This window comes from Actinoplanes philippinensis (assembly GCF_900113015.1).
In the GTDB taxonomy this organism is placed as follows: Bacteria; Actinomycetota; Actinomycetes; order Mycobacteriales; family Micromonosporaceae; genus Actinoplanes; species Actinoplanes philippinensis.
Genome location: NZ_FONV01000030.1, coordinates 1 through 57,671 on the forward strand (window position 1 = coordinate 1; position 57,671 = coordinate 57,671).

Annotated in this window: 50 protein-coding genes (1 of these 50 running past the window's edge); 13 read left to right on the top strand and 37 right to left on the bottom strand. The window is 69.7% G+C overall.

Annotation, left to right across the window (positions count from 1 at the left end):
* Positions 1-661 (bottom strand): transposase (locus tag BM290_RS44120; protein ID WP_143134177.1); only part of this gene is annotated, 661 nt, incomplete at its 3' end.
* Between the two features lie 194 nt (positions 662-855).
* Between BM290_RS44120 and BM290_RS44125 the strand changes: the two genes are divergently transcribed.
* Positions 856-1,101 (top strand): hypothetical protein, encoded by a 246-nt coding sequence (locus tag BM290_RS44125; protein ID WP_093621989.1) that lies wholly within the window; start codon positions 856-858, stop codon positions 1,099-1,101.
* A 20-nt stretch (positions 1,102-1,121) separates the two neighbouring features.
* Here the strand turns inward: BM290_RS44125 and BM290_RS44130 are convergent, their stop codons facing one another.
* On the bottom strand, positions 1,122-1,958 hold the full coding sequence (locus BM290_RS44130) for a phosphoribosylaminoimidazolesuccinocarboxamide synthase (RefSeq protein ID WP_093621990.1): 837 nt from the start codon (positions 1,956-1,958) through the stop codon (positions 1,122-1,124).
* A 165-nt stretch (positions 1,959-2,123) separates the two neighbouring features.
* Between BM290_RS44130 and BM290_RS44135 the strand changes: the two genes are divergently transcribed.
* On the top strand, positions 2,124-3,206 hold the full coding sequence (locus BM290_RS44135; RefSeq protein ID WP_093621991.1) for a DNA cytosine methyltransferase: 1,083 nt from the start codon (positions 2,124-2,126) through the stop codon (positions 3,204-3,206).
* Positions 3,207-3,228: 22 nt separating this feature from the next.
* On the opposite strand, the gene BM290_RS44140 is transcribed toward BM290_RS44135, so the two are convergent.
* The 12 genes from BM290_RS44140 to BM290_RS44195 form a co-directional block, all read right to left on the bottom strand.
* Entirely contained in the window at positions 3,229-3,666 is a 438-nt protein-coding gene (locus BM290_RS44140; protein ID WP_093622036.1) for a very short patch repair endonuclease, read from the bottom strand.
* Positions 3,667-3,671: 5 nt separating this feature from the next.
* A complete protein-coding gene (locus BM290_RS44145; protein ID WP_483392418.1) occupies positions 3,672-4,445 on the bottom strand; it encodes a DUF6339 family protein in 774 nt (257 codons plus the stop codon).
* Positions 4,442-5,377 carry a hypothetical protein gene (locus BM290_RS44150; RefSeq protein WP_093621993.1) on the bottom strand — a complete coding sequence of 312 codons (936 nt, stop codon included), beginning with the start codon at positions 5,375-5,377 and terminating at the stop codon, positions 4,442-4,444. The genes BM290_RS44145 and BM290_RS44150 overlap by 4 nt, the downstream gene beginning before the upstream one ends.
* On the bottom strand, positions 5,377-7,284 hold the full coding sequence (locus BM290_RS47885; protein ID WP_143134179.1) for a hypothetical protein: 1,908 nt from the start codon (positions 7,282-7,284) through the stop codon (positions 5,377-5,379). Before BM290_RS47885 ends, BM290_RS44150 begins: the two co-directional genes overlap by 1 nt.
* Entirely contained in the window at positions 7,281-8,312 is a 1,032-nt protein-coding gene (locus BM290_RS44160; protein ID WP_093621995.1) for a PD-(D/E)XK motif protein, read from the bottom strand. The genes BM290_RS47885 and BM290_RS44160 overlap by 4 nt, the downstream gene beginning before the upstream one ends.
* Positions 8,309-10,954, bottom strand: coding sequence for a Z1 domain-containing protein (locus BM290_RS44165; RefSeq protein WP_203779869.1), 2,646 nt, complete (start codon positions 10,952-10,954; stop codon positions 8,309-8,311). The genes BM290_RS44160 and BM290_RS44165 overlap by 4 nt, the downstream gene beginning before the upstream one ends.
* 365 nt (positions 10,955-11,319) lie before the next feature.
* On the bottom strand, positions 11,320-12,543 hold the full coding sequence (locus BM290_RS44170) for an MFS transporter (protein ID WP_093621996.1): 1,224 nt from the start codon (positions 12,541-12,543) through the stop codon (positions 11,320-11,322).
* A 205-nt stretch (positions 12,544-12,748) separates the two neighbouring features.
* The gene (locus BM290_RS44175) at positions 12,749-13,861 is read right to left on the bottom strand and encodes an outer membrane protein assembly factor BamB family protein (protein WP_177320159.1); all 1,113 of its coding nucleotides are present in this window, start codon (positions 13,859-13,861) and stop codon (positions 12,749-12,751) included.
* Positions 13,862-13,922: 61 nt separating this feature from the next.
* Positions 13,923-14,534: a DUF305 domain-containing protein gene (locus tag BM290_RS44180; protein WP_093621998.1), complete on the bottom strand. Its 612-nt coding sequence runs from the start codon at positions 14,532-14,534 to the stop codon at positions 13,923-13,925.
* Positions 14,531-15,334 (bottom strand): lytic polysaccharide monooxygenase, encoded by an 804-nt coding sequence (locus BM290_RS44185; RefSeq protein ID WP_093621999.1) that lies wholly within the window; start codon positions 15,332-15,334, stop codon positions 14,531-14,533. Before BM290_RS44185 ends, BM290_RS44180 begins: the two co-directional genes overlap by 4 nt.
* Before the next feature lie 105 nt (positions 15,335-15,439).
* Entirely contained in the window at positions 15,440-16,744 is a 1,305-nt protein-coding gene (locus BM290_RS44190; RefSeq protein ID WP_093622000.1) for a sensor histidine kinase, read from the bottom strand.
* On the bottom strand, positions 16,741-17,427 hold the full coding sequence (locus BM290_RS44195; protein ID WP_093622001.1) for a response regulator transcription factor: 687 nt from the start codon (positions 17,425-17,427) through the stop codon (positions 16,741-16,743). The genes BM290_RS44190 and BM290_RS44195 overlap by 4 nt, the downstream gene beginning before the upstream one ends.
* A gap of 36 nt (positions 17,428-17,463) precedes the next feature.
* On the opposite strand from BM290_RS44195, the gene BM290_RS44200 reads away from it, so the two are divergent.
* The 3 genes from BM290_RS44200 (at position 17,464) to BM290_RS44210 (ending at position 20,964) form a co-directional block, all read left to right on the top strand.
* On the top strand, positions 17,464-18,063 hold the full coding sequence (locus BM290_RS44200) for a DNA mismatch repair protein MutL (protein ID WP_143134180.1): 600 nt from the start codon (positions 17,464-17,466) through the stop codon (positions 18,061-18,063).
* A gap of 170 nt (positions 18,064-18,233) precedes the next feature.
* A complete protein-coding gene (locus BM290_RS44205) occupies positions 18,234-20,210 on the top strand; it encodes a M4 family metallopeptidase (RefSeq protein ID WP_093622003.1) in 1,977 nt (658 codons plus the stop codon).
* Positions 20,211-20,352: 142 nt separating this feature from the next.
* Entirely contained in the window at positions 20,353-20,964 is a 612-nt protein-coding gene (locus BM290_RS44210; protein WP_239144078.1) for a biotin transporter BioY, read from the top strand.
* Here the strand turns inward: BM290_RS44210 and BM290_RS44215 are convergent.
* Positions 20,958-21,395, bottom strand: a complete 438-nt coding sequence (locus tag BM290_RS44215) for a MarR family winged helix-turn-helix transcriptional regulator (RefSeq protein WP_093622004.1) — start codon at positions 21,393-21,395, stop codon at positions 20,958-20,960. The genes BM290_RS44210 and BM290_RS44215 overlap by 7 nt on opposite strands.
* 58 nt (positions 21,396-21,453) lie before the next feature.
* Between BM290_RS44215 and BM290_RS44220 the strand changes: the two genes are divergently transcribed.
* Positions 21,454-22,104 carry a maleylpyruvate isomerase family mycothiol-dependent enzyme gene (locus BM290_RS44220; protein WP_093622005.1) on the top strand — a complete coding sequence of 217 codons (651 nt, stop codon included), beginning with the start codon at positions 21,454-21,456 and terminating at the stop codon, positions 22,102-22,104.
* Positions 22,105-22,138: 34 nt separating this feature from the next.
* Here the strand turns inward: BM290_RS44220 and BM290_RS44225 are convergent, their stop codons facing one another.
* A complete protein-coding gene (locus tag BM290_RS44225; RefSeq protein WP_093622006.1) occupies positions 22,139-22,813 on the bottom strand; it encodes a response regulator in 675 nt (224 codons plus the stop codon).
* Positions 22,810-23,895, bottom strand: coding sequence for a sensor histidine kinase (locus tag BM290_RS44230; protein ID WP_093622007.1), 1,086 nt, complete (start codon positions 23,893-23,895; stop codon positions 22,810-22,812). The genes BM290_RS44225 and BM290_RS44230 overlap by 4 nt, the downstream gene beginning before the upstream one ends.
* Before the next feature lie 156 nt (positions 23,896-24,051).
* On the opposite strand from BM290_RS44230, the gene BM290_RS44235 reads away from it, so the two are divergent.
* Complete coding sequence (locus tag BM290_RS44235; RefSeq protein ID WP_093622039.1) at positions 24,052-24,774, top strand: hypothetical protein; 723 nt, start codon at positions 24,052-24,054, stop codon at positions 24,772-24,774.
* 69 nt (positions 24,775-24,843) lie between these two features.
* Here the strand turns inward: BM290_RS44235 and BM290_RS44240 are convergent, their stop codons facing one another.
* Both BM290_RS44240 and BM290_RS44245 read right to left on the bottom strand, forming a co-directional pair.
* Positions 24,844-25,563, bottom strand: coding sequence for a YqjF family protein (locus BM290_RS44240; protein ID WP_093622008.1), 720 nt, complete (start codon positions 25,561-25,563; stop codon positions 24,844-24,846).
* Positions 25,564-25,572: 9 nt separating this feature from the next.
* Positions 25,573-25,944 (bottom strand): hypothetical protein, encoded by a 372-nt coding sequence (locus BM290_RS44245; protein WP_093622009.1) that lies wholly within the window; start codon positions 25,942-25,944, stop codon positions 25,573-25,575.
* Between the two features lie 239 nt (positions 25,945-26,183).
* Between BM290_RS44245 and BM290_RS44250 the strand changes: the two genes are divergently transcribed.
* Complete coding sequence (locus BM290_RS44250) at positions 26,184-26,522, top strand: ArsR/SmtB family transcription factor (RefSeq protein ID WP_093622010.1); 339 nt, start codon at positions 26,184-26,186, stop codon at positions 26,520-26,522.
* A gap of 9 nt (positions 26,523-26,531) precedes the next feature.
* Here the strand turns inward: BM290_RS44250 and BM290_RS44255 are convergent, their stop codons facing one another.
* From BM290_RS44255 to BM290_RS44280, 6 genes are all read right to left on the bottom strand, one after another.
* Positions 26,532-27,380 carry a serine/threonine-protein kinase gene (locus BM290_RS44255; protein WP_093622011.1) on the bottom strand — a complete coding sequence of 283 codons (849 nt, stop codon included), beginning with the start codon at positions 27,378-27,380 and terminating at the stop codon, positions 26,532-26,534.
* Between the two features lie 79 nt (positions 27,381-27,459).
* Positions 27,460-28,221 carry a sugar phosphate isomerase/epimerase family protein gene (locus tag BM290_RS44260; RefSeq protein ID WP_093622012.1) on the bottom strand — a complete coding sequence of 254 codons (762 nt, stop codon included), beginning with the start codon at positions 28,219-28,221 and terminating at the stop codon, positions 27,460-27,462.
* Positions 28,221-29,012: a sugar phosphate isomerase/epimerase family protein gene (locus BM290_RS44265; protein WP_093622013.1), complete on the bottom strand. Its 792-nt coding sequence runs from the start codon at positions 29,010-29,012 to the stop codon at positions 28,221-28,223. Before BM290_RS44265 ends, BM290_RS44260 begins: the two co-directional genes overlap by 1 nt.
* Complete coding sequence (locus tag BM290_RS44270) at positions 29,009-30,139, bottom strand: dihydrodipicolinate synthase family protein (protein WP_093622014.1); 1,131 nt, start codon at positions 30,137-30,139, stop codon at positions 29,009-29,011. Before BM290_RS44270 ends, BM290_RS44265 begins: the two co-directional genes overlap by 4 nt.
* Complete coding sequence (locus BM290_RS44275; protein WP_093622015.1) at positions 30,136-31,278, bottom strand: Gfo/Idh/MocA family protein; 1,143 nt, start codon at positions 31,276-31,278, stop codon at positions 30,136-30,138. The genes BM290_RS44270 and BM290_RS44275 overlap by 4 nt, the downstream gene beginning before the upstream one ends.
* Before the next feature lie 101 nt (positions 31,279-31,379).
* Positions 31,380-32,045, bottom strand: a complete 666-nt coding sequence (locus BM290_RS44280) for a hypothetical protein (protein WP_143134181.1) — start codon at positions 32,043-32,045, stop codon at positions 31,380-31,382.
* Between the two features lie 179 nt (positions 32,046-32,224).
* On the opposite strand from BM290_RS44280, the gene BM290_RS48910 reads away from it, so the two are divergent.
* A complete protein-coding gene (locus tag BM290_RS48910) occupies positions 32,225-33,796 on the top strand; it encodes a pectate lyase family protein (protein ID WP_177320160.1) in 1,572 nt (523 codons plus the stop codon).
* Here BM290_RS48910 and BM290_RS44290 read toward each other — a convergent pair.
* Positions 33,793-34,881, bottom strand: coding sequence for a threonine aldolase family protein (locus BM290_RS44290; protein WP_093622017.1), 1,089 nt, complete (start codon positions 34,879-34,881; stop codon positions 33,793-33,795). The two genes, BM290_RS48910 and BM290_RS44290, sit on opposite strands and share 4 nt — an antisense overlap.
* A 58-nt stretch (positions 34,882-34,939) precedes the next feature.
* Between BM290_RS44290 and BM290_RS44295 the strand changes: the two genes are divergently transcribed.
* Together BM290_RS44295 and BM290_RS44300 are read left to right on the top strand one after the other, a co-directional pair.
* Entirely contained in the window at positions 34,940-38,611 is a 3,672-nt protein-coding gene (locus BM290_RS44295; protein ID WP_373871148.1) for a DUF4132 domain-containing protein, read from the top strand.
* A gap of 104 nt (positions 38,612-38,715) precedes the next feature.
* Positions 38,716-42,516: a DUF4132 domain-containing protein gene (locus BM290_RS44300; protein ID WP_093622019.1), complete on the top strand. Its 3,801-nt coding sequence runs from the start codon at positions 38,716-38,718 to the stop codon at positions 42,514-42,516.
* Between the two features lie 196 nt (positions 42,517-42,712).
* Here BM290_RS44300 and BM290_RS44305 read toward each other — a convergent pair whose 3' ends face one another.
* The 9 genes from BM290_RS44305 to BM290_RS44345 form a co-directional block, all read right to left on the bottom strand.
* Complete coding sequence (locus BM290_RS44305; protein WP_093622020.1) at positions 42,713-43,378, bottom strand: biliverdin-producing heme oxygenase; 666 nt, start codon at positions 43,376-43,378, stop codon at positions 42,713-42,715.
* 381 nt (positions 43,379-43,759) lie between these two features.
* Positions 43,760-43,927, bottom strand: a complete 168-nt coding sequence (locus BM290_RS48915; protein WP_177320161.1) for a hypothetical protein — start codon at positions 43,925-43,927, stop codon at positions 43,760-43,762.
* A 231-nt stretch (positions 43,928-44,158) separates the two neighbouring features.
* Positions 44,159-45,895 carry a DEAD/DEAH box helicase family protein gene (locus tag BM290_RS44315; protein WP_093622022.1) on the bottom strand — a complete coding sequence of 579 codons (1,737 nt, stop codon included), beginning with the start codon at positions 45,893-45,895 and terminating at the stop codon, positions 44,159-44,161.
* Positions 45,896-45,898: 3 nt separating this feature from the next.
* Complete coding sequence (locus BM290_RS44320; protein WP_093622023.1) at positions 45,899-47,737, bottom strand: site-specific DNA-methyltransferase; 1,839 nt, start codon at positions 47,735-47,737, stop codon at positions 45,899-45,901.
* A gap of 221 nt (positions 47,738-47,958) precedes the next feature.
* On the bottom strand, positions 47,959-48,510 hold the full coding sequence (locus BM290_RS44325) for a hypothetical protein (protein WP_143134182.1): 552 nt from the start codon (positions 48,508-48,510) through the stop codon (positions 47,959-47,961).
* Positions 48,511-48,646: 136 nt separating this feature from the next.
* Entirely contained in the window at positions 48,647-50,758 is a 2,112-nt protein-coding gene (locus BM290_RS44330; protein WP_093622025.1) for an AAA family ATPase, read from the bottom strand.
* A gap of 218 nt (positions 50,759-50,976) precedes the next feature.
* Complete coding sequence (locus tag BM290_RS44335; protein ID WP_093622026.1) at positions 50,977-51,528, bottom strand: ECF transporter S component; 552 nt, start codon at positions 51,526-51,528, stop codon at positions 50,977-50,979.
* Positions 51,525-52,292: an energy-coupling factor transporter transmembrane component T gene (locus tag BM290_RS44340; protein WP_093622027.1), complete on the bottom strand. Its 768-nt coding sequence runs from the start codon at positions 52,290-52,292 to the stop codon at positions 51,525-51,527. Before BM290_RS44340 ends, BM290_RS44335 begins: the two co-directional genes overlap by 4 nt.
* On the bottom strand, positions 52,289-53,980 hold the full coding sequence (locus tag BM290_RS44345) for an ABC transporter ATP-binding protein (protein ID WP_239144079.1): 1,692 nt from the start codon (positions 53,978-53,980) through the stop codon (positions 52,289-52,291). The genes BM290_RS44340 and BM290_RS44345 overlap by 4 nt, the downstream gene beginning before the upstream one ends.
* A gap of 125 nt (positions 53,981-54,105) precedes the next feature.
* Here BM290_RS44345 and BM290_RS44350 point away from each other — a divergent pair, with 125 nt between their 5' ends.
* Positions 54,106-54,603, top strand: a complete 498-nt coding sequence (locus BM290_RS44350) for a flavin reductase family protein (protein WP_093622041.1) — start codon at positions 54,106-54,108, stop codon at positions 54,601-54,603.
* A gap of 57 nt (positions 54,604-54,660) precedes the next feature.
* Here BM290_RS44350 and BM290_RS44355 read toward each other — a convergent pair whose 3' ends face one another.
* Positions 54,661-55,272 (bottom strand): dihydrofolate reductase family protein, encoded by a 612-nt coding sequence (locus BM290_RS44355; protein WP_093622029.1) that lies wholly within the window; start codon positions 55,270-55,272, stop codon positions 54,661-54,663.
* 79 nt (positions 55,273-55,351) lie between these two features.
* Entirely contained in the window at positions 55,352-56,758 is a 1,407-nt protein-coding gene (locus BM290_RS44360) for a chitinase (protein WP_093622030.1), read from the bottom strand.
* Positions 56,759-56,937: 179 nt separating this feature from the next.
* On the opposite strand from BM290_RS44360, the gene BM290_RS44365 reads away from it, so the two are divergent.
* Positions 56,938-57,671, top strand: the 5' portion of a protein-coding gene (locus tag BM290_RS44365) for an LCP family protein (protein WP_239144080.1). 424 nt of this gene lie beyond the right edge of the window; only the first 734 of its 1,158 coding nucleotides appear in the window; the start codon lies at positions 56,938-56,940; the stop codon falls past the right edge of the window.

The following is a 57,671-nucleotide window of genomic DNA, read 5'->3' on the forward strand; positions in this document are numbered from 1 at the left end:
CCAGTCTGACCAGGACGTCTGCGGGAATCTTGCGTTCGCGTAGCAGGTGGGTGATCCGGGCCGCGGGGTAGCCGGAGTCCAGCAGGAACAGTGACGGATCGGCCGGGCGGGCGCCGTCGGCGGCGCAGACCCGGGCGATGTGGTCGACGGTGACCTCGACCAGGTCGTCGTCGGAGGTGATCCGGTCGGTCAGGACCGGCACGACCCAGGAGTCCGGGGTCAGCGTCAACCGGACGACGTGCTGATAGCGCCATCCGGTCGTGATCAGTGCCGTGCCGCGGGGGCCGCCCGGGGTGTATTGCGGCTGCCGGTCCGGGCTGGTGGCCGCGTTCGGCCGTGGCCAGGCGGTGGTGTCGACGGCGTATACCCGGGGCAGGCCGGACCGGGCGGCGATCCGGCACGCCGCCCGCAGTGCCCGGGTGGTGTCGATCTCGCCGTCGCGTAACGCCCGGTAGGCCGCGGCGTGCCCGGTGAGGGTGCCCAGCGACAGATGCGCCGGGCAGCCACACCGGCCCTGATCGGCGGCAAGCCCGTCGACCAGCGCGAACAGTGTCCGCGACCGGGAGCCCAGGACGCCCTCGTACAACTCCCGCCGCCACGCATCCAACAAGATCCGGCCCAGCTCGCCGTCACCGGCACCAGATGCCGTTACGCTGCTCATCGAGGACCCTGCCCATTGATGATCTTTGTGTGAGAACTCAGATCATGGACAGGGTCCTCCCCAATCCGCTAGACCTCGACCACCACGAATCCCCCCGATGGTCAAAACACGAGAAAAACGGCCCGGCGATCGCCGGGCCGTTTCCCCTCGCATGGTTGTGGGTACGCGATCGTCTCGGACGGAGGTGGGCGCCCATGCTCAAACCAGAGGCACAGCAGGTCCTCACCGGCCTGGTGACCCCGATCGAAGCTGACGGCCCAGGCTTCACCCACCCGCCCCGGTGGTGGGCGGTCGTCGCTGTTCTGCTGTGGACGATCGCTCCCGTCTGCATCGTCTACGGTGGGTGGGTCGGGTTGGTCGAGGCGTTCCTGGTCGGCGGTTTCGGCGCCTATCTGATGCGCCGGCACCGCAGATGGGTCGGTACGGCCCGGCGCGCCTGAGACAGCAGCCGCCACCCGCGTCAGCGCCAGCGGTCGCCGGTCAGCCGCTCGTAGACCTCGATGTACCGGTTGCGGGTCGCCTCGGCGATCTCGTCCGGAACCTCCGGCCCCGGCTCGGTGCGATCCCAGTCGGTGTTCTTCGCCGACCAGTCGCGGAGGAACTGCTTGTCCAGGTATCGCGGCGCCCGCCCCGGCTGCCACTCCCCGGCGTCCCAGAACCGCGACGAGTCCGGCGTCAACAACTCGTCACCGATTTTGAGCACGCCGTTCGCGTACCCCACCTCGATCTTGGTGTCCGCGATGATGATGCCCTTGGCCGCCGCGATGTCCGATCCGCGCCGATACACCTCGAGCGTCACCCGGCGCAGCTCCTCGGCCAGCTCCTTGCCGACCCGCTCCACCGTCTCGTCGAACGTCAGCGGCTCGTCGTGCCCCGCCCCGACGGCCTCCTTGGTGCTCGGCGTGAAGATCGGCTCAGGCAGCCGCGACGACTCGATCAGCCCGTCCGGCAGCCGGTTCCCGGAGATCATCCGTTCCCGCTCGTAGTCCTTGAGCCCCGATCCCGCCAGATACCCCCGGGCGATGCACTCGACCGAGACCATCTCGAGCCGCTCACACCGGATGGCCCGCCCCGCGAACTCGGCCGGCACATCGGTCGCCGAGATGACATGGTTCGGCATGACGTCACTGAGCTGCTCGAACCACCAGAGCGACAGCTGGGTGAGGATCTTCCCCTTGTCGGGAATCGGCGTAGGAAGGATGACGTCATAGATCGAGACCCGATCCGAGGCGACCAGAACAAGGTCCCCCCCATCGGCATAGACGTCCCGGACCTTGCCGGAGTGCAGGAGCTCCACGTGTTCCCCTCAGTGCTGGCGGAGTGGCGTGCCTGCTCACGCTATCGAACGCCCCGCGGCCGATCAGGGCGCAGTGGGCCCCCGCATACCCAGGTACGCAACTGCAACCGGCAACACAGCGAGCAGGCGGACCAATGATCATGATCGCCGGCTAAGGTAGCTACCATGGCACAGACGTTCCAGGTGGTCGACCTCTTCGCAGGCTGTGGCGGTATCACCGCCGGCTTCCATCGGACAGGTCGCTACCAGACCGTCGGTGCCGTAGAGATCGATCTCGCCGCGGCGACCACCTACGCCGAGAACTTCGGCAAGGACATCATCCATCACGGCGACATCGCCAAGTGGGAGATCAATGATGCGGCGGCCACCGCACATGTGGTTGTGGGGGGACCTCCTTGCCAAGGCTTCTCGAACCTGGGAGCCAAGAGGTTGGACGATCCACGAAATCAGCTTTGGCGCGAGTACGTGAGGGTTCTCAAGAAGATCCGCCCGGCTGCTTTCGTCATCGAGAACGTCGACCGGTTTCTCCGTAGTGAGGAGTTTCGGGCCCTCCATGCGGAGACCGAACCCGGCGCCTCGCTGGACGAATACGAACTTCGGTCCGACGTCATCAACGCCGCGGACTACGGAGCGGCGCAGATTCGCCGTCGAGCAATCGTCATCGGCACCAGACGGGACCTAGACCCGATTGGTATTCCTAAGCCGACCGTCTCTCGGAACGAGTGGAAGACGGTCGCGGCGAGCCTCGCCAAGTTGCCGACATTCGTCGCCGAGGACAATCAGCTTCTGCCCGAGGTGATGGTCGCTCATCACGGAACGCCGGTGCCGGGCGCCTACCGAGGGCTGACTCTGCACGTCACACGGCACTACGAGCCAATTTCCCGGAAGCGTTTCCGGAAAATCCCGGTGGGCGGCAACAGGTTCGATCTTCCTGACGAGCTCAAGAGTCCGTGCTGGCGGAAGCACACCTCGGGCTCCGGCGACGTCATGGGGCGTCTCCACTGGGATCGCCCTTCAGTGACCATCCGGACGGAATTCTTCAAGCCGGAAAAAGGGCGCTACATTCATCCGACGGAACATAGGGCTATCACTCACTTGGAAGCCGCGCTCCTGCAAGGCTTCGACAAGGACTTCAAGTGGTGCGGCTCCAAGGTGCAGATCGCACGTCAGATCGGCAATGCCGTGCCGGTCGAGCTTGCCACAGCCATCGGTGCCCACATCGCTGAGAGTCTCGACGCAAGGATGTGAGTCATCGGTCGACGGCGCACATCTACACGCTGTCGACCACGGGCTTGACGATCGCTCGGATCCGATCAGCCGCCGTCCGGGGATCCTCGTGCTCCCACACTCGAACGACCTCCCATCCAGCTGCCCGCAGATGGGCATTCGTGGCCACGTCACGCATCTGGTTCTTCGCCAACTTCTCAGCCCACCACTCAGAATTGGCGACGGGCTTGGTTGCATGCTCCGGACACGCGTGCCAGAAACACCCGTCCACGAACACCGCCACTTTTGCCCTCGTGAACGCGATGTCCATCGAACGGCGCGGCATCCCCGGGACGGGCCATGTAACCCGGAAGCGCAGACCCGCTGCGTGCAAGAGCCGACGAATCTGTACCTCAGGAGCAGTGTCGCGGCGGCGTTGCCTGCTCATTCGCCCGGAGACGCTCGCCGAACTAGGCGTTGGACGTAGATTCGCTGCTGCCATCACGGTCACGCTACATCCAAGTGCTTCCTCGACTCGATTCGCTGTTCTCGAACGAGTTGCAGGATCTGTTCCTCCGGGATCCAGTCGAGATCGAGGAAGGCCGTCAGGCGCAGGAGCCTCTGAAGAGAATCACGAAGCACCGCCCTCGCCGGGGTGTCCTCCCCGCTGTTCGAGTCCTCGACATGCGCTCGCACGATGGCCCGCACCAGTGCCGGCGTCGCTGCGACTGCTCGGCGACGCGCCATGATCTGGTCCAGATCGGCCTCCCCCACGGCATCCATCAATGCATAGGGATCCGGCGCGGCCGAGTCGTACAAGACATGCGCACGGGTCCACAGCCTGGCCAGTGTGTGACGCGTCAGATCGCTTCCCTTGAACCGGTCCGCGACGTAGACCCCGTCTTTCATCGGGAATCGCCACGCACACACGTGCGGCACGAGTACCAGCCCCAGAAATGCCCAGACCTGTCGCTGCGACGCCTCGCCCGGGGTCATTCCGGTGTGCTGATGCAGGTGCCGTGCCACGGCTCTGTCGAACTGGTTCCGTTGAGCAGTGCCAGGCATCTCCGGATAGCCACCCGCGATCGCCAACGTCTCGATCGTAGTTGCGAGCAATTGCAGTTCGTTTCGAGTAACCCTCGTGCCACCGGTGGCAGCGAAGACTGCACGCAAGGAACTGTTACCGGCTTGTTCACGCAGCTCAGAAGGAGTACGCCCACGCATACCACTGAAGAGGCGATCGGACTCGCTCGGTAGGAGACGAGGAAAGAGGATACTCATGAGCCGCGACTCCCTGGGAACCGGAGACTGCTCTGGGCTCTTGCTCTCAGCCGCGACGGATCACGCTGCCACTCGTCACGCAGTCGGTTGAAGGCAGTCTCGAGACCCTCCGTCGGGAGGCTGAGGAAGGAGACGATGAAACTTCGTACCAGCGCTGCCATAGACGGCTCGGAGAGCTTCTCGCCGGCTGGCGCAATCACCGGGAACTCCTCGTCAAGGAGCGCACGGCCGACAAGGTCGCAGACCACGTCCACAGTCAGAGCATCCAACAGAACAGCGGAATCGGGCTGGTCGGGCGCGGTGATCGCCTTACGGACGGCCGGGTTGTCGTCATTCAGCAGAACGAGAAGGTTTCCCATTGCAGCGCTTGTCCACTCGGAGGAATCCACGCTGACGTACCACGCTGCGTCAGTAGGAAGCCCCTGCTCCTTGAAACTCACGGGAGCCACCGGCAACAACCCTGCAGTTCCTTCGAGCCGCACGGACGCCTCGTCGCGCCACAGGATGCTCCCGGCTCGTCGTGCGACGAAGGCCTCGTCGTTGCCCGACGGATCTTCGAGGAGAACAAGGGTCGTCTCCACGGTCAGTACGGCAGCGAGATCTGCTCCAGGGATCTCGATGTCCAGTACGTTCGACGATCGCCCGGATGTCGCTTCGGGGACACCCAGAACGACATGGAGCACCGTTTGTCGAAGCAGGGACGTCCCGGGCCAATAGCGAACATTGATCCCGAGTCGGGCACCCGCTGTAAGCCCGCACTCCCCCAGCAGTGCGAGCATGTCTACTTCGATGCTCCGCTGCAGCCGAACAACCGATCCGTAGTCCCACGACGGCAGGTACTCCCCGATCGGTGTCCCGTCCTCCACCGACATCCACTGCGCTGCGTTGACGTGCTCCGGCGCCGTTCGGTAGGGATAGGCCCGCGCCGCCATCAGGCAGTCACCTCGACCCCGATCTCGACGGCTGCATCCTCGACCGGATTTATCAGCAGATCCGCCTCCACGGATTCGTCACCGGCGGCGAAGACGTCACCGGCGGCGAAAACACCATTGCACTGCCAGCCCAATACCTGAGGCTGAGAGCTGCCGGCTGGCTTGGCCGTCTCCGCGCCACCCTCTCCGGTGATCACAGCAGCTGTTCCGCGAACGACGGTTCCGGCCTGGATTCGTACCTTCTGAGCCAGAATCACCCTTCCACTTCGCGATCGAAAATATGGGGACCCAACCAGGACCGGGCGGCCACGCCGTCTCGCGCCCGACGAGCCCGTGCCACCACTACCTGCCGTCCCGTACGCAGATCCCGCACTTGCGCCTGCCGACCCGCCTTGTGGTGACACCCCTCCGCTCGAAGGGCGCCCCGGGTCCGACGGGTTCCCGTCGTCCACCGGATGGCCGGAAAGCACGGGTTCGGCGGCACCGGTGCCACCGACGGTGGAGAGAAGAAAGCCGAGCCTCTGCGCAACGGGACCGACCGGGACCTGTGCCACTCTGACTTCTTTGGCCTTCGGGCCGACGACAGCAGCACACTCCTCGCTGAGTCGTCGGCGGTAGACGCGCACAAAGGTGGCTTCCCGCCCCGACAGCTGGGCATCAACCCAAGCATCGTGTGTGGGTGGTTCCGACTTGGCGAAGGTCGCGTCCAAATCCTCCTCCACCTTGAAAACTCCTGCATAGCCGACCTCAGGATGCGGCTTCGCCGGCTGCTCCAGATACTGGACCACGAGATCGGGAGATCGCATGCAACAGACGTGATGCGGTGATCCGCTCAACCCGAGTTCAGCTGCGGCAGCCGCCGTGGCCTTCGCGCCGAAGGTGTCGACGTAGGCGAATCGACCGAGCCCCTTTTTCGGGTTACCGCAACGGATGTTCGGTTCCGATTCGGCAGCCGCGAGTCGATACGCCGCAGCGAAATTCGCCAGCACGGCATCATTCTGCTCGGACGGCACCTCCACACGTACTCCGTGCGCGTTCACTGCGATGTGGAGTCGACGAGCACGGCCTTCGAGGGTGAGTGGCCAGAGGTTCCATCCCGCCGCGTCGGCGAGGAACCGACCGGCTTCCTCGACAGACATCTCGCTTCGGTCGTCGACAGCCGGATCGGTCAGATCAGGGTCCAGGACGACGACCGTCGTTCCGGTCTCGTCCTCGCGAAATCCGGGCAGTCCGAGCCTCGCAGCGATGTTGTCCGCCGCACCGTCGGACAGGGGCTCGCAGTAACCATCGGCCGGAACCCCCCACCAATGACGTCCCGTATAGGGAACATCGTCGATGGTCGTGGAAGTCAACAGGGCCGAGCCGATCAGCCGGGATCGGAGCCTTCCCTCATCGACGAATCGCGTGTAGATCAGCACCGTGCTCACGCGTGAGGCGAGGAAGAAGGCGCCCTTTCCGTAGCCATAGGTTCCTCCGCCGCCATCGACATCCTGCTTCTCGCCGCTGTTCAGCACGAACGACAACCATGCCCGCTGATTGGGCTCGGCGTGGACATCCGATCGAGTCGGTCCGCCAAGGCCGGTCGTGCCCCGGTCCGAGACCGCCAGATAGCGAATACTCTGACTTCGAAGCAGGTCGGGAACGGTCCGGCCGGCCGAGCTCTCCCGCGGCGCACCCGGCAACAGCAAATCGACCCACGCCTGTCGATGAACCGGCGAGACAGTGGTGAGGTCCAGGCTGTAGCGGACATCGGCAGCCAGCTTGGCGTCCCAGCTGTTCTGGGCAGACTCCCTTACCAGCACGGTCAGGACCGAGAGCGCCGGCCGCCCCAACTGGTTACGGAGACCCTCAGCGGTGATACCGCCGTCCGGACGAAATGGTTGGGAGAACCATGTCGCGTCGATCATGAGCGTCCCAGGAATCGATTGGCAAGTGCGTCTAGATCCTCGTCCAACGCCGTCACGGTGTCGAGGTCGATGACGTACTCGATGCCACGCACACCGGCCGGCACCGACCCGCCTTCGAACCGTGCCGGAGTGATAGCGGGAAAGGACCGGTCCACGTTGTAGATTCGCCGCTCCACCAGTTCGAAACCCACGTCACGCAACTCCTGAGAGGCCAGCGACGGTAGGCCGATCTGGTCGAGACGAGACAACAAACTCGAACTGGCTCCCTTGGCCAGGCAACGTTCGACTATCGTCGCGATGCCATCCGCGGTACCGCTGCCTGCCACCGGCGCGAATCGAGTCCAGACGAGGGCCAGCGAGCCGGCGGCCGGCGGCTCAAGCTGATCCACACCGTGGACATGTGCGAGACGCCCCGTCGCAGCAGTCGTCGACTTCACTTCGATGGCGTGTGGATGACTTTGGAAATCCTGTGGAGCCCCGGTCGGGCCCACCCATGATCCGATGGCTGTCGGATCGCGATCCAACAGCCGCTCCAGTACCACCAATTCGCCATACAGCCCGGCCAGTCGCGGCACGGTCCATACCTGTGGACCACCGGCCAGCAGCTTCCGCCAGGATTCCAGCATGGCGGACAGGTCCCGGGCGGAGATCTCATGCCTGTGAGCGACGACAGCACACACATCCGCCACCAAACCGGTGAAGACTCCGTTCAGGTCATCGCGTCGACACTCGAGGTCGAGAAACCGGACAGGACGGTCCTCTGCAACCTTCACCCGAGTGGTCATCCGCACTCCGGCGCTGAGCCAGTCTCCAGCCCCACCATCATCGGGTGTCATCGGTACCAGAAGATGGCGGCATCCGAGGTGATCGACCGCCAGGAGCACCGGTCCCACTTTCGTCGTCAGCGCCAGTTCGGCGCTGGCCAATGAGCCGGAATCGGTCGACGGAACTCGGGTCAAGACCTCCGACCAGAGCCGCTCGAGCATCTGTCGCAATTCCAGCGCCTGACTGCCGTCCGAGGTCGTCACGACGCTGTCTCCTCGTCGGTGTCGAGGTCCTGCTCCAGAACGGAGAAGTCCTCATCTTCCTCGTCGGAGTCGATAGGAAAGACGTTGGAGAGGTCTGCGGAGACATAGTCGTACTCGACCTCGACGTCCTTGCCACGGCTCGGGTCGGGAAAGACCAGCGCGACACCCCATACCACCTTGCCAGGGGCGGCAAGCGCAGCGCGATCTCGTTGCTTCTTGCTCACCGAGTCCTCTTCGGTCGGATCCACCGGGGCGGATTGAGGATCGATCGGGTACAGAAGGACCAAACCGCGTTCTGGTTGCTTGGCGGAGCGGATCCGCTTGAGCTTCGTGCGGTTGACGGCCTCCTTACCGTCGAGGTTCAGGTCGAGACCCTCATCACGCGGACCGGTCAGCGTCCGGATGTCCGCCACTGCATCGCCTTTGCTCGCAGCCGTACGGGTACGAACAACAAGACCCACCGTCATACCTGTTGCCAGTGTCAGGGTCCTGCCGGTGGCGCTGGGTCGATTGCCTACGACAGCGACATTCCATGAATGAAGCCCGCCCAAGGCGTGTCGTTTGGTGATGTAGGCCGACATCAGCTTTCCGGGCGCCTCGGTTGTCATCTTGTGGAACCGGTATTCGTCCAGGAACCTTAGGACGTCCTCGGTCGGTACCTCACGCCACAGAGCCTTACCCTCGCTCAAGGGATCGTGCCGTCCGCGTCGTACAGCGGCTTCCATCAGTCGATCAACGGCTTTCGCGTTGGATTCCAGCCAGGTCGAGGCCTCCTGCTCAGAAGCAGTAGGGAAGTACCGACTCTCGACGAGGGCACCGCCGTATGCGGCAGCCGCACGTACCGCAGCCTTCTGCTTGCTCGGCGCGGTCACCAGCATCTTGGGGTGACAGCGGATCCGCACCGCGAGATCGAGTGGGGTCTTGTGCTCCTCCAACAGCCGATCGATCTCCATGCGCATCTCGGCCTCGACCGTGGCCAGATGGGCGAACCAGCGCCGCATCTCCGCGGGCATGTAGATACGCGGGAGGTCTGTGTAGCCGGGCCGGTAACCGAACCAACGGCCCATCTGCAGCAATGTGTCGTACACGTCGCTGGAGCGGACGAATACGCTTACTACGAGGCCTTCCAGGGTCAGACCGCGGGACAGTGTGTTGCCGCCGACCGCGATCACGGTTGCCGGCCCGGATTCGTAGTCCAAACGATCCGTACTCCGGTAGTGATCCATGATGATGCGGGTGTCGGCTACCACCCCGGGAATCATCGCAATGACGTCCTCGATGAGGAGCGGTATCTCATTCATCTGCTCGGCCGGTACCCGATCGGATTCCGCGGCCCACAGGGCTTCCAACTCCTCGATCAGCGCTCCGTCCGAGCTGGAGAGTTGGGCGAGCACCTGTCGCCGGAGCGCTTCCAAGGGCACTTTGTACGAGTCGTGAACTCTCGTGTCGGAGTGGGCATGCACCAGCATGGATGAGTGATCCACCCTTCCCGATCTCACTCGACGCGCGGCGGACGCGAGCCAGAACCAGAGGACGGCGGACCGAAGAGACGCCGTCATCTCAGGCACGAACGACGCGGCCTCGGAGCGTTTGGCCGGCCGTAACAATGCCGCCTCGTCGTCCGGGATTTCACGGATCATGTCTAACCCCTGCGGCACGGATTCAGGTTCCTCGCCGTCGACCGGGGCACGACCGAAAAGCTTCTCGGGCCCCTGATATTCGTCGCTTCTGGGAAGACTGAGAATGAAGTCCCGTGGATAGAAGTCTTTCCCCGTGGGGTCGGCCAACAAGTTTGCGAACGGCGTTGCGGTATATCCGAGGTAGCAGACTCGTGGAAGGCTCTCCAGCACATCCGCAATCAGCGGATTGATGCTCTTGGTTGCAATCGTTGCCTGGTCCGCCTCGTCGTCGATGATCAACGCCGGACAGTTCCGCAGATGCGGCGCGGCGCTCGACAGCCACTTCTTGAGTTTGCGCAGGACAGGAGCGTTCTTCTTCACCACCAGGAGGAGATGCTGATCCTTGGCCGTCAGGAGGGCCGCAGGGTTCGGCAGCGGCATGAAGTCGTGCTCGAGCTTGGTGATCTGATGCCACAGTGTCGGATTCAGGTTGACCACATCGCGGATCAGTCGTGCTTGAGTCTGGCGTCGCAGAGCATTGTGAATTCCTGACAGGACGATGAACATTCGATAGCCGCGGTCGGCGGCCTTGGCTATTACTGCGGTGAAGTTGCTCGTCTTACCGGATTGCACATGTCCCACCACCAGCCCACGAGAGCTGAACACAGAGGTCGCCGGATGATCCATCATTGCGACGACCTTGTCGGAGGCCTCATCGATCTTGCGGACCGACTCCTCGCTCAGACTCTTCCTGATGTGTCCCTTGAAGGCGGGCCAGTTTCTGTCCCCATTACGAGGCCCTGCGTACCACCGGGTGGCATTCTCCCTGCCGACACCGAGAGGTTCCTTCAACGTAACGAACTTCGTCGCCTCGCTCTCGTGACGTTTGATCAGTGCGGTGATCACATCCTCCGGAACGAAGAGGTCACGAAGGTTTTGAGTTGCCTCGTGCGGCGGCGAGGTGTCAAGGATGTTCCGGAACGCTGTCCATGCGCCCTCCATGCGCGGATCCTGCATCGACATCGCCCTCCAAGATCATCGCCGGACCGAGTTGATCCGTGCTCCTCAGCGCGCCTCCTGAGTGGGTCAGTGACGCAGCAGTACCAGGCGAAGACATTTTCGCCGATACAGGACGCCACACGTCTCGCAACGCCGGAACGCGTCGACTCGACCCGGAGGTACAGCGAATCAACGCTTATCAGCAGTCGAGATCAGCCCGGGAAGGGGTTGCGTGGCGATGCCTCTGGATGGTTGCTCCTTGGAGCCGCGATGACCGTCGGCGGGCGCGGAGCATCGATTCATGTGCCCGAGTGCGGGTGGGACAGCTGGATAAAGCTACTGCCCCGGCAGCCGCGTCGGCCGGGGCAGCAGGTTTGAACTCACAGCAATCAAGCAGGCTGCCGGTTCGAACGGCCGACCAGGATGGCGAAACTGAGGGATCGGCCCTTCAAGCGGACCAGCGCCACCCCGCCCGCCACGGCGGCGACCGTGGTGACGGCGCCGGCGGTCAGGAGGGCTCCCCGTGCGCCCAACGTGTCGCACAGCCAGCCGATGGCCGGGGCTCCGACGATGCCGGACAGTGAGGACACGATGCCTACCGTGGCGAGGACCCGGCCGCGCATCTCCTCGCGTGTGTCCAGCTGGATTCGGGTGGAGACGACGGTGTCGAAGACGACCGCGCCGGCGGCGATCGGGAGGATCAGGGCGGCGAAGCCGAGTACGGACGGGGCCAGGCCGGAGCACAGCTGCAACGCGCTGATCAGGACACCGGTGCCGACCAGGACCCGCAGGGTGGAGCGGCCGGTGCCGGCCAGGAGCAGGCCGCCGGCTACCGCTCCGACGGCGAAGACTGTCGACAACAGACCGTACGAGCCGGACGTTCCGCCCAGCGGGCCGGAGACCATGGCGGCCATCGAGACCTGGTAGTTGCGGCCGAGGGAGCCGAGCACGAACGACAGGGCCAGGACGACCAGGATCACCGGCTGGCGCAGCAGGTAGCGGAAACCGGCGATGATGCCGCCGTCGGCGGGGTCGGCCACGGCGAGCGGGCGCATGTCGTCCAGGCGCATGGCGAGCAGGGCGACGATGACGGCCAGGTACGACACCGCGTTGATCACGAACAGGGCGGACGGGCCGGTGATGCCGATGAGCACGCCGCCGAGGGCCATGCCGCCGATCCGGCCGGCCGAGCTGAGCACCGAGCCGAGGGCGAGCGCCGAGCCCAGCGCGGAGGGGGAGACGAGGGCGGAGCCGAAACGGCCGAGGACGGGGCCTTCGAAGGAGCCGATCACGCCGGAGGCGAGGGCGACCGCGTAGATCGGCCAGTTGCCGCCGGGCAGCAGCAGCGCCAGGGCGAGCAGGGCCCGCAGCGCCTGGAAGGCGATCAGCAGCGGGCGGGCCGGGAGGCGGTCGGCGAGGGCGCCGCCCCAGCTTCCGAGCAGCAGCACGGGCAGGGACTGCAGCATGACGACCGCGCCCATGGCGGTGGCCGAGCCGGTCGCGGACAGGATCAGCCAGTTCAGCGCCAGCACCTGCATCCACGTGCCGCTGACCGAGACGAGGTCGGCGGTCGCCCACAGGCGGTAGTTGCGCTCTCGGAGCGGCGCGAACATCGGAGCCAAAGCGGCGGCACCTCCACAGGGAAAGTGGCGCCGTCCGTCGGCGCCACATCCCCCTTCGGATCAGCCGAAATGCCGCGAAGTGCGAAAGGTCAGGAACAACCCAACGGCAACCCCCATGCGGATGTACGGTCCACCGCTCCCCTATCGCACCCGCCCACGCCCGCGGCGATCCGGAGCCCCGGCCGATACTCCGCGTTCACGCGAGGGTCCGGAGTCGTCCGTTAGTCACCTGGTGGATCCGCCCGCCCGCGACGATGACCCGGCCGCTGAGTTCGGGCCCGGCGACCGTGCCGCCGGCGGAGCTGAGCACGGCCGCCCCGGCGTAGAGCAGTCCGCCGGCGGTGACCGGCTGCACCCCGTCGGTCTTCTGCCGTGTGATCCAGGCGCGTCTCCCGTCGGTCACCCGCAGCGCTTCGACGTCACGGCCGTGCACCCGGTAGACGCGGTCCCGGTCGACCGCGAGCAGCGTGGAGTCACCCGTGGCGGCGGTCCAGTCGAGGGTGCCGTCTGACACCCGTACCGCATGGAGGGTCCCGGTCTTGTCGGTGACCAGGAACCGATCGCTTCCCGGGGTGGCGGCCTGCGCCGTCCATTCCGCTGCGCGGGTCCACCGCACGGCCCCGGTGGTGACGGCGATCCCGACGCTGGCGCCGGTCTCGACGTCGGATCCGTCGGTGAGGCGGGCCAGGATCGTCCCGTTCGCGGAGACTCCGGCGGCCAGGTGTTTGGCCTTGCGCCACGCCTGCCGCCCGTCGCGCACGTGGTAGGCGACGATCGCATCCTCGTCCGACGGTGATCCGCCGGAGACGATGACCAGGTCCTTGTCGACGACGGCCGCGTTGACCGGAATGTCGATGCGTAGTTTCCACCGGGGCAGTCCGGTGCGGGCGTCGAGGGCGGTGATCTCCCCGTCCGGGTCGCTCTGGGAGTTGCAGCCTCCGCCGGCGGCGATGAGCAACCCGTCGCTGACCGCGAGCCGTGGTGTCTCGGCGTCGCCGGGGTCGGCCCAGTCGTATCGCCAGATGACGGCGCCGGTTTCGGCCGTGTAGGCGGAGATGCCGAGCTGGTCGCTGACGTAGAGACGCCCGGCGGAGAGGATCGGCTCGCCGAATCCGGAGCAGCTCTCGTCACTCGCCCGGAGGCTGACCTGCCATTTCTGCGTGACCTGCCGGATGCGGCCACCGGTGATGACGGTTTCGGCCGGGTTGTGGTGGCTGTCCTCGGCGTCGTAGCCGGGATGGTCCCAGAGGGGTGGAGCGACCATGACGAGGGAGAGAAGCACCGCGGAGGCGCCGTTCACAAGCAACATGATGTCAGAAAACCGGAAAACGGGGCAGTACGTGATGCACTGCCCCATTTACCGCCGAACGTCAGCCCGCCAGGAGCCTGAGCATCTGCTGGACCTGGTCGGTACGCGACTGCTTGACCCGCTCCGCGAAGGACTTGGTCAGCTCGTTGCCGCCCTTGTCGAGTTCCAGCTGGGCGAACTCGACAGCGTTGTGCTGGTGCGCCAGGAAGAGGTTGAGGAAGGCGGTCTCGAACTGGGCCTTCGGCACCGTCTTCAGCGAGGCGATCTCCTCGTCCCCGGTGCTCGGCATGCCGCCGTGGTCGGCGTGCAGACTGACCCGCTCGTCGAGGGTGGCCGGCTTGTCCCACTCGGCGAGCCAGCCGGTCATCAGCTTGATCTCGTCGGCCTGGGTGACCTGCACGGCCTTGGCCAGCTGGACGATCTCCGGCCGGGCGGCCCGCTTGGCGGCGATCTGTGCCATCTGCTGGCCCTGTTTCTGATTGTCGATCAGCATCTGCAGGAACATCACGTCGGTGTCGTTGTAGGTTGACCCGGCGGTGATGTCGGCGACGTTCGTGACGTTCCGGGTCGGGGCCGCCGTCGAGGCGGGCGCCTTGTCGACGTCGGTGCCGCAGGCGCCGAGCAGGAGCGGCGCGGCCGCGACGATCAGGGCGGCGAGGTGCCGGCGCCTCACAGCGGGAGCCAGAGGGCGAGCGTCCAGATGCTGGGCTCCCAGCTGCGGATCGACTGGTGCGCCTGCCGGCACTGGTAGGAGACGCCCTCGTAGGTCACCACATCGTTGACCTTGTAGGAGACGCCCGGGGCCCAGGCCTTGCCGGAGGAGGCGGCCGACGAGGTACGGGTGGCGGTCGGCGCGGCAGTGGTCGGGGCGGCGGTCGGCGCGGTGGTGGCCGGCGGGGTCGTCGGCGCCGCGGTGGTGGGCGCCGTGGTCGGGGTCGTCGACCCGGTGCCGGAGCCGGTGCCGCCGATGTTGACGTCCACGCAGTTGTAGAAGGCCATCGGGGTGTCGCCGATGTTCCACACCGCGAGCACCGTCTTGCGGCCCGAGAAGCGGCTCAGGTCGACGGTGTGCGAGACGGTGGCCGCCGGGATGCTGTTCTTATCGTCGAACGTGGCGATCGGGGTGCCGTCCACGTAGTACACCCAGGTGGCCGTCCGGTGCCGGGCGGTGAGGACCCAGTTGAAGGTCGCCGACTTCCCGACGTTGGTGGCCTTCCAGGCCAGCGAGTTGTTGTTCAGCTCGGAGAAGGCGGCGACCCCGCCGTTGCACTCCTTCGACCCCTTCGGCGCCTCCGCACTCTGCGGCTCGAACTGGATGGCGCCACAGTTCGCGACGGTGCCGGCGGCGCACTGCGCCTGGCGGCTGGGCGGCGAGGAGACGTAGCCGTGAGCCAGGGCGGGCGACGACGCGACCGCCAGGGAGGAGGCGACCATCCCGAGGGTGGCCAGCGGGTAGGCGATCTTCCTGCGCATGTCAGCTCTCCAGTGATCTCGACCTGGCAGTTACCAGGCGGAACAGTAGGAGCGGCTGCCATAACGGAGCCTTAAAGGAACCGGAAACCGCTTTTAAAGCCGTAATCAGCGACGTTTGCGCTGCTCAGCGGGCTCCAGGACGGGCGCGTGCAGGAGGATGCCGATGCGGGCTCCCCCCAACGGGCTCCGGTCGATGACGAGCTGCCCGTGGACCGTCTCGGCGGCCCGGCGCACGATGTCCAGACCGAGTCCGGTCGAGCCGGCGCCGCTGAATCCGCGGGTCACCGCCTGTTCCGGGTCGGGGATGCCGGGGCCGGCGTCGTCGACGAGCAGGCCGCTGGCCGAGACGCTGACCCGGAACGCGGTGCCGTCCGGGGTGTGCGAGAAGACGTTGCCGAGCAGCGCGTCCACCACCAGGATCACCTCGCCGGCCGGCATCGGCAGCAGAACCTGCTCGTTGCCGCCGACGACCTCCCAGGGCCGCTCCTGGTCCTCGGCGAGCACCGACCAGAACGCCAGCCGGTCGGCGAGCACCTCGACCAGGTCGCACTGCTGAGAGCCGCGCTTCTCGATGCTGCCCAGCCGGGCGCCGGTGATGATCGCCTCGAGCTCCTCGTCGAGCAGGTCACAGGCCTGGCGCATCCGTTCGGCGATCGGGCCGGGCGGCATCGCCTCCACATCGAGACGCAGGCCCGTCAGTGGCGTACGCAATCGGTGGGAGAGGTCGGCGGCCAGCTCGCGCTCGCGGTCCAGCAGGCGCCGCAGGTCGTCGGCCATGGTGTTGAAGGCGCTGGCGGCGTCGCGCAGCTCGCGCGGCCCGGTGGGGGTGATCCGTTCGTTGAGCTCGCCGCCGCCGAGGCGGCGACTCGCCGCCGCGAGCTGGCGGGTGGAGCGGACCAACTGGCTGCCGAGCCGGTCGGCGAGCAGCGTCGAGCCGCCGACCAGGACGATCGCGAGGCCACCGAGGGCGAGCCAGGCGAATCCGACGCCGCGCCGGGTCTCCTCACCCGGCACGAAAACCTCCACCACGACGGTACGGCCGTCGGTGAGCACGGTCGGCTGGAGGTACGCGACACCGCCCTCGGTCTCGGCGGTGGCGGCCCGTCGTTCCTCCGCGGCCCGCAGCACCGTGGTCGTGGTGAGGTGTGACGTCCCGATCGGGGCGGCGCCGGGCAGGTGCAGGGCGAGCCGGCCCTCGCTGCCCGCCGCGGTGCTGGCCACCGCGTTGGTCAGGGTGACCAGGTCACTGTCGACGCCGAGCACGGTGACCATCGAGGTGGCCTGCTGGCGCGCGTCGGAGATGGCGCGGTCGTAGGCGATCTGCCGGGTGGCGACGGCGAGCGGCACGAGGAAGGCGAGCGCCACCATCGAGGTGATGGCCAGGGCCAGGCGGTTGAGCGCCCATCTCATTGCGGATCGACCATCATGACGCCCACTCCCCGGACGGTGTGCAGGTAACGCGGTTTCGCGGCGGTCTCGCCGAGTTTGCGGCGCAGCCAGGAGATGTGGACGTCGATGGTCTGCTCCTCGCCGATCCGCGCCTGCTGCCACACCTGGTTCATCAGCTCGCGCCGGCTGATCACCTGGCCGACCCGTTCGGCAAGATACGCGAGAACGTCGAACTCGCGCCGGGTGAGTTGCAGCGGCTCGCCTCGCAGCTCGACGCGGCGCTGGCGCGGACGGATCACCAGCTCACCCACAGTGATCGCGTTGGGCTGCTGTTCGACGGTGGCGCGGGCCCGGCGCAGCACCGCCGAGATGCGGGCGAGGATGTGGCCGCCGGAGAACGGCTTGGTCACGTAGTCGTCGGCGCCGGCGCTCAGCAGCGCGATGATGTCCGCCTCGGACCGGCGGGCGGTCGCGACGATCACCGGCACGTCGGAGACGGTACGCATCATCCGCAGCGCGTCGGTGCCGTCGATATCGGGCAGTCCGAGGTCGAGAATCACCAGGTCGGGCCGCTCCTGCGTGACGATCTTCAACGCCTGGGCAGCCTGGCCGACCGGGCGCACCACGTGCCCGGCATCGGTCAGCGCCCTGGTCAGAGCGGCCGTGATGATGCGGTCGTCCTCGACCAACAGGATCATCGCCATGGCGATAACCATAGGACCAGGTGCGAGAATGGCCTCGTGCGATCTTCCAGGTGGGTGCCGATAGCCGGGTGGTGTGTGGCCACCGCGACCAGCATCGTGCTCTCCTCGGTGGCGCTGTCGCCGGTTCTCAACGCGGCCCGGGCCGACTCGGGTGAGCTGCCGGACATCGACCAGTTGCCGGCCCGGGCCGCGGTGTCGGAGACGAGCGCTCCGGCGCCGGAGGACACCGCCGGCCCGACCCGCCCGGTGAAGCCTTCCCCGTCACGCAGCCGGCCGTCGTCGGCCGATCCGAAGCCGTCGTCCAAGTCGCCGTCGGCGCCCGCCCCGGGCACGGCGACGACCACCACGCCTCCGGCGACGACCACCGAGAACGGCTGGACCGTCACTACCAGTGACGGGGTGAAGACCTATGTGAAGTCGTTCACCACCGAGGGCGGCGTCGCGGTGATCCGGATGACGAGCAAGGGCACAGTGTCGCTCGTCACTGCCACGCCGGCCGACGGCTATCGGGTGGAGAAGCAGGGGTCGGACGTCAACCTCGCGGTCTACTTCCTCCGCACCGAGAAGGGCTTCATCGTCCACGCTCAATGGTGGAACGACGAGCCCTTCGTCGAGGTGAGTGAAGTCGGATCCTGAAAGTTTCCTGGTAGTTCCTGAGCGCTTGCTGAGAGAAGCGCAAGGGTTTTCCCCGATTCGGTGAAGCCTGTCTATACATAACGTCTCACCTCAAGTCACCCCGGTGTGACCCGCCGTCCGCGGACGGCTGAGGCCCGCCCGCCGATCCCCCGGGCGGGAGAGGAGAAGGCGTGAAATCGCGTACCCCAGTCGTCATCGCTCTGTCCGCCGCGACCGCGGCGGCGTCGGCGATGGTGGCGGTCGTCGGACCGGCGACCGCCCAGACACCGATCCCCACCGACCCCGCCGCTGTCGCGGCGCTCGCGAAGGACTCGGCGGCGGCCCTCATCGCCGATCGTCCCGCGGTGCTGCTGGCCAGCGCCGACGAGGCGTTCGTGCAACGCCCGGTGATCTCGACGGACCACCTGCAGTACGTCCCCTACGAGCGCACCTACAAGGGTCTGCAGGTCGTCGGCGGTGACTTCGTCGTCGTCACCGACCGCGCCGGCCAGACCCAGTACACATCGGTCGCGCAGGACCGGCCGATCGGGCAGCTCTCGGTGACCCCGAAGCTCTCCGCGGCCGAGTCGATCCCCTTCGCCAAGGCCGAGCTCAAGACGGTGAAGAACGTCGAGAGCACCAAGCTGATCGTCCTCAACACCACCGGCACCCCGGCCCTGGCCTGGGAATCGGTCGTCAACGGCACCAGGGTCGACGACCACGGCGACGAGGGCCCGAGCCGTCTCACCGTCGACGTCGACGCCCTCACCGGCAAGGTGCTGCGGACCAAGGACAACATCACCCACGTGAGCGGCACCGGCACCGGCTGGATCACCGGCTCGGTCACCCTGGACACCACGCTGTCGGGGAGCACGTACAGCCTGAAGGACCCGTCGATCGCGAGCCTGACCTGCCAGGACGCGTCGACCAACACGACCTTCAGCGGCACCGACAACGCGTGGGGCAACGGCACCGGCACCAACAAGGAGACCGGCTGCGTCGACGCGTTCTACGCCGCGCAGAAGCAGAAGGCGATGCTGTCCAGCTGGCTCGGCCGGACCGGCTTCACCAGCAGCGGCGGCGCCTGGCCGATCCGGGTGGGCCTGAACGACCAGAACGCCTACTACGACGGCACCCAGGTCCAGATCGGCAAGAACACCGCCGGCCAGTGGATCGCCTCGCTCGACGTGGTGGGTCACGAGATCGGCCACGGCATCGACGACAACACCCCGGGCGGCATCTCCGGCAACGGCACCCAGGAGTTCGTCGGCGACGTCTTCGGCGCGGCCACCGAGGCCTACGCCGCGAACGCCAACGACCCGGCCGACTACCAGGTCGGCGAGGAGGTCAACCTGGTCGGCAGCGGCCCGATCCGGTACATGTACAACCCGTCGCTCGCCGGTGACGACAACTGCTACTCCAGCAGCACCCCGAGCCAGGAGGTGCACGCCGCGGCCGGTCCCGGCAACCACTGGTTCTACCTGCTCGCCGAGGGCACCAACCCGACCAACGGGCAGCCGGCCAGCACCCGGTGCAGCGGCTCGGGCGCCCTCACCGGCGTCGGCATCCAGACCGCGACCAAGATCTTCTACAACGCGATGCTGATGAAGACGTCCAGCTCGTCCTACCTGAAGTACCGCACCTGGACGCTGACCTCGGCGAAGGCCCTGGACAGCACCTGTGGCCTCTTCAACAAGACCAAGGCCGCCTGGGACGCGGTGAGCGTGCCGGCCCAGACCGCCGACCCGACCTGCACCACCACCACGCCGACCTCGTCGCCGACCGCGTCGCCGTCTCCCTCGACGACGACCAACCCGACCGGTTGCACCGGCACCAACGCCACCGACGTGTCGATTCCGGACGCCGGCAGCGCGGTCTACAGCGACATCGTGATCAGCGGCTGCGCCCGCAGCGCGTCGTCCACCTCGACCGTCGCGGTGAACGTGGTCCACACCTACCGCGGTGATGTGAAGCTCGACCTGGTCGCGCCGGACGGCAGCACCTACGCCCTGAAGGCGACGTCCAGCTCCGACAGCACCGACAACATCGTCACCACGTACACCGTCAACCTCTCCAGCGAGGCGGCGAACGGCACCTGGCGCCTGAAGGCCCAGGACGTCTACTCGTCGGACACCGGCTACATCAACACCTGGACGCTCACCGTCTGAACCACCTGATCGTTTTCGGGCCGTTCCCATCGGGGGCGGCCCGAAAACGATCACTTCCACATCACAGTTCTTTCTGCACGGCCGCTGCTGAGACCCGGAGGACCTAAGGTTCCTCCTACATGTACGGACAGGAGGCTCTCCGGTGACCTACCACTCCTTCCGCGTGTACCCCGGCAGGCCGACCGGCGTCCTGGCCGATGTGTGGGGCCGATCGGCCGTACGCGATGTGCTCCTGACCCTCGGCGCGGCCGGCGCCGTCGGACTGGCCGCGCAGATCGCCATCCCGGTCCCCGGCTCGCCCGTGCCGATCACCGGGCAGACCTTCGCCGTCCTGCTCGCCGGTGCGACGCTCGGCGCCACGCGGGGCGCCGCAGGCATGCTGATCTACGTGGTGGCCGGCTCTCTCGGTGTGCCGTGGTTCGCCGCCGGCGCCTCCGGCTGGCCCTCGGCGACCGCCGGTTACCTGGTCGGTTTCGTGGTCGCGGCCGCGCTGTCCGGTCAGCTCGCCGCCCTCGGCGCCGATCGCCGCCCGTCGCACACGATCGGGCTGATGGCCGCCGGCAACGCCCTCATCTACCTGGTCGGGGTGCCGTGGCTGGCCTTCTCGACGGGCATCGACATGACCGCCGCGGTCGGTACGGGCCTGCTGCCCTACCTGATCGGCGATGTGCTGAAAACGCTCCTCGCCGCCGCGCTGCTGCCCGCCACCTGGCTGCTGATCCACCGGCGTGTGGACCACAACGACCGTTATTGATCACCCTCGGCCCACGGGTCGGTGATCTCCCGGAGCCGCTCCAGCGCGTCCCGGAGCGCAGCCGTCCGCCGTGCGCCCAGATGCGCGGCCCACTCCGCCTCCACCTCGGCGACCACGCCGGCCGCGACCTCTCCGGCCGCCCGGCCGCGCTCGGCGATGCGCACCAGCCGGGCCCGCGCGTCGGTGGGATCCGGCGCCCGCTCCACATAGCCGGCCCGCTCCAGCTGGTCCACCAGGAAGCCCGCCGTCTGCTTGGTGACCTGGGCCTGCTCGGCCAGCTCACCGAGGCGTGTGCCGTCCGGCCCGATCCGCTGGAAGATCCGCGCCTGAGCCGCCGTGATCGCGAACCCGGCGGCGGCGACGGCGTCGAGCACCCGTCTCTCCATCGCGCGGTGGGCGACGAACATCAGCAGACCAGTGTTGAGCGCCATGTGCACACCTCGGAGTGAAAGTCAGATCCTCTGACTATATCCGTCAGAGAATCTGACTATGAACCGAGACGAATCCTGGGGTGTCATCGCCGATCAGCGTCGCGCGGTGGCCGATCTGCTCGCCGGCCTGACCGCTGCGGAATGGGAGCTTCCGTCGCTCTGCGCCGGCTGGCGGGTGCGTGACGTCGCCGCGCACCTCGCGCTGGCGCCGCAACCGCCCGGCCCGCTCACGATGGCCGCCGCGGCGGTCCGGGCCGGTGGCCGGTTCCACCGGCTCAACCACGACATGGCGGTACGGCACGCGGCCCGCCCACCCGCTGATCTCGTCGACGAGCTGCAGCGGCACGCCGGCTCCCGGCGGCTGCCCGCGGTGACGAACTACCGCAACATCCTCTTCGACGTGCTGGTGCACGCCCAGGACATCGCGATCCCGCTACGCCGGCCGCTGGTCATGCCGGTCCGGGCGGCGGCGGCCGGCGCGACCCGGGTGTGGACGATGGGGTGGCCGTTCTGGGCTCGACGCCGGCTGCCGGCGGTGCGCCTCGCCGCCACCGACACGGACTGGTCGGCGGGCGCGGGCGACGAGGTCCGCGGCCCGATCGCGGCGCTGCTCCTGCTGCTGACCGGACGCCACGCGGCGCTGCCCGGCCTGGCCGGCCCCGGCGTCGCGCGCCTCAGTGACCTCAGAAGCCATCCGGAGCAGCCGTGACCGGCCGGCTCCGGCGTCGCGCGGCTGAGGGGGCTCAGAAGCCGTCCGGAGCGGCCGTGACCAGGCCGGTCTCGTAGGCGACGACGACGAGCTGGGCCCGGTCCCGCGCGTTGAGCTTGGTGAGCAGGCGGCCGACGTGGGATTTGACGGTGGCCGGGCTGAGGCTCAGGTGGGCGGCGATGTCCGCGTTGGACAGCCCGCGCGCGATCAGCATCAGAGTCTCGCGCTCGCGGTCGGTGATCCCGTCGAGCCGCCGGTGAAAGGCGCGGGACGGGCGGGGCTGAGCACCGAAGGCGGCGATCAGCCGTCGCGTGACACTGGGTGCCAGAAGCGCCTCCCCGTCGGCGACCACCCGGATCGCGGTCACCAGATCGGCCGCCGTGGTGTCCTTGAGCAGGAAGCCGCTGGCGCCCGCACGCAGCGCGCCATAGATGTACTCGTCCAGGTCGAAGGTGGTGAGGATCAGCACCCGGGTGCCGCTCGTCCGCCGGCAGATCTCCGCGGTGGCGTCGATGCCGGTCATGTCGGGCATGCTGATGTCCATCAGGACCACGTGCGGACGCCGGGCCAGCGCCAGCTCGACAGTCTCGCGGCCGGTGCCGGCCTCACCGACCACGACGAAGCCGGGCGTGGTGTCCAGCAGGATCCGGAAGCTGTCCCGGAGCAGCGCCTGATCCTCGGCGATGAGCACCCGGATCGGATCGGTCACGGCCGGCCACCCCCACCCGATGCGGAGTACGGGATACGCGCCGTCACCGCGAACCCGCCGTCCACCCCCGGCCCGGCCTCCAGACTGCCGCCGTACGCGAGGACCCGCTCCCGCATTCCTCGCAGCCCGTGGCCGCCGCCGCCGCCCGACGCGACGGCGCCGAGGCCGTCGTCGGCCACCCGGACCGTGACGGCCTCCGCACCGGCCTCGACCTCGACCGTGCAGCTGGTGGCCCGCGCGTGCCGGACGACGTTGGTCAGGGCCTCCTGGACGATCCGGTACACGACGAGACGGATCCCGGCGGGTGTCGTGGCGTCGTCGGCCAGGGTCGTCTCCACCCGGACGCCGGCCTGCTCGGTACGGCGTACCAGCGTCAGCAGGTCCGGCGTGACGGGCTCCGGCTCGGCGCGGAGCAGGCCCACGGCGCGGCGCATCTCGACCAGTGCCTCCCGGCCGGCCGTCTCGATGACCTCCAGGGCGGCCTGGCCCTCCTCGGGCCGAACGGCGGCGACGTGACGGGCGACGCTGGCCTTCATCGCGATCATGCTGAGACTGTGCGCCACGATGTCGTGCATGTCGCGGGCGATGCGCAGCCGTTCCTCGGTCACCGCGGCGGCCGTCCGCACCTCGAAGACCTGCTCGGCGAGGTGCGCGCGGTGCCGGACGAGCCACCCGGCCAGCCAGGGAACCGTGACCGCCGACAGGAGGGCCGGCGCTGCCGACGGCCACAGCAGCCCGAGCCCGCCGGCGCCGGCGAGCCCCGCGGCCAGAACCGGAACCGCCCGCGACAGCGGGCGGCCCGCGGCCGTCGCGTACTGGGTGAGCGCCACCGCGGCACACGGGCCGAGCGCGGCGTAGGCGGGGATCACGCCGGTGGCGAGGACGGCCCCGGAGGCGGCCAGGGCGACCAGCGCGGCGGGCAGTGTCCATCGTCGACGGACCGCGGCCGGGGCGGCGACGAGGCACACCAGCACCCACTGCCACCAGGCCGGATCCGCCGACTCCTGCGCCGCGAGGGCACACGCCGCCAGAACGGCGACGGCCAGCGCCGCATCGACAGCCTTCCCCCGCGTCCCGATCACGCGGCCAGGCTACCCAGGCCCGCCGTGGTTGCCATCGGCCTCGGGTAGCTCATCCTCGGGTAGCAGTCGCACACCCCGGCTCCGCCCGGGGACGCAGCCGCGGATCGGTGCCGTGCTCCGATGTGCCGGATCCGGGGCGTCGGCAGAGTGGCGGGCATGCTCATCGACAACCGGACATCCGTCTTCCCGGGTCCCTGGCTGGGCGGTGCGTCCCTGATCGCCGGGCCGCTGCTCCTGCTGGCCGGCACCCTGCTGCGACTCGGCGTCCCGTTCTTCTTCCCGCACCAGCTCGCCGCCTACCAGCGCCAGCCCGCCCTGATCGGCACCGCGTACGCGCTGTTCCTGGCCGGCACGATTGCCCTGTGGCCGGGCGTCGTCACCGTCGCCGCGCGGATCGGCGTGACCCGGCCGGCCTGGGCTCGCTGGGGTGGCGGCCTGGTGCTGCTCGGTCTGTTCGCCCGCACCTTCCACCACGGTGTCGACACGTTCGCCTTCGCTCTGGCCGACAACGCCGGGCCGGCGGCTGCCACCCGGGCTGTCGGCGACTACTACCGGCATCCGGAGTGGGTGGTGTCCAGCCTCACCACCGCCGTCATGCTCGGCTGGATCGTCCTCGCGGCCGGGTGCCTGCTCTCCGGCGTCCTGCGCCCGGCGCCCGCGGTGGCGCTGGCTCTGGCGTCCGGCCTGATGATCGGCGTGCTGAAGGGAAGCACCTGGGCGTCGGTCGTGCAGGTCGCCGGGCTCGTGGTGGCGTTCGTCCCGCTCGGTGTCGCCCAGCTGCGCGGCGTCGAGCGGCCGTCCCGGCGCGCTGTCGTCCGTACCGTTCCGCTGCTCGTGCTCTTCGTGATGGTCTCCGTGGTGCTGGGGCAGCTCGGCTGACGACCGCCCGGGAAACCCACAGGCTGTGCACACAGCCTGTGGATAACTCGAACACCTGTGCGAATCCGGTCAGCGGATCACGCGGGGCAGTCCGATCCGGGTACGGACGCCGGGCGACGAGTGCACCAGCGGGGCGCCGTGCGGTTGCGGCAGCCCGGCGGCCGTGGTCAGGTCCTGCTCCAGCTCCAGCACCTCGGCCCGGTGCAGCACCCAGGCCGGGTGGAACACGTCGACGCTGACCAGCCGGCCGGCCACCACGGTGTAGAGCCGGTACTGGGTGGTCAGGTAGTGGTCGATCGGCCCCAGCTCGTGCTCCGGGAACCGCTCGCCGGAGCGGACCCGCAGCCGGTAACCGGCGCCACGGGGCTCGGCGAACCGGCTGCCCCGGTACTCGGTGAGGTCGCCGTGCACGCGCATCCCCATCCGGGACCAGCGGTACGGCAGGTTGAGCCCGGCCCGGGCGACCGCCACCGCGGGCAGCCGGGCCGCGTCGAGCGAGAAGAAGAAGATCCCGGCGCCGCCGTCCGGACCACGAACGTACGTCCGCAGGTTGGTCTCCGGAAAGGTGGACAGCCACGGCACCGGCGGGAGCCAGGGCGGGCGCACCTCGTCCATCAGGAACGGGAGCATGCCCACCCAGACCCGGTCGTCGTCGGTGTCCGGCGTGAGGCCGGCCGGAAGCAGGGGGCGCACGTCGTCGACCGGATAACGCCAGTGCAGGAACGTCATCCGCCGCCACTGCTGGATCATCATGGCGGTACGGACCTCCGCCATCGGGGGCGCGAGCATGCCCCCATGTTAGATGTCCAGGCTGCCCTCGATCCGCTTCAGCTGGTGACGGGCCAGGGCCAGGTTCGCCCGGTCCTTGTTCAGCGCCAGGTAGAGGAAGAGGCCCTGCCCGGAGCGCCCGGTCAGCGGCCGGATCAGGTGGTATTGCGAGTCCAGCGTGATCAGGATGTCCTCGATCTTCTCGTGCAGGCTGAGCATCTCCATCGTGCGCAGCTTCGCCCGGACCACCTCGGTGTTGGCGGCCGCCGCGACCTGCAGATCGAACTCCCGCCCGCCGCCGGCGATGCCCAGCGCCATACCGCTGGAGCGGTCGACGAGCGCGACGCCGATGGCGCCGTCGATCTGCATCGCGTCCTTGAGGGCTACGTCCATGTCCGGCATATCGGGTCCTCCACTCGGTCCGGGTCTGCGCCGAGCGTGTACGACACCGGCCGGAATCGGTCGCACACGATGTCCGCCTGCGGTCCGCGGGGTCGTGGGTTGATATCCGGTGTCAGCGATCAGTTGCAGATTTCTGCAACTACGAAACCGCACATCACTTCAGGGGTACGCCGTAACCGAACCCGAGACTGCGCGGTTGGAGACCGGTGGAGCTGGATTCTCGGCGGAGGGGACGGAACGTGTCAGTGCCGCTGTACCAGGCGAAGGCCGAGATGTTCCGGACGCTCGGCCATCCGGTCCGGATCCGGGTGCTGGAACTGCTCCAGGACGGCCCGCAGCCGGTCCGTGACCTGCTCGCCGAGATCGATGTGGAGGCGTCGAACCTGTCCCAGCAGCTCGCCGTCCTGCGCCGGGCCGGCATCGTCACCTCGTTCCGGGACGGGGCGCTCGTCATGTACGCGCTGAGCACCCCGGACGTCGCCGATCTCCTCGCCGCGGGCCGCCGCATCCTCGGGGCCGTCCTCACCGACCGGGACGGGCTGCTGGTGGAACTGCGTGCCCAGGGCAAACGCCGCTGAGCGAGCCGGTCACCGATGCCGGCGGAGCAGCGCGATGAGGGCCAGCACCGAGATCGGGCGCCTTTCGCCGTACCCCCGTGCGGGTTTGATCTCGGCCGGCGCAGCCGTGAGGATCTCGCCGGGCGGCGCGGCCGGGAGCGGGAGCATCGCCTCGGCCGCGTCCCGCACCGCCCGCAGCCGCGTCGCGAAGACCGCCATCGAGTCGATCGCCGGAACCGGCGTCAGCACCTCGTCGAGGAGCGCGGTCAGGCCCGGCCAGGCGGCGACGATCCGGTCGTCGGGCTCGCCGCGCCCCGGCCAGGAGACGCCGGTGAGCATGCGGAAGAGCAGCGCGGCCAGGTCGGTGACGTCACCGCTCGCGGTCGGCGCGGGCGGGCCGGACGGTCGCGGCGTGCTGAAGTCGGTGATCATCGGGATGCCGGACGCGCTGACGATCACGTGCTCGGCCCGGATCCGGCCGTGCACCATCGGTGGGCGCAGCGCATGCGCCCAGGCCAGCGCATCGGCAAGGGTGATCGTCAGCCGCAGGGCGTCGGCGGGGCCCGGTGGATCGTTGCGCAGGACGTCGGTCAGCAGGGCGCCCTCGACCCGGTCCAGCGACAGCCAGGGACGGCCGGTCGCGGTGATCCCACCGGCCCGGACCGGCACGATCGACGCGTTACACGCCAGACCCACCCAAGCGGCGACATGTGTGGCGAATGCGGCCTCATCGGCCCGGCCGGAGACGAACCTGTGGAACAGACGCAGCGTGGCCCATCGGCCGGCCCGCTCGTCCCATGCCTGGTAGACGTCAGCGTCAGCGCCGGTACGCACCCGCTCGAGACGGGTGAAGCCGGTCGGGGTGTCGATCCCCGCCACGTATCGCCTCCCCTCGCCCCCTACGCAGTGTGACACGGCGTAGGCCGGTTCGCGGGCGCCGTTGACCGCGAACCGGCGGTCATACGCGATCGAACAGGCGGCGGGCGCCCGCGATGGCGTCGTCGATGGGAGCGGCGTCCGGATACCAGCGGGCCTCGTGCTCCAGCACCACCGGGCCGGTGAAGCCCGCCGCCCGGGCCAGGGTCAGCACCTCGGCGTTGGGCACGGCGCCCGCCCCGGGCACCAGGGGACGCCGGCCGGCCGGACTCGCCACGTCCTTGACCTGCACCTCGGCCAGCCACGGGCCGAGTTCGACGGCGGTCCGGACCGGGGACTCACCGGCCCGCCACGGGTGCAGGGCATCCCACACCGCGCCGGTCTCGGCGTGGGAGGCGCCGGACAGTTCGAGCAGCCGGCGCACGTCGGCGCCGCGCAGGAACGCGTCGTGCGTCTCCACGAGCAGGCGGACCCCGCTGCCCTTGGCCGCCACCACGGCGTCGGCGAGGGCGGCGGCCGCCGGACCCAGCAGCGGCGCCGGATCGCCGTCACCGCCGGGCATCAGACGCAGGGCCGGGGCGCCCAGGTCGTACGCCAGATCGAGGTGCTCACCGAGACCGGCCGCACCCTCGGTGAGCCGCACATACGTCGCCAGGCCGACGAGCCGGAGACCGTCGAGCGCCGCCCGTGCCGCCCGTCGCCCGGCACGGCTCAGGCCGGTGTGCACCGGCTCGTCATCGGCGCAGCGCAACTCCACGCCGCCGACCCCGTGGCGGCGCAGCATCCGGGCCACCCGGTCCAGCGGAAGACCGGGACAGCCCAGTGTGGAGACGCCGAGGAACATCAGAGGCCCGGACAGCCCGCGAGGGTGTCGGCCAGGATCTCCGGTCCCGGACGCCGCCAGAGCTCCTCGTTCATCACCTCGACCTCGATCGGGCCGGTGTAGCCGGCCTTCTCCACCGCGGCGTGGAAGGCCGCGAAGTCGACACACCCGTCGCCGGGCAGGCCACGGCCGGTGAGCACGCCCGCCGGCAGCGGGGTGATCCAGTCGGCGAGCTGGTAGATCGCGATCCGCTCGCCGGCCGCCTCGATCTTCGGCAGCACCGTGTCGTCCCACCACAGGTGGTAGGTGTCGACGGTCACACCGACCTGGCCGACCGGGTGCTGCTCGGCGATCGCCATGGCCTGGTCCCAGGTGTTGATGACGCAACGATCGGCGGCGTACATCGGGTGCAGCGGCTCGATCGCCAGGGTGACCCCGGCGGCGGCCGCGTGCGGGACCAGCTGCGCGATCGCGTCGGCGACGTGGGCCCTGGCGCCGGCGATGTCCCTGGAACCCTCCGGCAGCCCGCCGGAGACCAGGACCAGCGTTTTTGTTTGCAGTTCGAATGCTTCGTCGATGGCCCGGCGGTTGTCGTCGAACCAGCCGTCGAGCTGGAAGAACCCGCTCCGGCAGAGGGTCGTCACGGTGAGGCCGGCGTCGCGGACCAGAGCCGCGGAGCGCTCCAGGCCGTACTCGGCGACCGGCTCACGCCACAGGGCGACCTTGTCCACACCGGCGTCGACCAGGCCCTTGACCAGCTCGGTCAGCTCCCAGTGCTTGGCGGTGATCTGGTTGAAGGAGAAGCGGCTCATCCGGCCATCACCTCCAGGAATCGGTTGGCCCGGTGGGCCGCCAGGTCCGGGTCGGTGAGCAGGCCCGCGGCGGCGGCCAGCTCGATCAGCTCGGCGAAGTGCGGCACCGAGCGGCCCGACTGCAGGCCGCCGACCATGGTGAAGTGGTCCTGGTGGCCGTTGAGCCAGGCGAGGAAGACGATGCCGGTCTTGTAGTAGAACGTCGGCTTCTTGAAGATGTGCCGGGAGAGCGGGACGGTGGGGGCGAAGATCCGGTCGTACTCGTCCAGGTCACCACGGTCCAGGGCGGCGAACGCGGCCGCCGCGGCCGGGGCGATCGCCGCGAAGATGCCGAGCAGCGCGTCGGAGTAACCCTGCTCGTCGCCACGGATGAGCTGCGGGTAGTTGAAGTCGTCGCCGGTGTAGAGGCGCACCCCGGCGGGCAGCCGCCGGCGCAGGCCGACCTCGTGGTCCGCGTCGAGCAGCGAGATCTTGATGCCGTCGACCTTCGCCGGGTTGCTGTTGATCAGCTCCAGCACGGTCTCGGTGGCCTTGTCCACATCGGACGAGCCCCAGTATCCCTCCAGCGCCGGGTCGAACGCGGTGCCCAGCCAATGCAGGACCACCGGCTGGTCCGACTCGTCCAGCAGCTCACGGTAGATGCCGAGGTAGTCGTCGGCGTCCCGGGCCGTGGCCGCGAGGTGCCGGCTGCACATCAGCACCGGCGCCGCGCCCGCGGTGAGCACGTCGGCGAGCTGCTCGGAGTAGGCCCGGCGGACCTGGTCGAGGGTGACCTGACCGGGCGCGAGCTGATCGGTGGCCACCCCGGCCACGATCCGGCCACCACCCTCGGCCGCGCTCCGGCGGATCAGCTCCTTGGTGGCGGCGTAGTCCAGGCCCATGCCGCGCTGGGCGGTGTCCATCGCCTCGGCCACGCCCAAGCCGTGCGACCACAGGTGGTGGCGGAAGGCGAGGGTCCGCTCCCAGTCGAGAGCCGCGGGCGCGCCCGGGGAGTTGTCAGCGAGCGGATCGGCCACGACGTGCGCGGCGGCGTACGCGACACGGCCGGCCGGGGCGCCCGCCGGCCTGGCCCACTCGGTCGCGGTGAGGGTCAGCTTCCGGCCGTCCGGCAGGTTGACGGTGCTCATAGCTCGATCCGCCGGCCCTCACGCGCCGACTGCAGACCGGCCTCGGCCAGCCGCACGCCGCGGGCGCCGGAGCGGAAGTCCCAGTGGAACGTCTCGCCCGCCACGACGTGCCGCAGGAACGCCTCCCACTGGACTTTGAAGCCGTTGTCGAACTCCTCGTTGTCCGGCACCTCGGTCCACTGGTCGCGGAACGACTTGCCGGTGAGCGGCAGGTCCGGGTTCCACACCGGCTTGGGAGTGGTCGCCCGATGCTGGATCCGGCAGCCGCGCAGCCCGGCCACGGCGCTGCCCTCGGTGCCGTCGACCTGGAACTCGACCAGCTCGTCCCGGTTGACCCGGACCGTCCACGACGAGTTGAGCTGGGCGACGATGCCGCCCTCCAGCTCGAAGATCGCGTAGGCGGCGTCGTCGGCGTCGGCCACATACTCCTCGCCGCGCTCGTCGACCCGCTTGGTGATGTGCGTGGCGGTGGTCGTCTGGACCGCACGGACGTTGCCGAACAGCTCCTCGAGCACGTAGTTCCAGTGCGGGAACATGTCCATCACGATGCCACCGCCGTCGGCGAGCCGGTAGTTCCAGCTCGGGCGCTGCGCGACCTGCCAGTCACCCTCGAACACCCAGTAGCCGAACTCGCCGCGCACCGACAGGATCCGGCCGAAGAAGCCGCCGTCGATGAGCCGCTTGAGTTTGCGCAGGCCCGGCAGGAACAGCTTGTCCTGGACGACGCCGTTGCGGACGCCGGCGGCCTCAGCCAGCTCGGCCAGCTCCAGCGACGCCACCGAGCTCTCGGCCAGCGGCTTCTCGGTGTAGACGTGCTTGCCGGCGCTGATCGCCTGACGGATCGCCTTCTCCCGCTGGGCGGTCACCTGGGCGTCGAAGTAGATCTCCACGTCCGGGCGGGCGAGCGCCGCGTCCAGGTCGGTGGTCCACTCGGTGAGGCCGTGCTGCGCCGCGATGGCGGCCAGTTTGTCGGGGTCACGGCCGACCAGGATCGGCTCCGGCCAGATGTGGCCACCCCCGGCGAGCGGCACGCCGCCCTGCTCACGGATGGCGAGAAGGGAACGGACCAGGTGCTGGCGGTAGCCCATCCGGCCGGTGACACCATTGACGACGATGCCGATCGATCTACGCGCTGCCATACGGTATCCCTCCGGAATTTACTAGGAAAGCGCTTTCCTGCTGCTGGCAGCGTAGGCGTCTTCCGCTCTCGGGACAAGGCCCAGTTGATCTCGGGAGGCGGTCAGGCCTGCCAGGAGCGCCGGAGACGTGTCCACCATGTGGACGGTGCGGCCGGCTCGCTGGCCGCTGCGGGCGCCGGCTCGGGCTCCGGGTCCCGGAGCCAGGCCAGGAGGCAGGGGCGGCAGATGTCCGGGGCGTTCCACTCGGCGAAGAGGTCCGGGGCGGGCGGCGATTCGGGGTACGGCCCATCGGTCTCCTCGCTCCAGTGCATGCCGGGCGGCGGGAACCGAAGACCGCTCCGCTCACCGTCCGGCCGTGCGCCGCAGACCGCCGGAGGACGCGCCCAGCGGCACAGGTGCCGGACCCCGGCGCCGTCCCGGATCAGGTCGTAGTCCTCCTGCAGCGCGTACCGGTAGAAGCCGGAGAGCGGGCCGACGAGCACCGCGCCGCTCGGGCTGTACAGCGCGTGCCACACGTCGTCGTCGGGCTGCCGAGTCACCGTGACCAGCACGAGTTCACCGACAGGGGAGAGCGGGGCGTCCCGGTCGTACGGCAGCGGCTCGCCCACCGCCGTGTCGCGGTAGCACTCGTTGCCACTCGGCAGGGTCTCGCCGACCCGGCACACCTCCGGGTACAGCGGGTGGTACGTCGACTCGACCACGGTGCTGTACTCCGCGTACCGCTCGGTGCCGTCGGGGAATCGGATCGTCGCCAGCCACCTACCCACGCGCATCACCCTCCACGCCGGATCATCGCCGGTCGCCGCAACCACGTTCCGCCGACACACCGACCCTGCGGTGATCGGCATCACATCAGCCTCGGTGCAACCAAGCCATCGCCCCGGACCACAAGGTTGCGCACCTGAGGGACGTCCCCCGCGTCCTCATCCCCAGGGAAGGGAACACCATGGAAAGCGCACCGAAGAAGAGCAGCCGTAAGCGGAAGGTGATCGTCGCGGCCGGCATGGCCGCCGTCGTGGCCGGCATGGGCGGTCTCGCGTCGGTCTCCTTCGCGGACGCCGACACCGCCACGGCGGCCGGTTTCAGCGACACCTTCGAGGACGGCGACACCGCGGGCTGGAGCAGGTCCGGCGGCGCCTGGTCGGTCGTCGCCGACGGCGGCAAGGTCCTCGAGCAGGGCAAGACCGGTGCGACACTGGCCCGGCAGTTCGCCGGATCGGCCGACTGGACCGACTACACCGTCACCGCGAAGGTGAAGCCGCTCGCCGTCGCCTCCGGTGGCTACGCCGCCCTCGTTGCGCGCTCCACCAGCGCGACCAGTTTCTACCGGCTGGCCCTGACCGGCGCGAACAAAGTACGGCTGGAGTCGGTGAAGTCCGGCAACGTGACCGTCCTCGGCGAGGCCGCACTGACCGTCACTCCCGGCACCGTCTACACCCTGGGCCTCACCGCCAGCGGTAACACGCTGACCGGCTCGGTGAACGGCGCGTCGATCCTGTCCGGCACGGCTTCGGCGTCCGGCAGCGGGCGGATCGGCCTGCAGACCTACGACGCGACGGCGCGGTTCGACGACGTGACCGTCACTACGGGGGCCGCTACCAGTAGCAGCTCCTCCGCCACACCCGCACCCGCCACTCCCTCCGAGCCGGGGCCGGTCGGCTTCGGCGCCGGGACCACGGGAGGCGCCGGCGGCGCCACCGTCAAGATCACCTCGCTGGACCAACTGATCGCGGAGGCCGCCTCGGACGGCCCGAAGATCCTGCAGCTCTCCACGATCCTCACCGGCAGCGGCACCGACCAGGTCGTCGTCGCCTCGGACAAGACGATCGTGGGCGTCGGCGCGAACGCCGGCCTGACCGGCGCGGGCATCTACATCAAGAAGGCCAGCAACGTCATCGTCCGGAACCTGAAGATCTCGTTCGCGCAGGCGCCGGTCGACCTGATCGCCGCGCAGAAGTCCGACCACATCTGGATCGACCACAACGAGCTGTTCAACGACACCAGCCACGACAAGGACTTCTACGACGGCATGGTCGACCTGACCCACGCCACCGACCTGGTCACGGTCTCCTGGAACTACCTGCACGACCACTCGAAGGGCTCGCTGCTCGGCCACAGCGACGACAACGCCGCCGAGGACACCGGCAAGCTGCACGTCACGTACGCCCACAACTGGTTCGACAACGTCGCCTCCCGGCTGCCGCGCCTCCGGTTCGGCACCGTGCACCTCTTCAACAACCTGTTCAGCAACGCCAAGACGAGCGGCATCCACTGCCTCATGGAGTCGCAGTGCCTGGTCGAGAACAACGTGTTCGTCGACGTGAAGCTGCCGGTGTGGACGACCGAGGACTCCGACCTCGACGGCTTCGCGGTGATCTCCGGCAACGACTTCGGCGGCGAGGCGCCGGTGATCACCCGGACCGGCACGTTCACCAAGGCGCCCTACGCGGTGACCCTGGACGCCACCGCGACGGTCACGGCCAAGGTCAAGGCGGGCGCCGGAACCGGCAAGATCTAGAGCTCGGCCAGGAGTCGCGCGCCTGCCTCGGCGACGTCGTCGGCGGTCCACTCCAGAGCGTGCCCGGCTATCGTGACCTCGGTCACCGCATAGCCGGGCACGTCCGCGTCCTGCCAGCCACCCGCGAACCAGACGCCGTCCCGCTCGGCCATCGCGAGGACGGCCGCGCCGAGCGCGGACGCCGGAAACGGCAGCCAGAGACGGAACTGATGGGTGTGCGGCGGCTGCGGGTAGACCTTGGCTCCCGGCAAAAGCGACAAAGCCTCAGCGATGGTACGGGCGTGGCGCACATACCGGGGAAGCCGCGGCAACTCCCGGTCGAGCCCGGCCAGCGCGATGAGCACGGCCGGCCACTGCTGGAAGATCGTCCCGCCGTACCGGTGACGCCACGCCCGGGCATAGTCGCCGAGGTCCGCCGTCCCGGCGAGCACCGCCCCGCTGATCCCGTCGAGCGACTTGTAGAACGACACGTAGACGCTGTCCGCCAGCGCCGTCACCTCGTGCAGCGAGCGGCCCAGATGCGGCGTCGACTCCCAGATCCGGGCGCCGTCGAAGTGCACCCGCGCCCCGATCGCCCGGGACGCCTTCGCCACCGCCACCAGCTCGTCCCACGACGGCAGGACGAACCCGGCATCCCGCATCGGCAGCTCGATCACGACCGTGCTCACCGGCTCGCCCAGCCGCGCGATCTCAGCCGCCGTCGGATTGCGCCGCTCGATCGTGGACCGCACCCCGCGCAGGCCGGTGAGCTCGGCGTACGCGTGACGCTCATGCACCTCCTGGTGGCCGAGCGGATGCAGGGCGGCCGCCGGGATCCCGGTCCGGTCGGCGCCGTACCGCAACGCCACCTGCTGAGCCATCGTGCCGGTCGGGAAGAACACGGCGGCCTGCGTGCCGAGCAGCCCCGCCACCCGCTCCTCCAGCGCCTCGACCGGCCCGTCACCGTAGAAGTCCGGCCATCCGTCCAGGTCACCGCCCGCCTCCAGATCGGCGAGCCGGTCCCGCATCGTCTTCGGGCGGACACCGGACAGGATCCGGTCACAGTCGCGCATCGCGTTGAGCCGCCGCAGCCTCTCGTCGGACATCTGCGGATGATCCCATGATCGTCAATTCTTGTCGGACCCTGTCGCTACTGTGCGCGCCATGCGGAGTTTCGAGTTCGTCGAGGGCAGCTCGGCCAAGTTCTGGGAGATCTCCCGCGAGGGCGGCGAGGTGACGGTCCGGTTCGGCCGGGTCGGCACCCAGGGGCAGGTCAGCGTCAAGACGCTGGCCGACGAGGCGGCCGCGGCGGCGCACGAGACCAAACAGATCAACGACAAACTCCGCAAGGGGTACGTGGAGACGACCGCCGCCTCGTCTCCCCCTGTGGTGGCCGTCCCATCAGCCCCATCCGTCTCTGCCGCCCCGGCGTCCTCCTCCGCCGTTTCCTACTCCGCCGCTTCCGTCTCGGGCGCCGCCTCCGCCTCGGGCGCCGCTGAGGATGTGTTCGTTTTTCCGTCGGCGTGGCTGCGGCATCGGTCTCCACGCCGGGGTGGAGACCGGGTCGGATCGTTCGCCCCCGGGCCCAAGGCACGGGGCGTCGTCGAGGCGAAGGTGGCCGACGCCCGCGGCCATGTCGACGCCATCCTCGACGCGCCGACGACCGCCGAGTCCACCGCCCACGCCGCCAGGCAGTGGCTGAGCGGCTCCCCGGAGGCGTCGCCACTGGGTGCGGCCGCCGTCGCCGCCGCCGCGTATTCGTACCGGTGGGCCGGCGATGAGTGGGCCAACCCGTTCGCCGACGTGTGGATCGCCGAGCGCGGCCTGGTCTTCGCGGCCGAGGCAGCGGTCACATTCATGGCGCTGACCGTGATCGACGACAACAACCCACCCGCCGCCGGCAACTGGTCCAACGGCACCCCGGGCGTCCGCCATCTGCGCCCCGGCGAGACCCGCCAGGGGTGGTATGCGGATCCCGCGATCCAGGCGCTGCTCCGGGTCCGGCAGGCGCTCGCGGCCGCTCCCGAGGACGACTACGCCGCGGTCCTGACCGTGCTGTCCGGTTACCGGGAGGCGATCCTGTTCGCCCGCGCGGCGGTGTCCGTGCTGGCGCCGGAGCGGCGTGACTGGTTCGAGCAGGACCGGGCGGAGGCGGTCCGGTTGTCCGACGCCTACCTGTCGGCGCTGCTGCTCACCGCGGCGGCGACCCCGGCCGACGTGCGGGAGCTCTTCCCGGTGGCCGACGACACCATCATGACGAACGCGATCGCCCTGCTCGCCACGCTCGTCGACGGGACCGGTGCGGCCGCGGCGCCGGCGCTGTTCCACTGGCTCGACGAGGCGGTGGAGGCCGAGACCCGTAAACGTCTGCTGTCGGCGCTGACCGTCCTGCCCGCCGACGAGGTGACCGCCGGCCTGATCGAGCGGGCCGACGCCAAATACGTCACCCCCGCCCTGATCGCGCACGGCGACCGGTTCCCCGCCCGGACACTGCGGCTGCTCGCCGATGTCTCCGCCCGCCGCGGCATCTCCGGTCTGCTCCGCGCCCACGTGCTGAAACACCGCGACCTGGCCGCGCAGATCGTCACACGGCTCGCCCCGGAGGCCGCCGCCCGGGTTCGGGAGATCCTCGACGACACCACGGCGATCGCCCCCGCGCCGCTCTCCGCCGTGCCACCGGTGCTCGCCGACCCACCGTGGACGCGGCCGATTCAGCGCGCCAAACCGATCATCATCACCGGCCTGGCCTGCGACGACCAGCCGACGATGGCCTGGGAGGCGGGTGAGCGTGAGCGATGGGCCGCGCTGACGGCCCGCCGCTACGCCGGTGACCGGACCCGGGACCCGGCGATCCCGCACAACGTCGTGATCCCCGGCCACCTGTCCCTGCGCGAGGCGGTCGGCTTCCTCTTCGACCTACCCGACGATCTGGCCCGCAAAGCCCTGGCCGAGTGGCGTCCCGACGAGGCCTGGGCGGCCGAGAGCTATCTGCGGCCGGTGGCGGCCCGCTTCGAGACCGACGCGCTGCCGATGTTCCTGGCCCTCGGCAGGAGTGCTCCCGGCGAAACCGGCCTGCTGTTCCGCCCGTTCGCGGCACCGCAGGTCGCGGCCCTGATGGCGGACTGGTTCACCCGGCTCAAGACGGTCCGCGAGGAGGCGCTCGACTGGCTGCGCCGGCATCCGGCCGCGGCGGCCCGGGCGCTGATCCCACCAGCGCTCGGCAAGGCCGGCGTGGCACGGCGTCAGGCCGAGACGGCGCTGCTCGCGCTCCGCGACAACGGGCACGCCGACACGGTCCGCGAGGCCGCCCGGGGATATGGTCCGGACGCCGCGGCCGCCGTCGAGGTGCTGCTCGCCACCGACCCGGCGGCGCTCGTCCCGGTGAAGATCCCGCCGATCCCGGCCTGGGCGACACCCGAGGCGCTCGGCCCGGTGATCCTGCGCGACCGGGCCGGGTCGCTTCCGCCCGCGCCGGCCGCCGCCCTGATCACCATGCTGGCGATGTCCCGGCTGGAGACGCCGCATGCCGGCCTGGCCGAGGTGCGGGCCGCGTGCGAGCCGGGCAGTCTCGCCGGGTTCGCGTGGAGCCTCTTCGAGCAGTGGCGGGCGGCCGGCTCCGCGTCGAAGGACAATTGGACTCTCGACGCGCTCGGCCTGCTCGGTGACGACGACACGGTCCGCCGGCTGTCGCCGCTGATCCTCGCCTGGCCGGGTGAGGGCGGCCACCAGAGGGCGATCACCGGGCTGCACGTGCTGGCCCGGATCGGCAGCGACGTGGCCCTCATGCACCTGCACACCATCGCCCAGCGCGCCAAGTTCAGCGCCCTCAAGCACGCGGCGCAGCAGATGATGCAGTCGGTGGCGGAGGGGCTCGGGCTGACCTCCGAGCAGCTCGCCGACCGTCTGGTCCCCGACTTCGGGCTCGACGCGGACGGCAGCCTGCGCCTCGACTACGGTCCACGGCAGTTCGTGGTCGGTTTCGACGAGCAGCTCCGGCCGTACGTCACCGATACCGCCGGCAAGACCCTCAAGACACTGCCGAAACCGGGCGTACGTGACGACGCGCTCCTGGCGCCGGCCGCGTACCAGAGGTTCACCGGCCTGAAGAAGGACGTCCGCACGATCGCCGCCGACCAGGTCCGCCGGCTGGAACGGGCGATGGTGACCAATCGGCGCTGGTCCGGGGCCGAGTTCCGGCAGTTGTTCGCCGGTCACCCGCTGCTGTGGCACATCGTGCGACGTCTGGTCTGGGCCACCTTCACCGCCGACGGCACACCGGCCGGGGCGTTCCGGATCGCCGAGGACCGCACCCTGTCCACGGTGGACGACGAGGAGACCACGCTCGCCGACGACGCCGTGGTCGGGGTGGCGCACCCGCTGCACCTGGGCGCCGACGTGGCGGCGTGGGGCGAGGTGTTCGCCGACTACGAGATCCTGCAGCCGTTCCCGCAGCTCGGCCGCCCGGTGTTCACCCTCGCCGAGGCGGAGGTGAGCGGCAGCCGCCTGACCCGTTTCGAGGGCACGAAGGTCCCCGCGACGAAACTGCTCGGCATGGAGCGGCGAGGCTGGCAGCGCGAATCCCCCCAGGACGCGGGCGTCCAGAGCCGCCTGGAGTTCCCGGTGCCCGACGGCCTGCAGATCATCGTCGACTTCGAGCCCGGCATCGCCATCGGCGGCATCGACTACTTCCCCGAGCAACACCTCAGAGCCATCTGGTTGCAGGACGCCTCCCGGAGCCGCTGGGCCCGCGGCGACAAGGGCCACGTAACCCTGAAACACCTGGACCCGGTGACCATCTCCGAGCTACTACGCGACCTGACCGACCTGACCACCTGACCGCCCCTGCCACCAGCCGGCCGGCCGCTGTCCGCCAGGCGGTCGCCTGGGCACCGCGCTTCGCTCTCCGGTTTTTGTCGGACCCGGCCGTTACTGTGCGCGCCATGCGGAGCTTCGAGTTCGTCGACGGCACGTCGGCCAAGTTCTGGGCGATCTCCCGGGCCGGCGGGCAGGTCACGGTCCGGTTCGGCCGGCTCGGCACCCAGGGGCAGACCAGCGTCAAGGCCCTGCCCGACGAGGCCGCCGCGGTGGCGCACGAAACGAAGCTGATCAACGAGAAGATCCGCAAGGGCTATGCCGAGACCACCGGTCCATCCCGGCAAGCGCCGGTCACCATCCCTGCCGTGAGTCCGGGCGACCCGTCATCCCCGGTTGATGGGGTGTCCGTGACTGCATCCGGTGTCTCTCCGGCGGCTTCCGGTGCGAGGAGCGGCGGCGAGGTGGCCGGCGTCGCCGGGCCTGTCGCGATTGCGGCGGCTGAGACCTTCGAGACTGATGCCCTCGCGGCGGGAGCCGACGACACGGCGGGTGCGGTGGCTGATGAAGACGTTCTTGTTCTGCCGACGGCGTGGCTTCGTGTCAGGACACCGCGGCGGGGCACTGCCGGGCTCGGCCGGTTCACGCCCAACCCGAAAGCTCGCGCTGCTGCCGAGGCCGAGCTCACACGGCAGCCGACACGGGTGGAGGCGGTGCTCGCGGCGGCCACCACCACCGAAGACGTCCGCCGGGCGGCTCCGGGGTGGCTCGACGGCCTGCCTGAGGCGACGCCGCTGGGGGCGGCGGCTGTGGCTGCCATCGCTGACTACGGGCATTGGCAGTCGGGGGACTGGGCCGTCTCCTTCGCCGACATGTGGATTCGGGAGCGGGGGCTGGTCTTCGCGGCTGAGGCTGCGGTCACCTTCGCCGGGCTGATCGTGCAGGACGACCATTCGCTGAGCGCCTCCCGGCAGCGGCCAGGAGTCCGTCACCGGCAACCCGGGGAACGGCGATCGGTTCGGCAGCCCTGCGGGGCCACCCGGGCCGTGCTGCGGGTGCGCCAGGCGCTCGCGGTGGCACCCGACACGGTGTATGCCCAGGTGGTGGACGTCTTACGGGCGTACCACGAAGGGGGCTCTTATGTCCGTGCCGCCGTCAGCGTCCTCGTTCCGGAGGAGCGGGGCTGGTTTGCGGCGGCGCGGGACGGTGCTGTCGCCGCCGGCGACGGCTATCTCGCGACGCTGTTGCTCATGGCGGCCACCACCGCGGAGGACGTGTCGGCCCTGGCGCCGCTCGCCGATCGGGATGCCGTCACCGACTCGATGAACCTGCTGGTCACCATGATCGACGGACTCGGCGCGGCGGCGGCCCCGATGCTGTGCGACTGGTTTGACGACTCGTATCACTCGGCCGACGACCAGCGGCGGCTGCTCTCGGCTCTGGCGGCCCTTCCCGGCGACGAGGCGACACGTGGGCTGATCGGGCGGATCGGCGTCAAATACGTCAAACCAGCTCTACTCGACAACGCCGAGCGCTATCCGGCCCGGGCCCTGCGTCTGCTCGCCGAGGCCGCCGGAGATCCGGCCGTCGCCGACCTGTTCCGCGGTCACCTGCTGAAACACCGTGCGCTGGCCGAGTCGGTCCTCCCCCGGCTCGGTGCGGAGGCCGCCGAGCGGGTCGGGCGGCTCCTCGCCGAGGCGGCGGCCGTGGCGACCGCCCCGCTCTCCGCGGTGCCGCCGGTCCTCGCCGACCCTCCGTGGCGGCACCTCCCGGAACCGGCCGCACCGGTCGTCATCACCGGCCTGAGCTGCGACGACGCGATGACGTTCGGCTGGCTGCCCGGCGAGCGGGAGCGGTGGGAGGCGCTGCCGTTCCAGCGGTACGACCATGACGGCCGGTGGGATCCGGAGGTTCGGCGGCAGGCGGTGCTCGGCAATCAGCTGCCGATGCGCGACGCGTTCCTGTTCTTCGTCGACACACCCGAGGAGATCGCCCATCCCACGCTGCTCGAGTGGCGGCCCCGCGACCCGTGGATGGCGGGGACCTACATGCGCCTGATCACCGCCCGGTTCGGCGCGGACACGCTGCTGGCGCTGATGAGCCTGGCGCCGCACTCACCGGTCGATGTCGCCCCGGCGCTGCAGCCGTTCGCCGCACCGGAGATCGCGGTGCTGATGGCGGACTGGATGGCCCGCCTCAAGGGGGTGCGGGCCGAGGCGCTGGCGTGGCTGCTGCGGCATCCGGCCGAGGCGGCCCGCGCGCTGATCCCACCGGCGCTCGGCAAGCTCGGCCCGGCCCGGCGACAGGCTGAGAGCGCGCTGCTGGCCCTGCACACCAACGGCCACACCGAGGCGGTGCGCTCCGCCGCCCGGAGTTACGGTGACGCGGTGGCGGCAGCGGTGGAAACTTTGGTCACCGCTGATCCGGACGCTCTCGACCCGACCAAGATCCCCGCCGTCCCGGCCTGGGCGACGCCCGGTGTCCTCCGGCCGATCCTGCTGCGCGACGGGTCCGGGTCGCTGCCGGACGAGGCGGTGTCGAACCTGTTCGTGCTGCTCGCGTTGTCCCCGCCGGGCGTCCCGTCACCCGGTCTCGGGACGGTTCGCGAGGCGTGTGAGCCGGCGAGTCTGGCGGCGTTCGCGTGGAGTCTCTTCGAGCTGTGGCAGACGTCCGGATCCGTCTGGAAGGAGCGGTGGGCGTTCGAGGCGCTCGGGCATCTCGGCGACGACGACACGGTGCGCCGGCTGACTCCGCTGATCCTCGCCTGGCCGGGGGCCGGTGGCCACAACAAGTCGGTGATCGGATTGCAGGTGCTGACCTCGATCGGCACCGACGTGGCCATGATGCAGCTGCACACCATCGCGCAGCGGTCGAGGTTCACCGGTCTCAAGAACGCCGCCGTGCGAAAGATGGACGAGGTGGGGGCCGTGCTGGGCCTGACCGCCGAGCAACTGGCCGACCGCCTGGTGCCCGATTTCGGCCTCGACGCCGGTGGTGGAATGCGGCTCGACTACGGTTCGCGGCAGTTCGTGGTCGGCTTCGACGAGCAGTTGCAGCCGGTCGTGGCGGAGCCCGGAGGCAAGCGGCTCAAGGCGTTGCCCAAGCCCGGGGTCCGTGACGACGCCACTCTGGCCCCCGCCGCGTATCAGCAGTTCAGCGCGTTGAAGAAGGACGTACGGGCGGTGGCCGCCGATCAGGTGCGCCGGCTCGAACGCGCGATGATCACCAACCGCCGCTGGTCCGGTGCCGAGTTCCGGCGCCTGTTCGTCGAGCATCCCCTGCTGTGGCACCTGGTCCGCCGCCTGGTCTGGGCCCGCTTCGATCCGGCTCCGGGCGTCGACGGCACGCCGGGCGGGGTGGTCGCCGTCAGTTCGTTCCGCGTGGCCGAGGACCGGACGTTCTCCACCGTGGACGATGAGGCGACCACCGTGCCGGACGACGCGGTGATCGGTGTCGCCCACCCGCTGCACCTCGGCGATGACCTCGCCGTGTGGGCTGCGGTCTTCGCCGACTACGAGATTCTCCAGCCGTTCGCACAGCTGGGACGACCGGTCTTCGCCCTCACCGAGGAGGAGGCGACGACCAGCCGGCTCGTCCGGTTCCAGGGCGTCAAGGTGCAGACCGGCCGGCTGCTCGGCCTGGAGCGCCGCGGCTGGCGCAGGGAGACCCCGCAGGACGCCGGCCACCAGGGCAGCATCGAATGCGTGATCGAGCCCGGCCGAGAGGTGGCCGTGGAGTTCGAGCCGGGGTTCTCCATCGGGTATGTCGACATGGCCGCGGAGCAGGAGCTGACCGATGTCTACCTGCATGACGGCAGCGGCGAGCGCTGGTGGAGGAGGGACGACCGTGGCCACATCACGCTCGACAACCTGGATCCGGTGGCCGTCTCCGAACTCCTCCGCGAACTGACCGACCTGGCCGGCTCGTAGACGCGCCGGAGAAGCTCGGGATGCAGGGTGGCGTTCCGCGCGGCCGGGCAAGACCGGACCGGACCGGACCGGGCAAGACCGGACCGGGCCAGGCCGGGCAAGACCGGACCGGGCCAGGCCGGGCAAGACCGGACCGGGCCAGGCCGGGACCGGTCCCGGCCTGGCAGGGGCGGACCCGGGTGGATGACGGGTGGGGTCAGGCGGCGGGAGCCAGGTCTTCCGGGCTTTCGGGGTAGAGGGCACCCAACTCGACGAGGACGGCCGTGTTGTGGCGGAACGCCAACTGGGCCTCGTTGACGGTGGTGGTGGCTTCGTCGTCGGAGAAGGGCAGGGCGTTGAGGCGCTCCCGGTAGGCGATCTTGTAGGCGCGGGCGTCGGGGATCCGGTCGAAGCGGTAGAACGACGTTCCGGCTTCGCCCAGGCCGTACAGGTTGGACAGGGTACGGCCGATCATCTGGCCGCCGCTCAGGTCGCCCAGGTAGCGGACGTAGTGGTGGGCGATGAAGTGGGTGGGCGAGGTCGCCGCCAGGTCGCGGAGACGGCCGGCGTAGGCGCGGGTCGAGTCCAGGACGGTGACTGTCGACTCCCAGCCGGGGCCGTAGAGGTGGGCCAGGTCCGCCTCCAGGGACGGGACCCTGATCAGCGCAGGGTCGGCGAAACCGGCGGCCGGGCCGGCTTCGGCTCGTATCCGGTCGGCGGCGGCTTCCAGCTCCCGGTAGACGGCCAGGTACTGCGCGGTCAGAGCGGCGAAACCGGCCATCGGGACGGCGCCGGCCATCAGGCGGGAGATGAAGCCGCGGGTCTCGGCCTCGCGGTGCTCGACCATGGTGGCGCGGCGCAGGCGGGTGGAGAAGTCGGTCATGTCGGCTCGTCCTTCCTGATCATCGAGGTGGTGGCTCGGTCGGTGCGTCCCGGCGCAGACCGGGCGGGCCTGCGGGAACTCGTTGTCACCGGGTGGGGACACGACGTCGATGTCGTACTGATCATCCTCATTGCGCGGGCGCTTGGTCCAGAGTTGCCGCCAGGTTCTTCGACTGTCGGCGGGACGTCCTGCGGCGGAGGAATCGGTAAGCGAGGTACATGACGGTCAGCCTGAGACCGATCACCAGCGCCCACGGCCAGGCCCAGACGGCAGTCCCGCGGGTCACGGCCGGGAGCTTCCGGCCGACGTTTGCGGGCTCGACGCTGACCTCGGCAGTGAGGCCTACGGTCGACTGGACCCCGAGGATCCTCTCGCCGACGGTCACCGAGCCGCCAGGGACGCCTTCGACGCCGACATGAGCGCCGCGCCCGGGATTCCGGGTGATGTTTCGGCCGGAAGCGTTGCGGGCAGGGCAATCGGGGCGGCCTGCGCCGGGGCGAGGACCAGGATCAGCAGAAGAATCGCGGCCGGCACGCCTCGGACGGTCATGTTGCTCCTTACGATGGGGCGGGCCGGCCGGGAATTGTTGCGGAATTCCCGGCCGGTTCCCGAGCCCGAGTACCCGGAACCGGGAGACCGGCCCGGACCGGAGACCAAGCCGACCCGGACCAGAGACCAAGCCGACCCGGACCAGAGATCCAGGCGGCCCGGACCAGAAGACCGGTCCCGATCGAGAACCACCGATCGGAACGCCGCTCGTGGCGCCGCGGCGCTGAGCAGTCAGCCCGTGCGCTCGGCAATCAGGGCGGTCTTCTCACGGTTGATGATCGCCGCGGCGCCGGGGCCGGAGCAGAGGGCGAACGTCGCCGGGCGGACGGCGGTGAGGATGGCGGCGATCGTGCGGCGGGTGAGGTGGGTACGCGCCGCGAGGTCGCCCACGATGTCGGCCGTCGTGCCCTCGCCCTCGCGCGTCAGATCGTCGTCGAGGGCGGCCACACACCGTTTCACCAGCTCCGACGAGTCGAAATCCACCCGGTGGACGACCGTGGGGACGGCCACCGGCAGGGCCGGCCGGACCCGGCGCCCGTCGGTGATCGCCCGGAAGTCGCCCTCCGCCTGCAGCCCCGCGACGAACGACGTGTACGACTCGTCGGCCACCACCGTCAGCTCGTTGATCCCCGGCATCCGCCAGCCGTGCTGGTCGACGGCGAGCCGCAGCCCACGGCCCACCTCCTGACGCCGGGACACCGTGTTGTCGCTGTGTTTGAGCATGCCGATGACGAAGACGTTCGGGTTGTCCCAGCCTTCCCGCAACGCCGAGTGCGAGAAGACGAAGCGGACCGGCTCGTCGAGGGAGAGCAACCGCTCCCGGTCGCGCAGGATCAGGTCGAAGGCGTCCACATCGGAGGAGCTGCCGTCGATCATGCGCCCGGTGCGCCTGTCGATCGCGAAGTAGCCCTGGTGGGTGCGCTCGGCCGGGATGCCGTCGAGGTAGCGGCGGTACGGGCCGTCCGGCTCGCCCCCGGTGAGCGAGCGGTACTCGTCGAGGAAGATCCGGGCGTAGTCGCCGAGCTGGTCGTCGCGCGCGTAGTCACGGTAGTTGACCACCCGGTCGATGAAGAGCAGCGACAGCACCTTCACGCCCCGGGACTGCAGTTCCCGCTCCCGGCTCAGGTGGGCACGGATCACCTCGCGGATCTGGAGGCGGCGTTTGGCCGCTCCGGGCTCACCCTCGACCCCGACGACGCTGATCCGTTTGACGAGCTTCCGCCGGTACGCCTCGAGCGCGTCGAGCCGGTGCACCAGATCGTGGCGTACCCGGTGGGTCGCCGAGTACCGCAGGACCATGAGCGGACCGAATCGGCTCAGCGACGCCAGCGAGCGAGCCGACCCGATCCGCTGGGGTTCGTCGACGACGACGATCGGACGGGCCGCCCGGATCACGTCGATCGGCCGGCGCGACCCGAAGCCGTCCTGTTCCTCGTAGATGCGGCGGTTCTCGCGGGACTCCGAGTTGAACGCCTGCAGGTTGATGATCATGACTTGGACGCCGGCGCCGGTACGGAACCGTTCCAGCTCGTGCAACGCGGACGAGTCGTAGGTGAACGGGCGCGGGCGTGTCCCGTACGTCTGCTGGAAGTGCTCGGCAGTGACCTCGAAAGCCTTGCGCACCCCCTCCCGGATCGCCACCCCGGGCACCACGACGATGAATCGTGACCAGCCGTAACGCCGGTTCAACTCCATGATCGTCTTGATGTAGACGTAGGTCTTGCCGGTGCCGGTCTCCATCTCCACGTCGAGGTTCGGCGCGTCCGGCGCCGCCTCGCTGACCGCCGGCGTGGTGGAGAGCGGCAGCCCGGCCCGGCGCTGGACCGCCCGCACGTTCTCCGGCACCCGGTCCGTGACCAGCGGGGCGTTGCTCGGCCCCGGCGCGGCATACGGCTGGCCGGCGAAACAGTCGACGACCGCGGCCACCGCCTCGGTCTGGAACGGCTGAACCGTGAACTGGAGCCGCACCGGTCACAGAACCTTCACGTCGGTCGACGGCGACAGCGCGGCGAAGATCCGGTCGGCGTTGATCCGGGCCGCGTCGTCGGTGAACCCGGAGTCCCGGAAGACCACCCGGCTCGGCCGGCGAGCGGCGATCGACCGGATCACGTCCTCGGTGATCGTCTCCGCGAAGCAGGCGACCAGGTCGTCGGCGCCGGCCACGTACAGCCCGTCGGCGACGGTGATCGGAAGGCCCGGGTCGAGACCGGAGTCGAGCAACGCCTGAAACAGCAGATCCTCGCCCGTCCGGTCCGGTTTGACCCGATCCACCAGTGACCCCAGCTCACTCTGCGGGAGATCCCCGGGGACGTCGGCGAGGTTCGGCGAGTCCAGCCGCAGCACCCGGAAGCCCAGGTCGCCCGACACGCCGGACGCCCGCAGCTCAGCGGCCACGTTGCGCACCCGGGTCAGCCCGATCTCGAAGATCGACGCGAGACCCTTCTCGGCGATCGGCAGCGGCTCCGGGATCTGCACGCTGATGAACCGCCGGTTGCCGCCGTCCGCCCGGTTCTGTGCCAGCACGGCGTGCGCGGTGGTCGCGCTGCCGCCGAAGAAGTCCAGCACGATGTCGCCGTCATCGGGCCGGCCGGCCAGCTGCAGGACGCGTTGCAGCAGCTCGACGGGCTTCACCGAGTTCAGCACGTTCGCGGTGTGCTCGAACGGGACATACCGCAGCAGACTCCGCTTGGCGTCCTGGGTGTGCCCGACCTCGCCGTAGAACCACAGCGTCTGCGGGGTGCGCCCGGCCGACACCTCGGAGAGGAACCGTTTCACCGCCGGGGCGTTGTCGCCGCCACTGCCCCACCAGATCCGGTTGTCCGCGTTCAGCTCGTCGAAGCGTTGCCGGGAGATCCGCCAGTAGCTGCCGCGTGGCGGGCCCTCGATCAGCCGGCCGGACGGGGTGGTGATCGGGTAGACGCCGGCGTCGTACCGGTTGCGGGCCGACATGTTCTCCGGTTTCCACGGGCCACGCGGATCGGCGTCCGGATTGCGGTACCGCGCCTCCATCTCGGCGGTCCGGGCCAGCGGGCGCGGCTGCCAGCGGTCCCGGTTCCGGGCGAAGACCAGAATGTAGTCGTGGTCCTCGGAGAACCAGCGGGCGGTGTTCTTCGGCGCGTACACCTTCTGCCAGATGATCTGCGCGACGAAATTGCGCTCCCCGAAGATCTCGGTGCAGATCTTCCGCAGATTGTCGACCTCGTGGTCGTCGATGGAGATGAAGATGACGCCGTCGTCGGTCATCAGATTCCGGGCCAGCGCCAGCCGCGGATACATCATGCTCAGCCAGTTCGAATGGAAGCGCCCGGCCCACTCCGGATTGGCGACCAGCGGCATCCCGGACGCGTCGACCTGCCCCGAACCGGTCAGATAGCGGGCCTTGCTCTGGGAGAAGTCGTCGTCGTAGAGGAAATCGTTGCCGGTGTTGTAGGGCGGATCGATGTAGATCACCTTGATCCGCCCGAGGAACGACTCCTGCAACAGTTTCAGCACGTCGAGGTTGTCGCCCTCGATGAGCAGATTACGGGTGCCGTCGAAATCCTCGGACTGCTCCCGCATCGGCCGTAACGCCCCCGCGGCCGGCTCCCGGGCCGCCCGCTGCGCCCGGCGCTTACCCGGCCAATCCAGCTGATAACGCTCCGGCGCACCCTCCGCGACCCGATCGCCGAGATGCCGCCTGAGCAGGTCGAAGTCGACGACCCGGGCGGGCCTCCCGGACGCGTCCGCCACCTCGGTCACGGCGGCGGGGAACAACTCGGCGAGCCGGTCGACGTCATGCGTCGCCGGATCGGGACTCGTCAGTTTCTCCACAGAGCCGTCCCAGGGGGTCCTACGCGTCCTAGGTGCTGGAAACCAGCACCCTACCGCCCTTCGACGACAAAAACCCCATTCCTGGAACGGAAAGCCCTTAAAACCCTTTTTCGGTACGGCCGACGCGCCCCGTGGACGCGCAAGAGGCCCGCCCGGCGAACCGGTGCGGGCCTCGAACAGCCGTGGTCACCCGCCCGGTCGCAGGCCCGAAATCCAGACGGTTACGAATGCGCCTGCCGCAGGGTCAGGCCACCGCGGATCAGCGCGCCGATCGCGTAGCCCAGCAGCAGCACGCCGACACCGGAGCCGACCACCTCGCCCGGCGACACCGTCGACACCATCCCGGTGATCAGCCCCGCCAGCGCGGTCGCACAGACCAGCCCCGCGAGGATCCGCAGCGCCGGATCACGCAGCACCGGGGCGAGCGGCCAGAAGTGCAGCCCGACCACCGCGGCGACGAGCACCGCGATGTACTCCGACCGCCCGGTCACCGCGAGCAGCACCGCACCGAACCCGGCTGCCGCCAGCTCCCCCGCGAGGATCACCAGATACCGCCGGTCCCCGCCCGTGTCCCGCAGCAGCTCCTCCAGGCGGGACCGCATCAGCAACGCGCCGCCGGCACCCGCAGTGAGCAGTGCCGCAACACTGCCCGCAACCAGAAACACACCCCAGGGCGGCTCGTTGGCCGGCACGCTGAGCCAGATGGTCGCGAATATGCCGAGGTAAAACGCCGTGAGCCCGGCCCGCCGCCGGACATCCGCCAATGCCGCCACCAGTGTTCCCTTCCACAACCCCCGTCATGACCGCGCGCAGCGATTATCACGAATGGTTACGGAACGCATGTCACCACGGTTGAGGTCTTCTCGTACTCGACACACTCGGTGACGGGCCGCAAGGCGAGAGTCGCGGTCAGTCGCGGGGCTGCGGGGTCAGGCGGCGCCACAGCCAGGAAGGGAAGACGCTCAGGCCCGAGCCGAAGGCGCTCTGCAGGAACAGGTCGGTGCCGATGCCGACGCTGCCGGGGGCGTGCCGCACCACGTGGAGCATGTGCCGGGCGCCGCCTCGGCGGCCGGTCAGTTTGAGAGCCACGCCGAGGGCCAGTTCGGCGCGGAGCGTGTTGGGGTGGGTGTCGCCGAGGGCGGCCCGGAAGCCGTGGAACGCGCCCTCGAAGTGGTCGGCGGCGTCGGTGTTGCGGTGCCCGCGGGCGGCGGCGAACCCGAGCACCATCTCGGCGCGGAACCGGGCCGGGTGCTCCGGGCCGAAACGGTCGCGCACGTCGTCGCGTACCCGGGAAAGGGTGTCGCCCGGACGCCCGAGGGCGGTGAGCGCCTCGCCCAGCGCAACCGTCAGCGCCAGGGTGACGCTGTGCCGCGGTCCGTGGGTGCCGGCCCAGTGGTCGCGGAGACGGCGCAGCTCACGCTCGGTGTCCTCCCAGACGGGCCGGTCCTCGCGGGGGTCGGTGAGCGGCGGGGTGAGCCGGGCGTCGACGAGCACCCGGATCGCGTCGGTCACAGCCGGATGGTCCTGCCGGTCGGGGCCGGCGTGGGCGGCGATCACCCGGGCGGCCCGGCGGCGGGCGTCCGGCTGGGCGCCGTCCTCGATCTCGGTACGGGCGAGCTCCAGCTGGGCCGACTGCACCAGGTCGAGCATCGAGTACCGGATCTCGTGCTCGTCGATGAATGCGGCGAGTCCGGTCCGGGCCTCGTCGTACCGGCCGCGGAGCCGTCGCGACCGCAGGAACCGCACCTCGACGTCGGGCGACGGTGGTCCGGTGCGCAGCAGGGTCCACAGGTGCTCGGCCCGGCCGGTGTCGCCGAGTTCGTCGAGAACCTCGGCGAGCAGGAGCCGGGCCCGGCCGCGCAGCTCCGGGTCGGTGGCGAGGGGCACGGCCCGGTCCGCGTGGTCGCGGGCCTCGTCGAGCGCGCCGGCCTCCCGCATCAGCTCGGCCGCCCCGACCAGCACGGCAGGGTCGTCGAAGTGGTGTTCGGCCAGCTCACGGTGGTGGGGAGCGGTGAGCACCGGCTCCCGCAGGGTGATCACCCGCCGGTGCAGCCGGTCCACGATGGCCAATGGCAGGTCCGGCCGCCCGGCGAGCCGGTCGGCGTGCCGGTTGACCAGGAACGACTCGGCCGGGTCGGACCACGGGTGGTCGATCACGGCGTCGGCGAGGCGGCGGGCCAGCGCGGTCCAGTCGACCGGCGGCAGGTGCTGCCGGGCCGCGTCGCGGACCACCGAGTGCACCTGCAGAGCGCCGTCGACCGGGGTGGCCAGCAGTTCCCGGTGCAGCTCGTCGACGGCTTCGGCGACGGCCCGGCCGAGCAGCAGGCGCAGCACGCCGGGCGGGAGGGCGGCGGGCGAGCTGAGCGCGGAGAACCGCAGCACCCGGGAAGCCGGCTCGCCGAGGCCGTCGAACCGGTCCCGGAGCAGCACGGTCAGCGGTGACGGCACGTCGGCGAGCCGGTCGGCCAGGTCGGCGGGGCCGTGTTTGCGCAGCGCCAGGCCGGCCAGCCGGAGCGCCAGCGGGTGCCCGCCGAGGAGCGCGAGGAGGTCCGGGTCGTCGTCGCCGAGCAGCTCGGCCGCCTCGGCGCCGGCCATCGGCCCGAGTTCCAGGACCGGCGCCGGGATGCCGGGCACCCGGGTGGTGATCAGGACGGTACGCAGCCGGCGCCCGGCCGCCCGCACGATGAGGCGTTCGACCGACTCCTCGGTGAGCGCCGGGATGTCGTCGACGATCAGCACTGTCGGCTCCGGCTCCCGCGCGACCCGCTCGGCGAAGTCCTGGACGACGTCGGTGACCAGTGGGTTGCCCATCCGGGCGCGGAGTGCGGCGGCGAGGGTGGCGGCCATCTCGTCGGGGTCGGCGCTGCTGCCGGCCAGGCTCACCGTCCAGGTCCCCGGTGGCGCGCAGGCGGCCGCGAGCGCGGATTTCCCGATGCCCGCCGGCCCGGTGAGCACGCACACCCCGCTCTCGGTGAGCGCGGTGCGCAGTTCCCGCAGTTCGTCCTGACGTCCGATGAACACGCGCAGGAAGATACCGACAGCCGGCCGGGTTCGCTCGGCTGGCTCTCCGGGCCGTTACCAACATGATCCGTAACCACCGGCCGGCCTGACCGACCTACTCTGACCTGCATGATCGTTAGCCGGATGACATGGTCGTCGAGGCGGAGTTCTGCGCCGGCACCTACCCCGGCGGCACCTGATTCCTCACGAGCGCCACCGGAGGCGGTTGCTCAACCGGCTCATCGGGCGGCTGACACCGGCGCCACACCCCGGCCGACCCCGGCGGCGATCAGCCGTCGCGCGACGACGAGTCCGATCTGGATGAACGCCGTCGTGCTGCCGAACAGCAGGACGAAGAAGCTCACCCGGGCGGCTGTCGTCATGTCGCCGATGTTGAAGTACGCGTAGGCGCTGATCGCGTAGTAGACCTGGAACAGCGCGCCGGTCACGAAGAACAGCCAGGGCCGCCAGATCCGGTAGAGGGTGACCAGGAAGCCCAGCTCCAGGGCGGCGCCGACCATCAGGTCGGTGAGGATCGCGCTCGGCCCGGCCGGGGTGGCCACGTTGATGATCCCGGCGAGGAACATGGTGAGCACCGCCGCGCCGGGGCGCCGCAGCACGGCGAGGGCGACGACCGGGCCGAGGAACCAGACGCCGGCCATCGCGGCGTACGCCAGTGGGACGGTCGCGGCGATCGCGAACGACACGAAGAACGCGGGTATCAGCAGGACACCGGTGGCCGCGCCGATCGCCGCGCACGCCATCAGGTAGCGGGTAGTCAAGGACTTCATCCGAGGGCTCCAGACAACAGGTGGGGAACGAGACAGACAGCGACAAGCCAGACCGCCAGGACGGCGTCACGGAGGCGCAGCGGGACGTGCCGGCGCTCGGTACGGGTGGCGAAGGCCCCGAACCCGCGCGCCTCCATCGCCAGCGAGACCCGGTCACCGTGCCGCATCGCCCCGGCCAGCAGCGGTACGGCGTACCCGTTGTACCGGCGCAGCGTGGCGACCGGCCCGCGCCCGCCGTCCACGCCACGCACTCGGTGCGCCAGCCGGATGATCTCCAGGTCGCGCCGGAACCTCGGCACGAACCGCATCGCCGCGAACCCCGCGTACCCGATCCGGTAGGGCATCCGCAGGTGCGCGATCATCGAGCGGACCAGGTCGGTCCCGTCGGTGGTGAGGCCGGCGATCAGGGCGAGCAGCATCACGGCGGCCACCCGCAGCCCGGTGGCGAGCCCGGTCTCCAGCGCGCCGGACCAGAGGGTGAACGGCCCGGCGGTCAGCAACGCGGTGGTGTGATCGACCAGGTCCGGGTCGGTCCACACGCCGAACGACACGGTCAGCAGGGCCACCAGCAGCGGCGGCCCGGCGATCGCCGCGATCAGGGTCCGCCCGCGCAGCCCGCCGCCGATCAGCAGCATGGCGAGCGCGATCACCGCGAGGACGGCGGGTGTCCACAGGTCCCGCGACAGCGCCGTGACGATCATCGCGGGCACCGGGGCGAGCACCTTGACCACCGGGTTGTACGAGCGCAGCGACCACACGCTCATCGGGTCGGCTCCAGGGCGGGCAGGTCGGCCAGGCGGGTCACGCCGTGCCAGCCGGGATGGCGGGTGAGGGCGCGGGCGGCCTGTGCGAGCGGTGGTGGCTGTAGCCCGGCGGCGGCCAGCACCGCACTGTCGGCGTAGACGCCGGACGGGACGCCGTCGGCGATCACCCGGCCGCCGGCGAGCACGAGCAGCCGGGTGGCGTACTCGGCGACCAGGTGCATGTCGTGGCTGACCACGACGACGGTGGTGCCGTCCGCGTGCAGCCCGTCGAGCAGGTCGAGCAGCTCGGCGGCGCGCTCCCGGTCCTGCCCGAACGTCGGCTCGTCCAGGACCAGCACCGTCGGCCTGGTCACCAGCGCGGCGCCGACCGAGAGCCGGCGTTTCTGACCGCCGGACAGCAGGAACGGGTGCACCTCGCGCACCTCTGCCAGCCCCAGCCGGTCCAGCAGTGCGCCGACGCGGGCGTCGATCTCGGCTTGCGGTCTCCTCAAGACCCGGAGGCCGTACGCCAGCTCGTCCTCGACCCGGTTGGTGAGGAACTGGTGCTCCGGGTTCTGGAAGACGAACCCGGCCCGCCCGGTCACCTCGACCGTCCCGCGGCGGGCGCCTACCACTCCGGCGATCGCCTGGGCCAGCGTGGTCTTGCCGGCCCCGTTGGCACCGGCCACCGCGACGAACTCGCCGGCCGCGACGGTCAGGGACACGCTGTGCAGGACGGTCGTGCGTCCGCGGTGGACGGTCAGGTCGCGTACCACGATGGCGGTCTCGGCGGCGACGTCGGCGGCCGCCCGGGCCCGGGGAGCCGGCAGCGCGGGCGTCGTGTCGAGGGCGGCGGCCAGCTCGCCCGGTGTCAGCGGCAGCGGGTCCAGGGTGATCCCGGCCGCCCGCAGCCGCAGCGCCGCGAGCGTGGCCACCGGCAGCCACACGCCGAGCGCGAGCAGTTCGTCGACGTGCCCGGTGAGGATCGCGCGGGCCGGACCGTCGAAGGCGATGTGCCCGTCGGCGTCGAGCACCAGCACCCGGTCGACGAAGCCGATCGCCGCGTCCAGGTTGTGCTCGACCAGGAGCACGGCCCGGTCCCGGCCGGCGGCGATCTCCCGCAGGATCCGGTAGACCTCCTCGACCCCGGCCGGGTCGAGGTTGGCGGTCGGCTCGTCGAGGACCAGCACGGGGGTACGCAAGGCGAGCGCGCACGCGATGGCGAGCCGCTGACGGCCACCGCCGGACAGGTGCTCCGGGTCGTCGTCGCGGCGCTCCCAGAGCCCGACACGGCGCAGCGCCTCCTCAGCCCGCGCCAGCACCTCCGGGGCCGGGACCAGCAGATTCTCCGGCCCGAAGCAGACCTCGTCGAGCACCGTGGCGGTGACGATCTGCGCGTCCGGGTCCTGGAAGACCATCGCGACGTCGCGGGCCAGCGCGGGAACCGTGGTGGTCGTCGTCCCGACGCCGGCGACGGTCACCGTGCCGTCCATCCGGGCGCCGACGACGTGCGGGATCAGCCCGTTGGCGGTGAGGGTCAGAGTGGACTTGCCGCACCCGGACGGCCCGAGCAGCAGCACCACCTCGCCGGCCCGCACCTCGGCTGTCACGTCCCGCGGGCGGGGTGTGCCGTGACTCACGGCTCCGGTCTCGTCATACATCTCGTGCCGCACGGACACCCCGCTGAGCCGCAACAACACGTCGGACATGCAGATAAGGATAGGCATACCTTAATTACTCGGGTACGCCCTCCGGCACGACGGGGTTTGACCTCAATTCAGGTTGAGGTTCTACCGTCGTCCCGTACGGCTCGGCAGGGACGAGGTAACCAGTGTTGAGCAGGATCGATACCGAACTCGGCGACCGGCTGAAGGATGCTTTCCGCCGGTTCCCGACCGGGGTCGCGGTGATCGCCGCGGGCGGGCCACGAGGCCCGGCCGGGCTCACCGCGTCCAGCGTGGCGTCGGTCTCGGTGGATCCACCGGCGCTGTCGTTCTCGGTGATGGGGTCCCGCTCGGCGCGGGCGATCCTGGCCGCCCCGAGTCTCACCGTCAATCTGCTCGGGCCCCCGCACCTCGCGCTGGCCCGTGACTTCGCCCGGTCGGACGGGCCGCGCTTCACTCCCGATCAGGGCTGGGACGTGCTGCCGACCGGGGAGCCGTTCCTGCCCGGCGCCCAGGCGAGCCTGCGGGCCGTGCCGCTGCACCGGCTCCCGGTCGGCGACTCGACGGTGGTCGTCGCAGAGGTGGTCGACGTGCTGCTCGGCCCAGCCCGCGGACGGCTCGTGCACCACGACCGCGAGTTCCACCCCCACCACGGAGACGAGTCCTGATTCCGGGATGGCTCCGGTGGCCGGACCCGGAGCCATCCCGGACACCGCTCGCCGGCCCTACTGGCCCTCGGGGAAGTCCTTGACGTCCTCGTATCCGGCCGGGGCGGGCGGCTCGACCGGCGCGTAGATCACCCGGATCACCCCGGTCGGAAACGCCTCGGTCGACAGCATCTTCAGGTGCTGGACCGGGGCGCCGTCGACGAACAGCTTCTCGCCCTTGCCGGCCGCGACCGGATGGATGAGCAGCCGCAGCTCGTCGATCAGCCCGGCGGCCAGCAGCTGGTGCACCACGTCGAGCGAGCCGGGGATCAGGATGCCCTTGATGCTCTCGTCGGCCTTCAGCGCACGGACCGCGTCGGTCAGCTCACCGTCGATGACTTCCGAGTTGCGCCAGGTGAACGTGAGGTCCTGACGCGACGCGACCACCTTGCGGATGTCGCCGAGCTGCTTGGCGAACGGCGCGTCCTCACCACCACCGGCCTCCCGCTCGGGCCAGGCGCCGGCGAAGCTGTCGTACGTCTTGCGGCCGATGAGCAGCACATCGGAGGTCGCGTAGTCCTCGGTGACGGCCCGGCCCATGTTCTCGTCGAAGTACGGGAAGTGCCAGGACGGGTCGATCTCGGCGACGCCGTCGGCCGAGATGAACAGCGTGGAGATGACATTCGCCATGGTGGCGGCCCCTTCGTGTCGGTGGTCTCGGTCAAGTAGACCGGGCCACCGACACGAACTCATCGGTCCCGCGAAAAAATCAGGGAAGAGCGTTCAGGAACGGCTCGTGGTTGTTCCGGAACTCCCAGCTGTAGAACCGGTCCCAGTTGATCGACCAGGTCATCAGGCCCCGGAAGTCCGGGTTGAGCCCGCTGCGCGGCGTGTATCCGCCGCAGTTCGAGCCCTTGACCAGGCAGGTCACCGCCTGCTGCACACCGGCCGGGGCGACGTAGCCGTTGCCGGCGCTGACCGAGCTCGGCGCGCCGAACGCGATCTGGTCCTCCCGCAACCCCGGGAACACGTTGGCGGTGTTGCCCGCGACCGGGAAGCCGGCGAGCAGCATGTCGGTCATCGCGATGTGGAAGTCGGCACCGCCCATCGAGTGGTACTGGTTGTCCAGGCCCATGATCGAGCCGGAGTTGTAGTCCTGCACGTGCAGCACGGTGATGTCGTTGCGCAGCGCGTGGATGACCGGCAGGTACGACCCGGCGCGCGGGTCCTGGCCGCCCCACGGGCCCGAGCCGTAGTACTGATAGCCGAGCTGGACGAAGAACGTCTCCGGGGCCATGGTCAGCACGAATCCGGCGCCGTAACGGGTCTTCAGCGACTTCAGCGCGCTGATCAGGTTGACGATGACCGGGGTGGTCGGGTTCTTGAAGTCGGTGTCGCCGGTGTTCAGCGAGAGCGAGTGGCCCTCGAAGTCGACGTCGACGCCGTCCAGTCCGTACTTGTCGATGATCGCGCTGACCGAGCTGACGAACTTGTCCCGGGCCGCGGTCGTGGTGAGCTGCACCTGACCGTTCTGCCCGCCGATGGAGAGCAGCACCTTCTTGCCGGCCTGGCGCTTCGCCCTGATCGCGGCGATGAACTCGGCCTCGCTCTCCACGCCGGGGCACTCGGTCGCCGGGCAGAGCGTGAACCGGATGTCGCCCGAGGTGACGCTCGTCGGCTCGCCGAAGGAGAGGTTGATGATGTCCCAGTCGGCGGGCACGTCGGCCATCCGCAGGTAGCCGGCGCCGTTGGCGAAGCTGGCGTGCAGGTAGCCGATGAGCGCGTGCTTCGGCAGGCCACCGACCGGGATCGGGGTGCTCGGCGACGTGGACGGGCTCGGTGACGTGGAGGGCGACGTCGACGGGGACGGGCTGGTCGACGGCGACTTCGAGGGGGACGGGCTCGACGGCGACGGGTTCGTCGTACCCCCGCAGGCGCCGTTGTTGATCCAGACGTCCCACTGGCCGCTCTTGAGGACCGGGTCCTCACCCTGCGTCCACCACTTGGCCGTGTAGTTGTTGCCGCCCTTGGAGGCGACGTTGTCCTTGACGTAGACGGAGGACGCGCTCCAGGCGGGGGCGCAGGCCACGGCCGCGTTGGCGGTGGAGGCCACATAGACGAGGGAGCAGGCGGCGGCCACGGTTGCCGCCGACGCGAGGAGTACCGATCGACGCATGGCTAATTATTAGGACTGTTAACTGTATAAGTAAATAGCGCCGATCGAACCCGGTAGGTGTTCGAGCCGTACTGGAACTAAGGTGGCACCGGTCACGTCGGCCCCGAAGACGCTTGCCTCGGTGTTGCCTGGCCGTGGAATCATGCGTGTTCGATGTCGGAGCGGGGCTAGGAGACCGGTTGCCCAAGTCAACGAAACGCCGCACACCACTATGGGCGCGGCTGTGTGCCGCGTTCGGCGCCGTGCTGCTGATCGCCAGCGGCGGCACCCTGGTCACCGGCCAGACCCTGATCGCGAAATACACCAGCGGTATCACCGACGAGGGCCTGCTCGACGGCGACGCGGCTCAGGCCGCGACGAAGAAGGACGAGATCAAGGGCCCGCTGACGATCCTGCTCGTCGGCATCGACCCGCGAAAGCCGGAGACCCCGCCGCTGTCCGACTCGATTCTGATCGCGCACATTCCGGCCGATATGAGCACGGCGTACCTCTTCTCGATGCCGCGTGACCTTTATGTGGACATCGCCGCCGACTCGAAGTCCGGCGTCCGGGCCCACCGCGGGAAGATCAACTCGGCGATGGCGCTGGGCAGCCAGGTCAACGGCAAGATCGATGTCACCAACGGCTTCAAGGTGCTCTCCAAGACGATCCGCAACTACACCGGGATCGAGCAGTTCGACGCCGCCGCGATCATCAACTTCGGCGGCTTCAAGGACATGGTCGAGGCACTCGGCGGCGTCTCGATGGTCATCGACATGGACGTGAAGTCGGAGCACCTGACGCCCGAGGGCAAGCAGCGGCCGCGTAAGGCGAGCTGCCCGGTCACCTCCAGCTGCGACCACCCGTACACCGGGCCCCAGGCGTACTACAAGAAGAGCACCAAGCCGGTCCGGCTCCAGCCGTGGCAGGCGCT

Coding starts and splice junctions, on each gene's coding strand:
- BM290_RS44270 (WP_093622014.1), bottom strand. CDS start 30,139: ATGAGCACCGTCAACCTGCCGGACGGCCGGAAGCTGACCCTCACCGCG.
- BM290_RS44240 (WP_093622008.1), bottom strand. CDS start 25,563: ATGCTCGCGCCCCCGATGGCGGAGGTCCGTACCGCCATGATGATCCAG.
- BM290_RS44295 (WP_373871148.1), top strand. CDS start 34,940: ATGCGGAGTTTCGAGTTCGTCGAGGGCAGCTCGGCCAAGTTCTGGGAG.
- BM290_RS44290 (WP_093622017.1), bottom strand. CDS start 34,881: ATGTCCGACGAGAGGCTGCGGCGGCTCAACGCGATGCGCGACTGTGAC.
- BM290_RS44150 (WP_093621993.1), bottom strand. CDS start 5,377: ATGGCGGCGCGGGCCTATCCCTACCGAACGGCGCCGGAGCACGTCAAC.
- BM290_RS44165 (WP_203779869.1), bottom strand. CDS start 10,954: ATGTCGATGCAGGATCCGCGCATGGAGGGCGCATGGACAGCGTTCCGG.
- BM290_RS44220 (WP_093622005.1), top strand. CDS start 21,454: ATGAACCGAGACGAATCCTGGGGTGTCATCGCCGATCAGCGTCGCGCG.
- BM290_RS44265 (WP_093622013.1), bottom strand. CDS start 29,012: ATGAGCCGCTTCTCCTTCAACCAGATCACCGCCAAGCACTGGGAGCTG.
- BM290_RS48915 (WP_177320161.1), bottom strand. CDS start 43,927: ATGACCGTCCGAGGCGTGCCGGCCGCGATTCTTCTGCTGATCCTGGTC.
- BM290_RS44175 (WP_177320159.1), bottom strand. CDS start 13,861: ATGTTGCTTGTGAACGGCGCCTCCGCGGTGCTTCTCTCCCTCGTCATG.
- BM290_RS44305 (WP_093622020.1), bottom strand. CDS start 43,378: ATGACCGACTTCTCCACCCGCCTGCGCCGCGCCACCATGGTCGAGCAC.
- BM290_RS44355 (WP_093622029.1), bottom strand. CDS start 55,272: ATGGCGAATGTCATCTCCACGCTGTTCATCTCGGCCGACGGCGTCGCC.
- BM290_RS44345 (WP_239144079.1), bottom strand. CDS start 53,980: ATGTCCGACGTGTTGTTGCGGCTCAGCGGGGTGTCCGTGCGGCACGAG.
- BM290_RS44135 (WP_093621991.1), top strand. CDS start 2,124: ATGGCACAGACGTTCCAGGTGGTCGACCTCTTCGCAGGCTGTGGCGGT.
- BM290_RS44335 (WP_093622026.1), bottom strand. CDS start 51,528: ATGAAGTCCTTGACTACCCGCTACCTGATGGCGTGCGCGGCGATCGGC.
- BM290_RS44245 (WP_093622009.1), bottom strand. CDS start 25,944: ATGCCGGACATGGACGTAGCCCTCAAGGACGCGATGCAGATCGACGGC.
- BM290_RS44170 (WP_093621996.1), bottom strand. CDS start 12,543: ATGTTCGCGCCGCTCCGAGAGCGCAACTACCGCCTGTGGGCGACCGCC.
- BM290_RS44195 (WP_093622001.1), bottom strand. CDS start 17,427: ATGGCGATGATCCTGTTGGTCGAGGACGACCGCATCATCACGGCCGCT.
- BM290_RS44275 (WP_093622015.1), bottom strand. CDS start 31,278: ATGGCAGCGCGTAGATCGATCGGCATCGTCGTCAATGGTGTCACCGGC.
- BM290_RS47885 (WP_143134179.1), bottom strand. CDS start 7,284: ATGATCGACGCGACATGGTTCTCCCAACCATTTCGTCCGGACGGCGGT.
- BM290_RS44300 (WP_093622019.1), top strand. CDS start 38,716: ATGCGGAGCTTCGAGTTCGTCGACGGCACGTCGGCCAAGTTCTGGGCG.
- BM290_RS44235 (WP_093622039.1), top strand. CDS start 24,052: ATGCTCATCGACAACCGGACATCCGTCTTCCCGGGTCCCTGGCTGGGC.
- BM290_RS44190 (WP_093622000.1), bottom strand. CDS start 16,744: ATGAGATGGGCGCTCAACCGCCTGGCCCTGGCCATCACCTCGATGGTG.
- BM290_RS48910 (WP_177320160.1), top strand. CDS start 32,225: ATGGAAAGCGCACCGAAGAAGAGCAGCCGTAAGCGGAAGGTGATCGTC.
- BM290_RS44125 (WP_093621989.1), top strand. CDS start 856: ATGCTCAAACCAGAGGCACAGCAGGTCCTCACCGGCCTGGTGACCCCG.
- BM290_RS44145 (WP_483392418.1), bottom strand. CDS start 4,445: ATGAGTATCCTCTTTCCTCGTCTCCTACCGAGCGAGTCCGATCGCCTC.
- BM290_RS44260 (WP_093622012.1), bottom strand. CDS start 28,221: ATGTTCCTCGGCGTCTCCACACTGGGCTGTCCCGGTCTTCCGCTGGAC.
- BM290_RS44215 (WP_093622004.1), bottom strand. CDS start 21,395: ATGGCGCTCAACACTGGTCTGCTGATGTTCGTCGCCCACCGCGCGATG.
- BM290_RS44360 (WP_093622030.1), bottom strand. CDS start 56,758: ATGCGTCGATCGGTACTCCTCGCGTCGGCGGCAACCGTGGCCGCCGCC.
- BM290_RS44140 (WP_093622036.1), bottom strand. CDS start 3,666: ATGGCAGCAGCGAATCTACGTCCAACGCCTAGTTCGGCGAGCGTCTCC.
- BM290_RS44340 (WP_093622027.1), bottom strand. CDS start 52,292: ATGAGCGTGTGGTCGCTGCGCTCGTACAACCCGGTGGTCAAGGTGCTC.
- BM290_RS44185 (WP_093621999.1), bottom strand. CDS start 15,334: ATGCGCAGGAAGATCGCCTACCCGCTGGCCACCCTCGGGATGGTCGCC.